Here is a 45,576-nt window from a genome sequence, read left to right as displayed (position 1 = left end):
CCCCCAATCCGAATCCCCCCGGCCCTTGTCCTCCACCACCACGTTGACGCTGTCGCTCGCCGGCAGCTTCGTCATCGCCGCCTTCTCCGCTGGCGTCACCTATGGCGTGGTGACGCGCCTCTCTCAGGACGTGCTGGAGCTGCGCGCGAACCAGCATGCCCAGGGCAAGTCCCTGCACGCCACGGAGTTGCGCCAGGAGCGCATGGATGGCGTGGTCACCAGCATTCGCTCCGACCTCAGCGAAATGAAGAGCCTGCTGCTGCGGCTCAACGAAGAGCCGCGCCCCGCTGCGTTCCGCCCGCGGCCCTGAGCGCCGCTTCTCCCGGGGGCAACCCTTCGCCCTCGGGAGTCCCCATGGCCCGCTCGCAGCGCTCCGCCTTCCTCTCCGCCGTCTTGTCTCAGATGCACGCGCCCTACCGATGGGGCGGGAAGGGGGAGCGCGACCCCTCCACGGGCCAGCGCGTCTTCGATTGCTCCGGCTTGGTGACGTGGGCCTTGCGTGAGGTCGGCGGGCCTGACTGGCGCGCGACGCACCACACGGGCCGCCTCTGGACGGAGTGCGCTCGCCTGGAACTGGGCGACCTGGTGCTGCCCGGGGACCTGGTGCTGTACCACCGCCCGGGCGAGCCGACGAAGCCGGAGCACGTGATGGTGGTGGTGGGGTACGCCGTCGGCGTCGTGGTGGGCGCATCTGGTGGTGACAGAAAGACGCTCACCCTGGCGAACGCGGCCCGCGACGATGCCAAGGTGAAGGCATTCAGCAGCCTCGACTACCGGGCCCGGCGCATGCCCGGTATCTGCCGCCTGCCCTTCACCTCGTGAGCGCCTCTTCTCCTGGGGGCTGTCAACTCGCAGTCCCCCAGGAGCACCCAATGAAGCACCGCAAGACGCTCATCCTCTCCGCCGCCCTCGGCGTCCTCCTCGCCGCCCCGCTGGCGCTGGCTCAGGCCACCGGAGCCGCCGCGAGCGGCATCCTCGACACCATCCTGGCGTCCGTCTTCACGCCCTCTGGCATCGCCACCGCGCTCGGCGTCCTCGTGACCGGCGTCGGCCTTGTCGTGGGGGGCGACTGGCTCAGCGAGCGGCGCAAGCGGCGCATCGCCCTGGCCGCCTACCATGCCTACAACGTGGTGGAGGACATCGCCGCGGAGGACCCGGCGGACAACGGCTGGGACAAGGCCGCCCGTGGGCTCCAGGTGGCGGACGAGTGGTTCCGCGCCAACGGCTGGCGCCCGCTCAAGCCGCACGAGCAGGCGGTGGTGGAACTGAGCTTCAAGGCCATGCACGGCGAGCAGAAAGCCGCGCAGAAGGCGTCGCAGTCTGCGGACGCAGCTGCGCTCGCTGCCGCGCACGCCGTCACCAGTTCGGGCCTGGCCCCGGTGCTGGCGCGCCCTTAGACGCCCCGCGGGCGGAGGTGTCCGCGGGGCTCTCCCGTGTCCTCTCCGATGTGCCTGTGAGGTCGGGCTACCTTGAAGCGCAGGTAGGTGCCTCCTCACTCGCTGGGCTGTACGCCCACATGGAGGTGGGGGCCCGGCTCACAGAGCACCTGGGCCTGTACGCCTTCGGTCGGGCCACCCGGCAGGAGTCCATGGCCGGCGGCGGGGTCCGGTACACGTTCGGCTGGTAGGTGAGAGCCCCGCCCGTCCAGATGTAGGACGGGCGGGGTTTGTCGTTCCGCAGGCCAGTGAGGGATGAAGGGATTGAGCGTAGCAATTACAATTTTTGCAACAATGCCCGCCGCGATGCGACGCGCTACCTCTCTGAGGAAGGGCCGTTCTTGTTTTGAATGTGGAGTTGTCATCCCCTTCATTACTTGTCTGATCTATCTTTGGGAATGGGGTGCGTCGATGTGTGAGACGTGTTGACAATGGTCATTGTTGGCAGGGCTGCCGAGCTGTGACGGCAGGTCGGTCCGGGGCGCAGTCGCCGTCGGGCATCCTCCGTGCAGGGCGGGGGCGCCGCGTCGAGAAAGGACCCGTGAAGCCCTACTTCCAGAACGACCTTGTCACCCTGTACCTCGCCGACTGCCGCGACCAGCTGCTGGACCTACCGTCCGCGTCCGTGGACGTGTTGCTCACTGACCCGCCATACGGGATGGCCTACGAGGGCAGGGGGCGCAGCGCCGCAGCCATCCGTGCCGATGGCTCCCGCCAGGGAATGAGGGTGCTGCGCCAGGCCCTGTCCGCGGCGAGTGCTGCGCTAGCGCCTGACGTCCACGCCTACGTGTATTGCCACTGGGAGTCCTGGCCGGACTTCTACGACGCCACGTCGGCCCATTTGCGTCCGAAGGGGGCCCTCATTTGGTGGAAGGCCCGCGGGGGCATGGGGGACTGCGCGGCCTCCTACGCTCCGGACTACGAGGTGGTGCTGCACGCGGCCGGCCCGACGCGCCGGCCGCTGGTGGGCAAGCGCTTGGGGGCCGTCCTGGCGGGGTTCGCGCCCGTGCCATCCCGGGTGAGGACGCATCCGACGGAAAAGCCCGTCGAACTGCAGCGCCTGCTGATTGAGCGCTCCTGCCCGGTCGGCGGCCTGGTGCTGGACCCGTTCGCGGGGAGCGGCTCCACCCTCGTCGCCGCGCAGCAGCTCGGCCGGCGCGCGGTGGGAATGGAGCTCGAGGAGCGCTACTGCGAAGCCGCGGCTCGCCGGCTCGAGCTGGCGCTTCCCGAGGGGCCGCCCAAGGCGGCATGACGCATCCGGCGGGGCGGCTGCATGCGGCTGCCCCGCCGGGCCATGCCGGCAGCCCCAGCGGCGACTCCTCGGCGACTACTCCTGCACCGCGAGGATGCGCCAGCCGTTCACGTCAATCGCATAGGTGGCGCCTCCCTCCAGGGTGGGCGCCGTGCCGATGTCGCACTTCTTCGGGTTCGGGATGATGCTGACGAGCACAACTCCGGGGGATGCCGGCGCTGTTGCGACCTCGTAGGACTCGCGGCGGTTGAGGCACTCGTAGAGCGGTGTGGCGTCCTTGGGCAGCTTCCGGTCCCAGGGCAGGTAGTCCTCCATGGCGAGTTGGACGGCGCGCAGGGTGGTGCCGCTGATGACCTGGAGCCCTTCGCTTGGAATCGCGAGCGGGATTTGGAAGGCGGCAGCCTCTTCCGGCGGCGCATGCACCGGGCGCGGCGGCTTCTGGAATAGAGCGCATGCGGGCAGCACGCAGAGAAGGGGGAGCAGGACGCGCTTCATGGGGCCTCCGTGCGGGCCACGATTTCGGATGTGCATAGACACGCGCAGCCCTCAGTCATCCACCGTAGTGACGAGCCCGAGCGCCTTGTTCTCGTGCTTGATGATGCCCACCAACTTCCAGCGATTACGTTGTCGGAGGTAGACCTCTCCGGGTTGCTCACTGCTGAGATTCGGTACGAGCTTGGTGATGGTGCAGGCGCGGTCAAACTGGATGCGGATGGTCCAGATTTGCGTCTCGGCAAGCCGGTCCACGAGCGACAGTGACGAGGGCGCCCACGGGTGGCTGTGGAAGTCTCCGAGGACTACCGTTCGCCCTCTCGGGTCGGCCACATAGCGAGGGGGGATGCACTTCTTCCTCTTCGAGGGGCCAACCGGTTCGGGCTCGCCCAGAGGTGAGGGCATGCTGGCGTGGTAGATGCCGTCTCCCAGCGAATAGATGGCGCCGCAATACTCCTGCCCATAGTCGCGCTCCATCGCGCGCGGCAGCTCCATGACAGCAGGGCAGAGTTGGTCGATGACCTCGTCCACGTCAGAGGACGGGGTGATGGCTTCCCAGGGGCCTCGCACGTAGACGTGGGGGCCTGAGCGCCAATAGTCCCGCGTGCCACTCGGTTCAGGGGCCCCGGCGCAGCCAATGGCCATGCCGAGCGCTGCGACGCGTCCCAACCGAGCTGCTGTCATGGACCCCTCCCGTCCGAAATCAGGAATTGGAGTCCATATAGGACAAGCTGCCAAGTCGTGACAATCAGGGTTTGCTGCTTTGGGAGGTTTGCACCAAAGAGGCACGAGGCCGGGCCGGCACACCCTCCGGCACCGATGCCCGCGCGGGAAGGAGGGGCATCCCTCCCGCGCGGGTGGCGCCGGACGTCAACGCAGTAAGAACAGCCCCGCCGGAGCACCATGCCCGGCGGGTGTGGCGTCGGCATGTGAGAAGCCGCGCCTGGAGGCGGGGGCGCGGTTCACGTTCGGCTGGCGAAGTGATGTGGCTCACCCCAATGGGCTGGGGCGAGCCACTCGTCCTACTCGCCGGCGTTGATGGCTGCGTTCACTGCGTTTTCGTACCTGCCCCGGCTCTTCAGCAATCGCTTGCATGCGAGTGCTAGCGTGCCGTTCAGATTGGGCTTATCCACTGAGTCTGGAGCACTCACGAGCAGCGTGTACATTTGGAGGTCCAAAGCTAACTCCTCGCGAGCTGCTCGATACTCGGCGAGTCTTGCCTCTTTCTTAGCCGCGTCTTGTTCCATGCGTCCTCCCCGAATCTCAGACATGAGATTTGGGAGAGGCTCACCACGCAACCTGTTCATAAGCAATGTGGTTGTGTGTGGCTGGGGGTCGCATGGGCCCTAGCGCTTCGATAACAACCCCGCCGGAGCACCATGCCCGGCGGGTGTGATGGTGACAGGCGAGAAGCCGCGCCTGGTGCCTGCCTCCACCACGAAACCTCAGTCGTCGTGCGTGCCCAGGCCGCAGATGATGCGGTTGCCGTGTCGCAGCGCCGGCCCGCCGCACCAGCACTTCCCGTCAGGGTACGTGGGCTGGGCCGGGGCGGGTGCCTCGGGCTCGCCACGCAGTTGGCGCAGGGAGCGGGCGTAGTCGTCCCTCACGCGCTTGCGGCGGAGCTGCTCAGCAGTCTGGGCGGGCGGAATGTCTCGACGCATGCCCCGTAGAAGGGGTGCCGTCAGGCGGGCGGCACGAGGAAGCTCTGCACCACGTGCTCGGGCTGCGCGTCCTGGTGGGCAAGGGCGTCCCGGGCTGTGGGCAGCCAGGCGCCGCAGGTGGCGCACCAGGAGACGCGGCACCCACCGGTCAGCACCAGGGCGGCCACCTCGGGGTGGAGGACGAGCATGTCCAGGGCGCCGCTCCGGTGCGCGCGGGGGATGCCCGCGCGGACGAGCTGCGCGACGAGTGCCTCCAGGCGGGCCCATGCAGCGTGGGAGACGTGCAGTCCCTCAAGGCGGACGGTGCTGCCGGCCGGGGCTCGTCGCCGCTCCGGGCGCGTCCGCGTTTTGTCGTGGCTGGGCACGGCGTCCTTCTACCCGTCGCGGGCGCTGCGTCCAGGTTCCGGTTTCGGCTCCCCAAACGAGGCCGCGGAACACGAACCGCCGCTAGCGCATGCGCTATGGGCCGCCCCTTCTACTGGCTGTCGGAAGAGGACGGGCTCGGCCGGTGAGGACGGCCGAGCCCGCGAGTGCCAGGGACACCGGGAAAGCGCCGCTGGGGGCCACCAGTATACCGCCCCCTGCGCGCGTGCGTTCGGGGTTGGAGCCCGGCCGATGAACTCCACACCTCAGTCCCCCAGCACCACGCCTCCCCTCGCCGAGGTGCGCCTCTCCCTGCCCTGGCCGCCCTCGGGCAACCGCTACTGGCGCAGCGACAGGGGCGCCACGCCACACACCAGTGACGAGGGCAAGGCGTACAAGGCGCGGGTGAAGGCCTCCAACGTGGGCCAGCGCGCCCTCAAGGGCCCCGTGGTGCTGTCGGCCACGCTGTACCCGCCGACGAGGCAGAAGTCCGACCTCGGCAACCGGCTGAAGGTGCTGGAAGACGCGCTCGAGCTGGTGGCGTACCTCAACGACAACCAGGTGCGGCGCTACCGGGACGTGGCCTTCGCGGATGGGGCGTACCGCAAGGCGGCCCGGGTGGAGGTGGTGCTGGAGGGCCAGGAGTGGGCGACGCCCGCGGAGGTGGAGGCCGAGCGCGTGCGACGCGTCGAGCAGGCCCGGAAGAGGCGGGCGACGCTGGCGCGCAACCGGGCCGCGAAGAAGCTGAAGGGGCTTCGGGTGACTCCTGCCGTCCGCCGCGGGGGTGTGGCGTGAAGGCCCAGGACGCGAAGCTGTCCGCCGCGGTGGAGATGGAGGCGCTGCTGTGCCGGTTGCTGGAGGTGCCCGCCGGCAGTCTCGAAGCGCGGCGCGTGGAGTCCCGCCTCGCCGAGTTGGTGCGTCCGCACCTGGTGCGCGTGGCCCGGCACGTGGCGCGGGCGTGGCGGGTGCCCGTAGAGGACCTGGTGCAGGAGGGGCTGCTGGCGGTGCTGGCCCGCCAGCGCGCGCACCCCTTCCGGCCCGGGGCGGCGGGGGCGGGGCGCAGCGCCTATCCCGCTTGGGCGATGCAGCTCGCCCGTCAGGCGATGCAGGGGGCGGCGCTCACCTGGTCCAGTCCCGTCCACCTGACGGACCACGCGCGCAAGGCGGTGCGGCGCGCGAAGCGCACGGCGGCGGCCGAGGGCGTGGAGGTGTCGTCCGTGCTGCGCCGCCAGGGCCTGGACGCGGAGACGGCGCGCGCCCTGGGCGAGGGGGCCGTAGCCAAGCCCCTCTCGCTCGAAGAGGTGCTGTCCTCTCGCGATGCCGGCGCCGAGTCGCGGGATGCATCCTGGGAACGAGGGTGCCGCGGACTGGCGGCGCGCACGGAGGTGTTGCTGTCGCTGGTGGACTCCTCCGCCGAGCGCCTGGCTCTGGTGGCGCAGCGCGAGCGGGTGCTGTGGGCGCTGTACCGCCTGCCGCGGCTGGAGCGCCAAGTGGTGCAGGCCTGCATGGGGCTGGGGCGCCCCGAGGGCCAGGAGGCCACGGAGAGGACGCTGGCCGTGGAGTTGCGGCTGACGCAGGCCCAGGTGCGGCGCCTGCGTGACGCGGGGTTGGCGAAGCTGCGTGCGGAGCTCGGCGTCGAGTGCCCTGAGCCGGAGCCTACCGCTCTGCCGATGCGTGGCGAGCTGCGCCGCCTACGCGTGGCCTCTGCTCGGCGTGGTCAACTCCGGGCTACGGAGCAAATGCCGCTGCTGGCGGTGGCGGGGAGGGCTTAGCGCCGTGCCCATCATCACAGCGAAGAAGCCGGGCACCTGCACCGCGGCAGGGTGCGGCGGGCGCATCCTCCGTGGGGAGCGGTGCTGGTACGAGGCCGCAACGGGCCTGCGCCACATCGAGGCGGCATGCCGATGGGCCGGCGCTGGGCGTCGGCCCAACCTCCGGGCCGGGCGGTGCCGATGCGGCGCTCACGTGCCCCCACGCGAGGGCAGCCTCACCCTGCGCGGGGAGAAGTCCTTCCGGGGCCGTGTCCGGAAGCTGTGGGCTGTCAGTTGCGCCCGGTGCGGGTGAGGATTCCTGCGTAGCCGCGTATGCTGTTGCGCCCGAAGGCCCAACAGCACTGGAGCGAAGATGGTGGATGCAAGGTATGGAAGGATTTGGGATTGGCTCGGAAGGTCGGTGCAGCTTCTTGCCAGTGACCATGCCCCTCTAGGGAACCGGCTCTATCGAGCAGCTGATGAGTACTTGTCTCAGCCTCGTGTGGAGGAGAATCTGGAGGGGGAGTGGCTCGATACCTTCCTCTCTTTGCGCGAGGACATGCTCAAGGCTGAATCGCTCGACAAGACGCGGCAGTCAGCCATCGCGAAGCAACTCTGCGATTTGTGGAGCGAGATATCCAGGGCCATGTGGAGCGGGAGTGCTTCTAGTTAGCGCTCCTTCGTGCGGCGCGCGTTAGGGCTCATGCTGTGCGCATCAGGCTCAGGACCATGTGCAGCGTGTTGAGCCGGATGCCTGTCTCCTGGGCGGTTGGCAACGGCGAGCGCAGTTCACCGGCGTTGCACTTCTCGGCGACGGGGGCGGCCAGACGCCCGTTTTAGCTCGCGGTGCCGTCGCACGTAGAAGGTAAGGAACGCGGGCCACCAGCCGGCCCACGTTAGCACTACGCGCAGGGCGACCACAGACAGCCAGGTACAGGAGGCGAGGATGACGAGCGTCCCTGTCATCACCACCGCCCACGCCACAATGTGCATGAGCTGGCTCACGCACGCCCCTCCTCGTCGTCTTGCCACACCCTGCGCACGGCGCTGGAATCCCGGCAACCAGGGACCACGCGGCCATTCCGCGCGGGCCAGTAGATGCGCGGGAGCTCCTCGCCCGGGTGCTGCCCGCTCCGGCACTCCAGCCTGCCGTCGTCACCCGGCACCAGCTCCACGCCGCACCCGGGACAGCGACGGGGCGCTGTCACGCCGAGCCCTCCGCGGGCGCATGCTCGCGCAGCAGGTGCAGCTCGCGCCGCGCGGCCTCCAGCTTCTCGCGCAGGAGGGCGCACTCCTGCTTCGCATCATCACGCTCGGCGCGCATGAGGTTGGCCATTCCCTCGGCGATGTCGGCACGCTGGTCCGCCGCATGTGTCGCGGCGAGCCACGTGCGCCTGGCGGTGCCGGGCAACTCCTCCCACGGCGGCAGGGCCACGTTGCCGAGCGCCGCGCGGAAATGCTCATAGGCCTGCTTGGCCTGTCCTTCCTTCACCTCCACGAACTGCACGAGCTTCTCCAGGACCTGCAACATGGGCTGCCTCCATGCGCGCGTGATGAGAGGGCCGACGTGGCGCGCACACGCCGGCCGGAAGGGGATGGCTACGACGCGAGGACAGGGGCGGGCTGCGCGACGACGAAGCGGAGGGTGATGCCGAGGGCGTGGGCGCGCTCCTTGAGCGCGGCCTCGTAGCCGTCCTCCGCGAGCCACTTCGCGGCGTAGCTGTCGGCCAGCTCCACGAGCAGCTCCCGCCCGTCAGAGCTCACCGGCTGGGCCAACGCGGTGAGCTGCTCGGCGCCGTAGCGGAGCCCACCTGCGCGGATGGCTTGCAGGAGTTGGCCCCACGTGCGGCCCGCCGGTGTGTCGGGCAGCGGAACCGCAAGGACTTCGCCACGGCCCACGGAGGCGTCCGCCCTGCGCGCGGAGCTGGGCGCCCGCCCCGCGTCGTTCCGGTGCTCAGGGGTGGCGTTCGCCTCCCAGCGCCGCACCAGGTCAGTGAGGGTGTCGCACCGCTGCTTGAAGTGGGCTCGGAGCCCGTTCTCCAGCCGGCGCAGCACCTCGGCGACGTTGCCGCGGGACAGCAGCTCCCTCGCGGCAGCGTCATCCCGCCCGGGGCGCCACTCGTAGGGCACGCCCTTGACCTCCAGGCACACCCGGTTGACGCCGTCCGGCAGGGACTCCTCGCCGGTGTCTCCCGCTGCAATCCCTCGCGGAGCGCTGGCGGGAGTCTTGAGGGGCGGTGGCTGGGGGGCCTCGGTGACGAGCCCAGGCGGCGTTATCTTCTCCGCCTTTCGTCCTGGAGACTTCGTCTCCCTTCTCTTCTCTCCCGTCTCCCCTCTGTCCTCCCGCGCGGGAGTTTGGAGGGATTCGCGCGGAGAGGCGGCGGGCTCCTCGGCGTCTCCCTGGGCCCTGCCGTCAGGCTTGGCGCGGTCGCGCACCACCTTCGCTATGTGGGCGCCTTGCTCCTCGGCCCAGGAGGTCACCACCAGGTCGTCGCTGGTCAGCACCAGCAGGCCCACGGCGAGCAGCGCATCCACCAGCTTCCGGCGGCGCCCACGCCAGCGGACGGCGCGCTCCACGGCCAGCGCAGCACCGGGGCCGGGGAAACGGCCGTCCACGCGCTCCCGGCCGCAGTAGGCCCAGAGTCGGTAGAGGTAGACGTCGGCCTCGGCGCCGAGCTGGGCGCAGAGGGCATGCACCGCGTACTCCTCGGGGGCCGCGCTGCGAAATTTGAACCAGGGAAGAGGGCAGGTGGCCATGGGCTATGGCTCCTCGGTGTCGGACGGGGTGTTGGTAGGGGGCGCGAGGGCGCACGGCGGGTGGACGCAGCACGCCGGAGGCACGGGGCGGCTTCGGCAGTCGGCCCGCCAGCCATAGCCATGGCGGCAGGTGGGCCACGGGCCGGGGTAGCGCGCGCGGACGGCGAGTCCCGCGGCGGTGGCGCCGTGGAAGGTGAGGCGGCCCTCGTCGGTGACGACGTCACCGAGTTGGACGGCGCCGCACTCAGCGCACGTGGTGGCGCGCATGCGCAGGCAGAGGCTCATGGGAAGAGCCCGAATTGCTCGGGGTTGGCGAGCATCGGTGGGACCGGTCGGTCGTCCACGACACGCGGCCTGGGCGGTGTCGCTGGCGATGGAGCTGGTGCAGGTGGCCGCTCACGGTCCGGGGCTGTGAAGGGCGGTGCAGCTGGTGCCGCGTAAACCTCCGGGCGCCAGATGCCGTCACGTGCGAGACGCATTCGCTCGCGCAGCTCCGGCACCAACCCCGGGTCCACTGGCGTCAGGCGCTTGGCGGGGGCCGCGACCAGCGGCTCCAGGGGCTGTAGCTCCTCCAACCACCACGCGATGGTCCCGCGGCAGTAAGGCGCACGCTTCGGCGCCCACCAGGCATCGCGGCCGAACGCCCGGTAGTCGTTCCCTACCGTGGACACCTCGGCCAATCGAGCCACGGCCACGTAGGCACCGGCCGGCAGCACGTCGCCGGCTGGTGCCTCCAGTCCGTGCGCCTCGCGAAGCCACCGGACCGCGTCGGCGTCGTAGTCGCGCGTCGCGTAGATGGCCAGCCAACAGCCGAGCAACGCGGCGGGCGGGTGCAGGGGATGCCGGCGAGGTGGGCCGCCATGGCGGACGGGCTCCATGTCCGTGACGAACACCGACCACATGCCGTGGTGGGTGAGTGCCCATGTCCAGGGCCGCTCGAGCGGGAGGTGGAACACGCCGCGCCCGGCGCGTGTGTAGCGGTACGGGCCTCCGAGGGGGGCGGTCACAGTCGAGTCCTCGCGTTGTTCTTGGGGATGCGCTCCCCCTCGCGGAGACGAAGCGCCCAGCCCTCGCCGTGGCGTTCGCACGGCCGCGCCGCACCGTGCACCGTGAGGTGGGGCGTCTGGCCCCTGGCCCTCCAGAGGGAGTTGGTGGGCGTGCCCATCCACCTGCCGAGGACATCGCCGCCCGGGGACAGCACGGTCACCTCAATGGCGCGCGCGCTCACTGGACACCGCCTGCCGCTTCCAGCTCGGCGAGGATGGAGGCCTTCGCGGCCTCGCAGCGCTCAGCGACTTCAGCCATGCAGGCTCGGACGAAGAGCTGGCAGTACGGGGAGCCGCCGCCATCGCGCCGCGCGCAGGCAGCTTCGTCGCGGCCGGCGAGGATGCGGCTCATGTCCCGCCAGCACACGGTGCACCCGCCACGGGGCCGCTCGCGCACCAGCTCCAGGAGCGTGGCCATGGTGCGCGGGCGTTTGAACACGTCACGCTGGCGCGTCGTGAGGTGCCTCCAGCCGTAGGCGCCGAACGCGCCAGCAGGGGCCTTCAGCTTCCCGGGGCGCTGGGGGGCAATGGGGCGAAGTCCGTCCTGAAGCTTGAGCTTGCTGGCTACCAGCATGGTGAGTCTCCGGTGTGGTGGTGGCGTGGGCCCCGCTGGCGCGACTGGCCAGCGGGGCGGTGCGACGCGTCGCTGGGCGGTGCACTCGCGCCCGGCGAGGGGCTGCTAGTTGGGGGCGCTCGGACGGCGCCACCCGAGGACGTCATCGCCGTAGCGCCTTGCGGCGTGGGACACGTCCAGGGCCCGGTCCGTCATGTACTTGCGGTCCCGGCCGCCGCAGACCTTCCGCGCCGCCCGGTCCATGGTGGCGGCCTCGAATTTGTCTGAGTCGTATCGGCCCGGGAATGCGTTGAGGAAGCCGGACTGCCCAGACTCCGCTGCCTCAAGGTGCCGGCTGCCGCAGTGGTAGTAGGTGAGGAGTCGGATGCAGCGCACCTCCTCACTCGACAGGCTGTAGATGCTGGAGTCCTGCCGGAAGATGCCGAGGACGTCTTGCCAGCATCGCTGATGCGCCGAGTCGGCGAGCCCGTCGTAGGCGGGCGGCGCGTCCTCAGACAGCAACAGGCGGATGGCGCGTGCACTGTCGTTGTCGCTGGCCATCATCTGGGGCTGGCCGTCACGGCGCGGCTGGAAGTGACGCCGGTCAGTGCCTCGCTGGACGCCCGGGTGGCCACGGTGCCCCGGCTGCCCAACGCGGTGGGGCGCGTCCTGGTGCGGTTGGAACGTCGGTGCGCGCGGGGTGATGGGACGAACGCCGCGCTCGTACTGCTCGGGTCCAGAGCAGCCGACGACGGAGAGGGTGCACAGCAACAGCAGCGTGAAACGCTTCAAGGTGAACTCCAGGCGTTGGGGGTTGGCACTGCATGGGTCCCGGTCTGGGGTTCCGTGCCGGGTCAGGACGGCGCGACGGACCGCGTGTCAGTCCGTCGCGCTCGTCGCGCGTCCCCGTGCCTTCACCTTGTCGTCAGCCAGCTCGCGCTCGCGGCGCAGCTCCGAGGCGCGCAGCAGGCCGTTGAGCGCCACCAGCGCGCCGGTGAACACCTCCCTAGGAATGGAGTCGTCGATGGCGAACTGCTCTTGGAGGCTCCACTGGCCTTCCTCGAAGGCGCGGAGGACGGCCAGGTCTCGCTCCATGCCGTTGATGCGGCAGGGCATGCAGCGCGCGCGTCCGAGGGCGGCGCACACGCACGGTGGCGCGTCGCCCTGGCCGAGTGCATCCAGCACGCTCTGGCAGTCCACGGCGTCCAGCACCAGGGAGCGTGCGTTGCCGGCGGCCACCTCCAGGGCCGCGCGCAGGACGACGCCCACGGAGGCTCGCGCCGGGTTCCCGGGCTCCCGAGCGACGCGCAGCTTGGCCCTGGAGTGATTCTTCGGGGCGCTCACTGGGCACCCCCAGTCTTGCGCTCGGCGTCTTGGGCCTGGGACTCCCGTCCGGCGTCCGCGACGCGGCGGACCTCCACCAGGGCGTTGGTGAAGGCACTCAGCAAGGGAGCCATGCCCTCGCCGGTCGCCGTACTGGTGCCGTAGTCGGCCGCCCAGCGCTCTCCGGCCGCATCAAGGCGGCGGAACGTCAGGGTGAACTCGGCCGGCAGGAGGCTCCGGCGGGGATGTGAGGAGGGAGACTGGGCGCCGATGCAACTCTGCGCCGACCCAGGCTGGTCAGCGAGGCATTCCGGCGCATGTCTGGCCTTGGCTTGGCCGCAACGCCACGCCAACGCCACGACACCTGTGCTGCGGGAGGGGGCGGCTCCCCCGGCCGCCAGTTTTCCCTGGCGAAACGGGGGGTTACCGAGTGACCCCGACAGGAATCGAACCTGTGGCCTGCGGTTTAGGAAACCGCCGCTCTATCCAACTGAGCTACGGGGTCGTGCTCTCAAGTCACTGCGCTTTCTGGAGGAAGTCCGCCAGAAAGGTCGAGCCATGCACCCCCAATCCGGGGCGCATGCACAATGACGTGCCTTATAGCAGGCGGCCCGGCGCGCGCAACGCGCCAGCTTCACCGTTCCTGCCTGCCGCCCCCTGGGGGCCCTGCCGGGGGCCCTCAGCGTGACGCGGGAACGTCCCGGAACCGGACCATGCGACCCCGCTCCCCGTCCCAGACGTTGAGTCGCAGACAGGCCTGCACGTCCCTGGGGTGCAGGGTGGTGGTGCGCGGGTTCTGCAGCTCGGGGATGGCGGCCATGGCCTCCGGCAGCCGGTAGAAGGGGATGCGTGGGTTGAGGTGGTGGACGTGGTGGTAGCCGATGTTCCCGGTGAACCAGGCCATCACAGGGCCGCAGGCCAGGTAGCTCGACGCCTCCAGGGCCGCGCTCGCGTGCGTCCAGTCCTGGTCCTCGCGAAGCGCGACGTCCGGGAAGTTGTGCTGGGAGAAGAAGAGGTACGCCCCCAGCGCGTAGCCGAGGGACAGCGGCAGCGCCATCGCCGTGAGGTACACGCCCAGGCCCGCGAAGTGGAACACCGCCACGCTGATGGCTACATGGAGGAGCACGGCGAAGCCCGCGCTCCAGTAGCGCAGCGGGTGCTTCACGAACGGCACGATGCACAGACCACTCAGGAACGCGAGCGGGTACGCGAAGATCATCACGAGCGGATGCCGCTCCACCACGTAGGCCAGCCGCTCCAGCGCCGTGGCCTCACGCCACTGCCGCGCCGTCCACGTGGTGAACGTCCCCGATGCGGAGGCTGCCAGCCGCGCCGTGTTCGCATGGTGGTGGTTGTGCGACTCGGTCCAGACGCGCGGCGGCGTGAGCAGCAGCACCGCGTGGGTGTGGAGCAGGGCCTTTGCGATCCGCGAGCCCGACAGCAGTGAACCGTGCAGGTAGTCGTGGACCAGGATGAAGGAGCGGATCAGCGCCAGCGCTTGCACCACACTGCCCACGACGCGCAGGGGCCACCAGGAGGGAAGGGCGGCGAGCGCGATGGCGCCCAGCAGGGCCGCGAAGGTGGTGCCTACTTCCCACCAGCTCCGCCGCGTGTCCTGCGCGGCGAAGGGCCGCGTGCGGGCGATGAGGTTCCGCTCGGCGTCTCGGGAGAGAGAGGTGAAGGCGCTGCTGCGGGTCGCGGAGTCCATTCGGAAGTCCAGGGCTGGCACGGCGGCGGCTGCCGCCGATTCGAGTCCCTGGAACCATGCCCGCCCACTGTCATGTGACCGTCATGGGCGGTGCTATTGGCGAACACCACTCGCGGATGTCGCGATGCGTCGGAGGGCGCGCTGCCCCGTCTGGCCCATGGGGCCCGACGGGGCACGGCTCGTCACGAGCGATGCTTGTTGGCCCGGAACTCGCTGGCCCACTGCTCGACGATGGATGCCACCTGCTCGCGCTCGGAGCGCTGCGAGGTCGGAATCACCGAGCCCTGGGCCAACTGCAGGACCGGCGGGCTGTCGCCACTGGGCGTCGGGACCACGGGGCTGGCGCCCTTCTTGCGGACCCAGACGCGGGGCCCCTCGCTGGGACGCACGGGCTCCGGGGTGACGGCGGTCTCCGGCGCCTCCGAAGACTCGCGGCGCTTCCGGCCCAGGATGACGTCCGGAATGCTGTTCGGCGCGGCGTCTTCCGTCCACGCGTGGTGCAGGCGGCCGGACGCCACCATGAGGCGCCGCTTCTGGTAGTGGGCCGCGCAGTAGCCCAGGCTGCGCACCGGTCGCTTGCAACCGATGACGGCGCAGGCCCGGGCTTCCGGGCCGGCTTCTGCCTCGGCGGTGTCGTCGGGCCCCGCATCCAGGGTCGCGAGCGACGACGCCAGGGCGTCCAGGGCCGCGTTCGGCAGCTCACGCCGCGGCTGGCGCCGGAGTCCGCTGGGGGACAGGCTCTCCGCGATGCGCAGAAGCATGTCCGTCAGCGGCGACAGCTGCCCGGCGAGTTCCTCGGCCAGCACGGTGCGGAACGCGCGTTCCAGTGGCGGCAAGGACGAAGCGGGAACGCGAGTGGTTCGCGTGGAGTGATGAGATGGGGCGGAACGAAGGCTACGGGGTCTGGGCATGTGGATGAGTGCCTGTGGTCGCTGCCGGTTGCTTCAGGGGACCGTGGAGCGGACGGCCGTTGCGTTAGCACACCTGTGGCCGACCGCCCAGGACAGCCTGTCAAAGGGCTCGTGAGTGGATGTTTCGCGGCGATAACCCAAGCGGTACGTCCCCATGTCAACACGGCCCACGTTCATTCAATCCCGAGCCGCGCCCACGCCCTTCAGGTATGTCGGAATCCTACCTGTCGAGTGGTCGGCGTGACTTCCAGGGAGCGCGCTTCTTCCTTTACTGAAACAGGCTACTGCGGCGGGATGCGCGTGTCGTGCAACTTCACTGAGAGGATTTGCCGATGCGAAACATCTCGATTGTCGCGGTGTCCGTGGTCGCTGCTGGTTTCCGGGTGGCCTGTGGCGAGGGCATGGGCCTGAATGAAGAAGGCGCAACCCCGACGCACCTGTCGCCCTGATGCAATGAGCCGACGGCCCGCCCCTTGGGCAGCAAGGGATTCAGGGTTCTATTCGAACGAGCCGCGAGGGCCCAAGCCGTCTCGGGGCTTGGAACGCGGGGGGCTGGCCGGTACAACGCGCCCCTGGGCCTGCGGGCATGTCGTCCTGGCCCCGGCTGTCATGATCGCGAACCTCCATAACGCCGACATCCCCCAGCCCGTGCTGGACGTCATCGCGCGGCTGCGCGAACTGGGCCACGCCGTCTACCTGGTGGGGGGCTGCGTCCGGGACATGGTGCGCCTGGTCCACCCCAAGGACTTCGACGTGGCCACCAGCGCGCTGCCGCAAGAAGTCCAGGGCGCCTTCCGCAAGGTCATCCCCACGGGCATCCAGCACGGCACCGTCACCGTCCTCCAGAATGGCACGCACGTGGAGGTGACGACGTTCCGCTCGGAGGGGGACTACCTCGACGGCCGCCGGCCCAGCTCGGTGGCCTTCGAGCGCGACATCGTCAAGGACCTGTCCCGGCGCGACTTCACCATCAACGCGATGGCCTACAACCCGCTGGACCGCGAGCTGGTGGACCCGTTCGGCGGGCAATCGGACCTTCGGGCGCAGCTCATCCGCTGCGTGGGCTCCGCGCAGGAGCGCTTCTCGGAGGACGGCCTGCGCCCCTTGCGCGCCGTGCGCTTCGCCGCGGTGCTCGGCTTCGAGCTGGATGCCGCCACCCGCGCCGCCATTCCCGCCACGCTCGGCGTCTTCCGCAAGGTCGCGCTGGAGCGGGTGCGTGAAGAGCTGGTGAAGCTGCTCCTGTCTCCCCGGGCGGAGAGCGGCCTGCTGTTGCTCGCGGACACCGGGCTCCTGGACGTGTTCCTTCCGGAGCTGGCGCGCGCGGAAGCCTCGGCCGCCGCGTCCGTCCGGGCCGCGGTGCAGGCCTCGCCGCTGGAGGTGGAGGTCCGCGTCGCGGTGCTGCTGGCCGATCTGGTGGACCGAGCCCAGGCGCGCGACATCGGCCTGCGGCTGAAGTTCCCCAACAAGGTGGCGGACCTGGTGGCGCTGCTCGTCGAACACGCGAAGGCGGAGGCTCGGGTGGGGGAGCCGGACGCCGCGCTCCGCCGGCTCCTGGCTCGCCTGGGCCCGCCGCACCTTCCGCTGTGGGCCGCGGTCGTTCGCGCCCGGGTCGGAGTCCGCCAGCCGGACGCGCTCCCGGCGGTGGAGGCGCTCATCGCCCGCGTGGAGGCGCTCGCCGCCGCGAAGCCGCCGTTGACGGCGAAGGACCTGGCGCTGACGGGAGGCGACATCATGGCCGCCCTGGGCGTGGGGCCTTCTCCCCTCGTGGGCGAGGCCACCCGGTTCCTCGTCGAGTCCGTCCTGGATGATCCGGGCCTGAACACGGCCGACGCCCTGCGGCAGCGGTTGCAGGCGTGGCAGGCGCAGGTTGCTCGCTGAGCCGGCGGGCTGCACGGCGTGAAGGGGGGCGGGAAAGGGCGCCCGCCGTGTCCTCCCCGCGTGCGCCCGGACGCGCGGGCGTGTAGGAAGGAGCACCATGCGAGTCGTCGTTGCGATGAGCGGCGGGGTGGATTCCTCGGCCGCGGCTGCCCTGCTCAAGGAGCAGGGCCACGAGGTCATCGGTATCACCCTGCGCGTCTGGTCCTACGAGGGCAAGGCGACGTGTGGGAGCTGCTGTAGCCCAGATGACATCGATGACGCGCGGGCCGTGGCCCAGACGCTGGGGATTCCCTTCTACGTGGCCAACGCGGAGGAGATCTTCCAGGACCGGGTCATCAACCCCTTCGTCCAGTCATACCTGGGCGGGCGCACGCCCATCCCCTGCGTCGCCTGCAACCGGGACGTGAAGTTCAACTTCCTCCTCAAGCGCGCCCGCGCGCTCGGCGCCCGGCTGGCCACGGGCCACTACGCCCGGGTGGAGGAGGTGGACGGCCGCTTCGTCCTGCGTCGCGCCGTCGATGTCGCCAAGGACCAGAGCTACTTCCTCTTCACGCTCGGTCAGGACGAGCTGCGCGACATCCTCTTCCCCGTGGGCGGCATGACGAAGGCGGAGGTCCGCGCCGTCGCGGAGCGGCACGGCCTGGTCACCAGTCAGAAGCCGGAGAGCATGGAGATCTGCTTCGTGCCGGACGGCGACTATGCGGGCTTCGTGGAGAAGGTCGCCGGGCCGCAGCCGGCCGGGGACATCGTGGACACCGAGGGCAACGTGCTAGGCACCCACCAGGGCATCCACCGCTACACCGTGGGCCAGCGCAAGGGGCTCAACCTGGGGGGCGGCGAGATTCGCTACGTCCACCGGCTGGAGCCGGAGACGCAGCGCGTGGTGGTGGGCCCCGCCGAGGGCACCGGCCGCGACAACTTCGGTCTGCTCCAACCCCACTGGGTGGACGGGCCGCCTCCGGCCAGTCAGCCGGTGGAGGTCCGCATCCGGCACCGCCACTCAGGCGCGCAGGGGCGGGTGCATGTCTCGCCGCACGGGCTCGTCTCCGTGAAGCTGGACGCGCCCGCGCGCGCCGTCACCCCCGGGCAGGCCGCGGTGGTCTACGATCAGGACCGCGTGCTCGGCGGCGGTTGGATTGTCTGACCCCGCGTTGCCTCGGAGGGTGCGGCACATGGCGCAGCGCCTCGTGGGATGTCTGATCGCGGTCGTCACCGTCTTCGCGGCCGTTGGCTGCAAGGAGCGCTCGGACAAACCCGTCGCGGGGCTGCTCGCCGCCGGTGCGCCGGTGCTGCGCGCGGAAGGCAAGGAGTGGCGGCCCATCGCCGTCGGCTCGCAGCTGCTGGGGCATGACGAGCTGAAGGCCACCGGCCCCGCCGTGCTGGAGTTCTTCGGCGGTGGCCTGCGCTTCCTGGAGAAGGGCGACACGCTGGAGGTGGGCGAAGCGGACGAGGCGAAGCTCCATGGCGTCAACCTGCCGTCCCGCCACATCGTCGAGAGCAAGCTCCAGGAGGCGCCGCGCCCGCTGCGCATCATCGCCGCGCGCTACACCCAGGTGCAGGTGACGCCCGCGAGCGCCCAACAGGAAGACCCGTACAGCTCCAACGGCTACTTCGCCGCCTTCTTCACGCCCAACGGGCTGTCGCCCAACAAGGCCAAGGACGAACCGTCGCGGGATGGCCCTCGCAAGCCGCTGCCGCCTCCGCCACTCCGCCCCCGCGTGCCCCACATCCACGCAGGCAACCTGGGCGAGGGCGGCCTGGTGGCCACCGTGGAGGATGGCTTCATCGTGGCGGAGACGGACGACCTGGCCACCGCCGTGCTGCTGGAAGGGGGCGAAGTGCCGCTGGGCCGCACGGTACGACTGATGGTGCCCGCCGGCGCGGAGGTGGTCCTGCGCACGCAGCAGGGCCGCAAGATTGAAGTCGAAGGGCCCGCGGACGTCCGGTTGCGATGAGGGGACGGGGAGGGCGGTTTGTCCTTTGGGGGCCCGCTTCGGTAGAGTCCTCGGTCGCCCAGCGGGAGGTGTGCATGACGCGCAGTGAGCTCATCGAGCGCATCGTGGAGCGTGCCACGCATGTTCCACGGCGTGAGGTGGAAGCCATCGTCCACGCCGTCTTCGAGGAAATGTCCCAGGCCCTGATCGCCGGACGGCGAATCGAGCTGCGGGGCTTCGGCGTCTTCTGCGTCCGCACGCGCCGGGCTCGCACGGGCCGTAACCCCAAGACGGGCCAACGCGTATCGGTACCCGCGCGGCGCACGTTGTCCTTCGCCGCCGGAAAGGACCTGCGCGAGCGGCTCAATGCCCCACCCGCCACGGCGGCTTCCCCCGTTCCGGACACTCCACCCGGTGAGGCCCTGTCGCCGCTGCCTCTCGCCGCGGGGGCCTCGTTCTCCGTGCCCGTCACGGGTTGACGGTGAGGCTTGGAGTCGTTCCGCGAATTTGACCGGCTCTGGGGTGGGGCGTACTTTGCCCTCCATGCCGTCGCTACAGGCCGCAACACGGATTTCGTGTGGCCGTTGCGACCGCGCCCGAGGACTTTCAAGCCATGCGTGATGCTCACCGGATGAAGGAGAAGTTCGACGTCTCTCTGGACAACCGGCAGATCGTCAGCCTGCTCATCGCCGGCATCGTCGTGATGGGCGCTGTCTTCGTGCTGGGGGTCGTCGTCGGCAAGAAGCTCGCGGGCAACGCGGATGCCGTGGCCGCGCCGGACCTGCTCTCCGCGTTGGATGCCAACGCGCAGGCGCTCCAGAATGTGCAGCAGGAGCAGCCGCTCACCTTCCCGGACGAGCTGACCCGCAAGGCCGCCGCCGAGCCGGTGGCCCCGCCGCAGCCCAAGCCCGTTGTCGCCAAGGCGCCGCCGCCGGCGGAGAAGCCCGCCGCCGCGAAGCCGCCCGAGCCGAAGCCGGCCTCCGCGCAGCGCGCCGCGCTGGCGCCCACGCCGGACCCGGACACGGGGGAGCTGCCGCCGGAGGAGCCCAAGGCCGAGCCGGAGCGCGTCGTGGTCGCCGAGGCCCCCACCGCTCCGACTGCCGCGAAGGCCGTGCCGGTGTCGGGCAAGGTGGAGGCGTCCGCCGTCCCCACGCGCACCACCACCACGGAGGGGGGCGGCCTGAAGGAGGCCATTGCCCGCGCCACCCAGCGGCCGGCGCAGCCCGCCTCGCCGCCCGCGCAGGCCGTGAAGGGTGGAGCCTTCACGCTCCAGCTCTCGGCGTTCCAGGACAAGCAGGAAGCCGACCGCTTCGCCGCTCGGTTGCGTGATCGGGGCTATGCCCCCTATATCCTGACGGCCGAAGTGGCCGGTAAGGGCACGTGGTACCGCGTCCGCATGGGGAGCTTCGCCTCCCGGGATGCGGCCACCCGGTATCTGTCAGACTTCAAGCGTGAGACTTCGCTCGACGCATTCGTGGCCGGCACGAACTAGAGCGGGACGAGGAAGACGGGAAGCGCCATGACGACGACGAAGCGGGTGGAGAAGCCCTGGGGATACGAACTCATCTGGGCTCACACCGAACGCTACGTGGGCAAGCTGCTGCACGTGAAGCAGGGCCACAAGCTCAGCCTGCAGTTCCACAACCGCAAGGATGAGACCATCCACGTGCAGAGCGGCAAGCTGCTCTTCGTCGTCGACGAGGGCCAGGGGCTCATCGAGAAGGAGATGAGCCCCGGTGAGAGCTACCACATCAAGCCGCTCACCAAGCACCGCATGGTGGCGCTGACCGACTGTGACATCCTCGAGGTCAGCACCCCGGAGCTGGACGACGTGGTCCGGCTCGAGGACGCCTACGGGCGCACCGGCACCAGCAACCCGTAGCCGCTGTCCACCGCGGCGGCCCGCCTACTCGCGGGCCGCGCTGTTCGGGTTGCGGGTCCACTTGTCCACCGTGCCGTCCCCGTCCAGGTCCTCGCCGATGCGGTCCACCTGGCCACCTTCCCAGTACTCCCAGTAGTCGATGCGGCCCGTCCCTTGCGTGTCGCGCTCCTTGCGCACCAGCTTGCCGCCTTCGTAGTAGGTGAAGCTGTCCGGGCGGCCGTCACCGTTGGTGTCGCGCTCGCGGCGCGTGTTGACGCCCTTCTCATGGAAGTAGGTGGCGTCCACGCGCCCGTCGAAGTCCAGGTCCAGCGACTCACGCGCCTTGTCGCCGTTGGCGTCGAAGTAGCGCGTCAGGTCCACGCGGCCGTCCCAGTTCAGGTCCAGCTCCTGGCGGACCTTCCGCCCGTCCACCGTGTAGGTCCACACGTCCGGGCGGCCGTCGCCGTTGGCGTCCTGCTGCGTGAGCTCCTCGTGGGCCCCGGCTTCCGGGCGGATGGGCTCCCCGGCCAGCCGGCCCCTCGCGGAGCCCGCGCCATCCTGCTCCGCCGACTTGCTGCTGGCGCAACCTGTCAGGGCCCCCGAGGTCATAAGGCCCAGTAAAATCAAATGCTTGTAGCGTGGCATGGAGAACTCCCAGTGTCTGGGGGTTGCCTGGCGACGTCATTCGTACGAGATGCTTTCGCGCGACACGTCATTTCATATATTTTCACATATCGCCATGGCCCGAAAGAAAGTCAGCACCACCATCTACATCACCCCGGAGCAGAACGAGCTCCTCAAGGCGCTGAACCAGAAGACGAAGGTGCCCGTGGCCGAGTACATCCGCCAGGGCATCGACCTGGTCCTGGAGAAGTACAAGGCGCAGTTGCCGGGGCAGTCGACGTTCGACGAGCTGTGAGAGAGAGGCGTGACGTGAAGAGCATGCGTGGCAAGCGGGTAGCGGTCCTGGGCGGCGCCGGCTTCGTCGGGTCGCACCTGTGTGAGCGTCTTCTGGATGACGGCGCGGCGGTGGTCATCGCCGTGGACAACCTCATCACTGGCAACGAAGAGAACCTGCGCACGCTGAACGGGCGGCCGGGTTTCTCGTTCGTCAAGGCGGACATCACCGAGCGCATCCCGGTGGAGGGGCCGCTGGACTACGTCTTCAACATGGCCTCGCCGGCCTCGCCCATCGACTACGCGCAGCTCCCGCTGGAAACGCTGCGCGTGGGCTCCATTGGCACGGAGAACGGGCTGAAGCTGGCGGAGGCGAACAAGGCGGTGTTCCTGATGGCCTCCACGTCGGAGGTGTACGGGGATCCGCTGGTGCATCCGCAGCGTGAGGACTACTGGGGCAACGTGAATCCCATTGGCCCCCGGTCCGTGTACGACGAGGCCAAGCGCTATTCGGAGGCCATCACCGCGGCCTACGGGCGCACCAAGGGCGTGCAGGTCCGCATCGTCCGCATCTTCAACACCTATGGTCCGCGCATGCGCCTCAATGACGGCCGCGTGGTGCCGGCCTTCGTGGGCCAGGCCCTCAAGGGCGAGGACTTCACCGTCTTCGGGGACGGCAGCCAGACGCGCTCGTTCTGTTACGTGAAGGACCTGGTGGACGGGCTGGTCCGGCTGATGCTGTCGGACGAGCCGAACCCGGTGAACATCGGCAACCCCCGGGAGATGACCATCCGTCAGTTCGCGGAGGCCGTGCGCGCGGCGGCGGGCGGGGGCGGGGCCATCATCGAGAAGCCGCTGCCCAAGGATGATCCGAAGCAGCGTCAGCCGGACATCACCCGGGCTCGGACGCTGCTGGGCTGGGAGCCGAAGGTGCCGCTGGAAGAGGGTCTTCGGGAGACCATTGCCTGGTTCCGAGAGGTTGCCGCCACGAAGCCCCCGGCATAGGTTGCCGGCGCGAAGATCCTGCAAGGCCTGCAGGCGGGAGGTTGCGTGAAGGTCCTGGTGACTGGTGGCGCGGGCTTCATTGGCTCGCATGTGTGCGATGAGTTCCTGCGCGGTGGTCACGACGTCATCGCGTTGGATGACCTGTCCGGCGGCAAGCGGGAGAACCTGGACCCGCGTGTGCGCCTGGCGGTCCACGACATCCGCAGCCGCGAGGCATCGGAGCTCATCAAGTCCGAGAAGCCCGACGTGCTCTGCCACCTGGCGGCGCAGATGGACGTCCGCCGCAGCGTGGACGACCCGAGCTTCGACGCTGACGTGAACATCCGCGGCATGCTCAACCTGCTGGAGGCCGCCCGCGTCTCCGGGGTGAAGAAGGTCATCTTCAGCTCCACCGGCGGCGCCATCTACGGCGAGCAGGACGTGTTCCCCGCGCCGGAGAGTCACCCCACGCGGCCCATTTCTCCGTACGGTGTCTCCAAGGCGTCCGGTGAGCTGTACCTGGGCTACTACCGGGCGCAATACGGCCTGCCGTACGTGGCGCTCCGCTACGCCAACGTCTACGGCCCGCGGCAGAACCCGCACGGCGAGGCGGGCGTGGTGGCCATCTTCAGCCAGCGGCTGATCGCCGGTCAGGGCTGCACCATCTTCGGCGAGGGCAAGCAGACCCGCGACTTCGTCTTCGGTCCGGACGTGGCCCGCGCCAACCGGCTCGCCTTCGAGAACGACTACGTGGGCGCCATCAACATCGGCACGGGCGTGGAGACGGACATCAACCGCCTCTACGCGCTGCTGGCCGAGGCGGCGGGCTCCAGCGTCTCCGTCACCCACGCGCCCGGCAAGCCGGGGGAGCAGATGCGCTCCTGTGTGGACAACGCGCTGGCCAAGAAGGTGCTTGGCTGGGAGCCGAGCGTCGACGTGCGCGAGGGCCTGCGCCGCACCCTTGAGTACTTCCGGCAGAAGGCCGGCGCGCCCGCTCGCGCCCACGGCTGAGCGGCGTCCAGCGCCCCCGCTCGAGACGAGGCGGGGGAGGGCGGTACCCCCTGCCACGCGCTGACCCGGGCCGGCCCTGAGGGCCGGGGACCGGGCGTGCCGGGAGGGGGGCCCAGGGTCTGTCCCAGGGGCGTTCGCCCGGGACGGGCGCTGATGGATGGGGAACAAACAAGCTCCCCCGGTGGGTTGCTCATTGGGCGTACGCGTGCGCGTAGATTTTCGCGCGATTCCCTGTTACGCACGCCCGCTTCTTCCGACGAGCGCCCTGAACATGCCGGCTGAAAACGCGCACATCCGTAACTTCTGCATCATCGCCCATATCGACCATGGAAAGTCGACGCTGGCGGATCGTCTCCTCGACAAGACGGGGACGCTGACCAAGCGCGAGGCGCAAGCCCAGTTCCTCGACAACATGGCCATCGAGCGCGAACGGGGCATCACCATCAAGGCCCAGTCCGTGCGGATGAACTACACCGCGAAGGACGGCAAGCAGTACGTCCTCAACCTCATCGACACGCCGGGACACGTCGACTTCGCCTACGAGGTCAGCCGCAGCCTGGCCGCGTGCGAAGGCGCGCTCCTGGTCGTGGATGCGACGCAGGGGGTGGAGGCCCAGACGCTGTCCAACGTCTACATGGCGTTGGACCACAACCTGGAGATCATCCCGGTCATCAACAAGATCGACCTGCCGAGCGCGGACGTGGATCGCACGCGCTCGGAGATTGAAGACGTCATCGGCATCGATGCGTCCGTCGCCGTGCCGTGCTCCGCGAAGGAGGGCATCGGCATCCAGGATATCCTGGAGTCCGTCGTGCAGAACGTGCCGCCTCCGAGCGGCTCTGCGGACGCGCCGCTCAAGGCGCTGATTTTCGACTCCTGGTACGACAACTACCGGGGCGTGGTGACGCTGGTGCGCGTGCTGGAAGGCACGCTCAAGCTGAAGCAGAAGATCAAGTTGTTCAGCAACAACAAGGTCTTCGAGGTCCAGGAGCTGGGCGTGTTCAGCCCGTTCTCCCGCCCGGTGCCGCAGCTCATCGCGGGCGAGGTGGGCGTGCTCGTGGCCAACGTGAAGGAGCTGCAGGACGCCAAGGTCGGTGACACCGTCACCGAGGAGTCGCGTCCCACGGCCGAGCCGTTCCCGGGTTTCCAGGAAGTGAAGCCCATGGTGTTCTCCGGCATCTTCCCGGTGGACTCCGCGGACTACGAGAACCTGCGCGACGCGCTGGCGAAGCTGGTGCTCAACGACTCGGCGTTCACCTATGAGCCGGAGTCGTCCACCGCGCTGGGCTTCGGCTTCCGGTGCGGCTACCTGGGCCTGCTGCACATGGAGATCGTTCAGGAGCGCCTGGAGCGCGAGTACAACCTGAACCTCATCACCACCGCGCCCAGCGTGGTGTACCGCATCACCACCAGCAAGGGTGAAACGCTGCTGGTGGACAACCCGGCGAAGCTGCCGCCGGTTCAGCACATCGAGAAGTTCGAGGAGCCCATCCTCACCTGCCACATCCACGTCCCCAACGACCACCTGGGCGCCATCCTCAAGCTGTGCCAGGAGCGCCGCGGTGTGCAGAAGGACATGAAGTACCTGGGCAGCAGCGGTCAGCGCGTGCAGGTCACCTACGAGATGCCGCTGGCGGAGGTCGTGTTCGACTTCTTCGACAAGCTCAAGAGCGTCTCGCGCGGCTACGCCAGCCTCGACTACGAGCTGGCCGGCTACATCGAGTCCGACCTGGCCCGGCTGGACATCCTCATCAACGGGGACCCGGTGGATGCCCTCAGCGTCATCGTGCACCGCGAGCGCGCCTACCTGCGCGGCCGCGAGGTGTGCCAGAAGCTGAAGGAGGTCATCCCGAAGCAGATGTACGAGGTCGCCATCCAGGCGGCGATTGGCGCGAAGATCATCTCGCGTGAGACCATCTCCGCCATCCGGAAGAACGTGCTCGCCAAGTGCTACGGTGGTGACATCAGCCGCAAGCGCAAGCTCCTGGAGAAGCAGAAGGAGGGCAAGAAGCGCATGAAGCAGGTCGGAACGGTGGAGATTCCGCAGGAAGCCTTCCTCGCGGTCCTCAAGTCGGAGCAGTAGTCCATGAACGCGGCCATGCCTTCCGCCACCCCTCCCGCGAAGCTCTCCGAGGCGATGGCGGCCCGCCGCACGCCTGAGATGCTTCGCGCCCGCAATGTGCTGGTGTGGCGCGAGCGCCTCACCAGCCTCTGGGCTCCGTTGATCATCCTGGCGCTGCTGTACGTGCCGTACACGGTGATCATCGAGTACTCGCGCGCGTCCGCCGCGTGGGCCCAGCCGGTGATGAAGGGGCTGGGGCTGCTGCTGGTCCTCTACTTCGTGGCCCTGCTGGTGTGGCGCAACGTCTCCCCCAAGGAGAAGGCGCTGCGCGGCGTGCGCCACGATGCGAACGAGCTGCTGGAGGAGAACGAGCGCATCCTCCGCAAGCCCGGCGTGAGCGCGAAGGTGGCGGGGCCGGTGCTGGAGCGCATCGCCGAGCAGGCGCTGCGCGTCGAGCAGGCCTCCGCCGCGGGTGACGCGGAGGCGCTGCGCACCGAGGTGAAGGGCCTGGAGGCGCTCACCGCGCAACACCTGGGCGCGTTCCGCAAGCAGTCCGCCATGGACTTCCTGGGCGGGTTCGGCAAGGCGCTGCTGGTGGCGCTGGTGTTCCGTACCTTCATCGTGGAGCCGTACCGAATCCCCTCCGGCTCCATGCTGCCCACGCTGGAGATTGGCGACCAGGTCTTCGTCAACAAGTTCATCTACGGCGTGCGGCTGCCGTTCCTCAACTACGTGCCCTTCGTCATCGTCCGGCCTCCGGAGCGTGGAGACGTCATCGTCTTCAACAACCCGGTGAACGAGTCGGTGGACTACATCAAGCGCGTGGTCGGCGTGCCGGGCGACGTGGTGGAGTTCATCAACGGCGTCGTCCACATCAACGGCCAGCCGCAGCAGCGCGAGCTCGTCTCCAACGAGTTCACCGTCCACAACATCACCGACGACGGGCGCTGGTACGACCAGCAGGAGACCCTCTACGAGGAGAACCTGTCCGGCGTAGCGCACGCCGCGCTGCAAACGCTGCCGCGCATGCCGCGCCGGGAAGGTCCCTACGAGGTCCCTCCGGGCCACGTCTTCGCCGTGGGTGACAACCGGGACAACAGCGCGGACAGCCGCCACGGCCTGGGCGTCACCGGGTACGGCAAGGCGGAGTACGTCCCCTACGGCCACATCAAGGGCAAGGCCATGGTGGTGTGGCTGTCGCTGGGCTATCACGGGCTGCTGCACGGCCTGTTCGGTGGCACGGGCCTCCGCGTGGATCGGTTCTTCGAACCGGTCCGTTGAGGCGTTCGCTGGAAGCAGGCAGGCCGCCGTGCCGCGCACGACGCTTGACGTGCCGCACGCCCCGGGGTACGCGGCGCCCCCGGCCATGAGACACCTGCTTGGAATCGAAGGCTGGCGCCGGGACGAGCTGGAGTCACTGCTCGACCGGGCGAAGGCACACCTCCCCGGCGCTCCCGACACCACCCACCTGCTTCGCGGCAAGGTGGTGGCGAATCTCTTCTTCGAGGACTCCACCCGGACGCGAACGTCGTTCCACATGGCGGCGAAGGGGCTGGGGGCCAGTGTGCTCAACTGGACCCACACCGGCTCCTCGGTGTCCAAGGGTGAGACACTGCTGGACACCGCCCGCAACATCGAAGCGACGGGGCCGGTGGCCATCGTCATGCGTCACCGCTCCTCCGGAGCGCCGCACCTGGTGGCGAAGCACGTGAAGTGCGCCGTCATCAACGCGGGTGATGGCACGCACGAGCACCCCTCCCAGGCGCTGCTGGACGCCTTCACGCTGCGCCAGCGCTGGGGTTCGCTGGACGGGCGCACGGTGCTCATCGTGGGCGACGTGCTGCACAGCCGCGTGGCCCGCTCCAACCTGCACTGCCTCAAGGCGCTGGGCGCCCAGGTGGTGATGTGCGGCCCGCCCACGCTGATGCCGCCGGGGCTGGAGTCGCTGGGCGCGGAGGTGACGTACAACCTGGACGCGGTGCTCCCCCGCGCGGACGCGGTGATGTGCCTGCGCGTCCAACTGGAGCGGCAGGAGCAGGCGTTCCTGCCCTCCACGCGTGAATATGCACGGCTGTTCGGCCTCAACGCGGCTCGCGAAGAGCGGATGAAGGCGGGCGCGGTGGTGATGCATCCGGGCCCCATCAACCGGGGCGTGGAGCTGGCGCCAGCGGTGGCGGATGGCGCCCGCAGCGTCATCCTGGAGCAGGTGTCCAACGGCGTCGCCGTGCGGCGGGCCATCCTGGAGGTGTGTACGGCATGAGCTCCACGGTGCTCTTCAGACGGGGGCGTGTCATCGACCCTCGCAACGGGGTGGACGGCGTCCGCGACGTGCTGGTCCGCGACGGCAAGGTGGTGGAGGTGTCGGAGGCCCTGCTGCCAGTGCCCTCCAGCGCCGAGGTGGTGGATGCCACCGGCAAGTGGGTGCTGCCGGGCTTCATCGACCTGCACGTCCACCTGCGCGAGCCGGGCGAGGAGGGCAAGGAGACGGTCCTCACCGGCTGCCGCGCCGCCGTGGCGGGTGGTTTCACCGCCGTGGTGGCCATGCCCAACACCAAGGTGGTCAACGACAACGCCATGGTGACGGAGCTGGTGCTGAACCGCGCCCGCGCCGCGGGCCTGTGCCATGTCTATCCCGCCGGGGCCATCACCAAGGGGCTCAAGGGCGAGGAGTTGGCGGAGATGGGCGAGCTGGTGTCCGCCGGCTGCGTGGCCATCACTGACGATGGCCGCCCGGTGATGAACGCGTCGCTGATGCGGCGCACGCTCCAATACGCCACCCAGTTCGACGTGCCCGTCATGGTCCACGAGGAGGACCTGACGCTGTCCGCGGGCGGGGCCATGCATGAAGGCACCACGTCCACGCGGCTGGGCCTGCGCGGCATTCCCGCTTCCGCGGAGGTGGCCATGGTGGCGCGAGATCTGGTGCTGCTGGAGGAGACGAAGGGCCGGCTGCACGTGGCGCACGTGTCCTGCGAGGGCAGCGTGCGGCTCATCCGCGAGGCCAAGCGCAGCGGTCTGCGCGTCACCTGCGAGGTGGCGCCACACCACTTCATCCTGGATGACCGCGCGGTGGGGGACTATGACACCCACGCGAAGATGGCCCCGCCGCTGCGCGCGGACACCGACGTGCAGGCCCTGCGCGAGGCGCTGGTGGACGGGACGGTGGACGCCATCGCCACGGACCATGCGCCGCACGGCGTGTTGGACAAGCAGGTGGAGTTCGAGAAGGGCATCAACGGCATCGTGGGGCTGGAGACGGCCCTGGGGTTGACGCTGGAGCTGGTGCATGCGGGCGTGCTCACCGCGAATCGCGCGGTGGAGCTGCTGACGCACGGGCCCGCGAAGGCGTTCGGCCTGCCGGGCGGTCACCTGGCGCCTGGGGCGCCAGCGGACGTCACGGTGGTGGATCCGGACGTGGAGTGGACGGTGGACGCCCACCAGTTCCATTCCCGCAGCCGGAATACACCGTTCCATGGCCGGAAGCAGAAGGGGCGCGTTATCCAGACGTGGGTCGCGGGCCACAGAGTGTTCGACAAGGGCCAGGTCGGCCAGAGCAAGGAGTCGCGGTGATGACGAAACGGGCAGTGCTCGCCCTGGCGGATGGCACCACGTTCGAAGGCCGCGCGTTTGGCGCGGTGGGCGAAACGGTGGGTGAGGTGGTGTTCAACACGACCATGTACGGTTACCAGGAGGTCCTCACGGACCCTTCGTACGTGGGCCAGATTGTCACCATGTCGTATCCGGAGATTGGCAACGTCGGCGCCAACCCGGAGGACGAGGAGGGCGCCCGGGTGCACGCGGTGGGCATGGTGGTGCGTGCCCTCAGCGCGCAGCCGTCCAACTGGCGCGCGAAGGAGTCGCTGGACGCGTACCTGAAGCGCAACGGCGTCGCTGGTATCGAGGGCATCGACACCCGCCGCCTGGTGCGCCACCTGCGCACGCACGGCGCGCAGATGGGCGTCATCTCCAGCGAGGGCCTGTCCCCCGGGGCCCTGGTGGAGCGTGCCCGCTCCGCGCGCGGCATGGAGGGCCTGGACCTGGCCACGGGCGTGTCCACGAAGGAGGTCTACACCTTCACCCAGCCCTCGCCGGACGTCTTCTCCGGCGTGGGAGAGGTGCGGGTGCCGGCCGAGCCCCGCTTCGACGTGGTGGCCTACGACTACGGCCTGAAGAAGTCGATGCTGCACTTCCTGGTGGACGTGGGGTGCCGCGTGACGGTGGTGCCGGCCACCACCACGGCGGAAGAGGTGCTGGCGCGCAAGCCGAGCGGCGTCTTCCTGGCCAACGGCCCTGGAGATCCGGCGGCGGTGAAGGGGGCGGACCGCACCGTGGCGGCGCTGCTGGGCAAGGTGCCGGTGTTCGGCATCTGCCTGGGGCACCAAATCATGGCGCTGGCCCTGGGTGGCCGGACGTACAAGATGAAGTTTGGCCACCGGGGCGGAAACCAGCCGGTGAAGGACCTCACGACGGGCAAGGTGGAAATCACCGCGCAGAACCACGGCTTCGCCGTGGATGACGCCAGCCTCAAGGGCCTGGCCGTCGTGACGCACATCAACCTCAACGACGGCACGGTGGAGGGCCTGGCCGTCCCGGACGCGCGGGCCTTCAGCGTGCAGTACCATCCCGAGGCCTCGCCCGGCCCCCATGACGCGCGCTATCTCTTCGACAGGTTCGCGAAGCTGATGGCGGGGTAGGATGGCGCCACCGAATATGACCTCGTCGCTGTCACCGCTCTCCTATCAGCCGTATCTGGATCAGCTCATCGCCTTTGGCAGTGCCGAGTCGCGCAAGGAGGACCTGCTCCAGGCCAAGGCGGAGTACTTCCGTCTGACGGGCGAGGTCTTCGAGGACGACAAGCTCTTCGAATTGCGGATGGCGTCCTTCCTGGACTTCTACCTCTATGACCGCGTCTCGCCGCTGACGAACAAGACGCCGGCCACGGAGTTCTACGAGCAGCGCCTGGCCGGCTCCGCGCCCGAGGAGGCCAACGCCTTCCGGAGCTTCACGGAGACGGTCCATGGCCTCTTCGAGGTCCGCAAGCTGGGCAAGGGCGAGGTCCGTCTGCGCGAGCTGTACTCGGGCAAGGACTTCGACGTGACGGAGCGCCGCCACGTCGCGGGCCTGGAGACGGGGGACATCATCGAGGCGCGCCTCATCCCCTTCGGTGGGCACCTGCTGTTCTCCTCCGCGTTCTGCTACCACCCCCGCATGGCCGTGAAGGCCATCAAGGCGGAGGTGAAGCGCCGGAAGAAGAAGGAGCCGGACCGCACGCCCAACGAGCTGGTGTGGGAGTGCGCTCGCCGTGCGCTAAACATGGAGCGCTACCGGCAGCTCGCCGTCGAGAAGATCTACGACTTCGAGCAGAAGGTCCTCTGAGCCCGCTGGCCGCGGAGCCCCGGTGACGGCACGTCCCGGGGGCCCCGCTGGCCCGCTCAGATGCGGTGGATGCTCATCAGGTTGGTGTTGCCCGGGACGTTGAGCGGGACACCGGCCACCACCACCACGGGCGTGCCGGGCGCGCAGAGCTTCTCCTTCCGGCACAGCTGACGCACCTGGGTGAGCATGGCGTCCGTGGTGGAGACGCGCGCCACCTGCATGCCCGTCACGCCCCAGTAGAGCGCCATGCGATTCACGGCCGGCTCGCTCGGCGTGAGGGCGATGATGCGCGCGTGGGGCCGGAACTCGGAGATGAGGCGCGCGGTGTGGCCGCTCTCCGTGTAGGCGACGATGGTGCCAATGCCCAACTGCGTCGCCGCCGCCACGGCCGCCGCGGCCACGCCGGTGCCCAGGTCCTCGGAGCGCTCGAAGGGGGAGTGGTGCTGGTGCTTCACCACACCGCGCTCCGTCTCCTCCACGATGCACGCCATGGTGGACGCCGCTTCGATGGGGTACTTGCCCGCGGCCGTCTCGCCCGACAGCATGACGGCGTCCGCGCCGTCGAGGATGGCGTTGGCCACGTCGGACACCTCGGCGCGGGTGGGGCGCGCGTTGGCCACCATGCTCTCCAGCATCTCCGTGGCGACGATGACGAGCCCGCCCATGCGGTTCACCACGCTCACCATGTGCTTCTGGATGGCCGGCAGGCGCTCCAGGGGCATCTCCACGCCCAGGTCGCCACGCGCCACCATGATGCCGTCCGCCACGGCGGCAATCTCTTCCACGCGCTCCACCGCCTGGGGCTTTTCAATCTTCGCGATGAGGGGCGTCTTCAGCTTCGCCACGTGCGCGCGCGCCTTCTTGATGTCCTCGGGCGTGCGGACGAAGGACAGCGCCACGTAGTCCACGCCCACCTCCTGGCCGAAGGCCAGGTCCACCGCGTCCTTGCGGGTAATCGTGGGCACCGACATGGGCGAGCCAGGCAGGTTGAGGCCCTTGTGATTCTTGAGCACGCCGCCCACCTCCACGCGGCACTGCACGTCCTGCCCTTGGACGCGCAGCACCCGCAGCCGCACGCGCCCGTCATCCAGGAGGATTTCGTGGCCCTTGGCCACGTCCTTCACCAGCGTCTTGATGGGGGTGGGGATGACGCCGTCCTGGCCCAGGACGTTGCGCGTCGTCACCGTGACGGACTGGCCCTGCTTCACCAGCAGTTGCCCCCCGTCGAAGCGGCCCAGGCGGATCTTCGGCCCCTGGATGTCCTGGAGGATGGCCACCGGCGTGCCCAGGCGCTTCGCGACCTTGCGGATGGTTTCCACCCGGCGGCGGTGCTCCTCGTGCGTGCCGTGGGAGAAGTTCAACCGCGCCATGTTCATGCCCGCGCGGATGAGCCCCTCGATGACCTCGGGCGTGTCCGAAGCGGGGCCCAGGGTGCAGATGATTTTCGCCTTGCGCATAGGGCTGCGCATCCTAGGCGGCGGGGTGCCCGGCTTGACAGCCTTGCGCCCGCGGGACTAACTCTTCTGCTGACGCGGGCCTCTCACCAGGTGCCGCGGAGCCTTTGCGCTCTCGATGGCAGAGAGAGAAAGCCCGGCATCCCTGGGAGGGGGGGCCGGGCTTTCTTGCAAGTGCCTTTCGTGAGGCCCTAGAGCTCGATCTCCTTGCCCGTGCCCAGCGGCGTCTGGGGCATCGAGTGGCCCGGTGGCAGGCCCTCCATGTCCATGTCGATGGGCGGCTCGCTCGGGGCGCCCGGGGCGGGGAAGCCGGGCGCGTCCAGCGGCCCGCTGCCGCCCACGCCGGGGCCCTCCTGCTGGAGGCCCTCGATCTCCTCGCGGGTGATGCCGGCCAGCGTCAGCACCTTGCGGGTGACGCGGATGCGGGCATGGCTGGTGAGCGCCATGGCGATGGAGTCCGACGGCCGGGCGTCCAGCGTCATCTTCTTCTTGCCCTGCTCCAGGAAGACGCGGCCCGAGTAGACGTTGTCGCGCAGGTCGTCGATGCGGACCTCCGTCACCTTGGCGCCCAGCTCCGTCACCACGTCGTCCAAGAGGTCCTGTGCGAGCGGCTGGGGTGGCTGGCGCTCCGCCAGCCGGAAGGCGATGGAGATGGCCGAGGCCTCGTCCACGAACACCGGGAGGACGATGCCCTTGTCCTTGGTGGCCAGGACCACGGCGTGGGCCTGGGCCTCCTCCAGCGGGACGACATCCTGCACCTCGAGCTCGACGAGCTCGGAGCAGGCCTTGGGGTCGTCTTCGCCTTCCGTGATGCAGGGCTGACCCTGAGCTTTTCCCAGGGCCGCTAGCGCTACGGGTGGAGTGAAGGCGGGAAACATCAGCAGCCCTCCGAGCGCCAGAAGCACGGCCGAGAGAGGTGCGACGAACAAAGTGGCGCGGTTGGGCGTTTTCACGCCTTTAAGCTACGCACCCGGCCATCTGCCGGGAGGGTTGCGCTCCAGGCCCGGTTACCCCCTCGTGTGTGGGGGGCTCCCCGGGCTGGAGGGCAGGCGGACAGGCTCAACGACGGTCGTCGTCGTCCTCGTCCTCGTCGTAGTCCTCCTCGTCGTCGACGTCCTCGTCCTCGTCCTCGTCGAGGTCGTCGTCCTCCGAATCGTCCTCGTCGTCTTCCTCGTCGTCTTCGTCGAGCATGTCCTCCAGGTCCTCGGACTCCAACGTCATGGACACGGCGAACCGCTTGTCGAGCGCGGCGATCTGGGCGCGCATCTCCGTGAGCGCTGCGACGAAGTCCTCCGTGAGGTTGGCGGGCGCCTTGGCGTCGCAATGCGGGCAGACGATTTTTTCAGTCCCTTCAATGAGGTCCTGAGCGTCCAGCTCGAAGCTCGCCTCGCACTTCTGGCAGGTGAAGTCGATGCTCATGGTCGGGCGCGGCATACAAAGCACTCCAACCAGCTGTCAACGTCCGAGACGGGGGGACATTGGTAGGGGGCCTTGCTTCCGCTAGCGTTCGGGGCATGGACCTTCCCAAGTCGGTGGTGCATGCGCTCCATGACCGGGCCGCACAGCAGGAGCAGCGCCCGGCCCTGTGGACGCGCCGAGGGGGCGCCTATGCGCCCACCTCGTGGTTTGAATATGCGCAACGGGTGCGGCGCTTCGCCCTGGGGTTGCACGCGCTGGGGGTGGGTGCGGGCCAGCCGGTGGGCATCCTGAGCTTCAACCGCGAGGAGTGGCACGTCGCCGATCTGGCGGCCATCGCCATGGGGGGCGTTCCTGTCGGTCTCTACACCACCAGTGCCCCGGAGCAGCTGGAGTACATCCTGGGGCACTGCGAGGCCACGCTCCTGGTCGTGGAGAACGAAAAGCACCTGCGCACCGCCCTGGCCCTGCGCGAGCGGCTTCCCAAGCTGCGCCACGTGGTCGTCATCGAGGCGCCCACGGTGCTCCCGGAGGGCGTGCTGCGTTACGCGGACGTCATGGCCCTGGGCACCGGCGCGGACGAGAAGCCCTACTGGGACAGCGTCCACGCCTTGAAGCCGGAGGCCATGGGCACGCTCATCTACACCTCTGGCACCACCGGCCACCCCAAGGGGGTGATGCTCAGCCACCATAACCTGGTGTGGACGGCGAATCAGCTCACGGACTCGGTGACGTTCGGCCAACCCACCGCGTCCTCGCTCGTGTCGTATCTGCCACTGTCGCACATCGCCGAGCAGATCATCTCCCTCTACAGTCCCTTGCTGAACGGGGTGCAGGTGTACTTCGCGGCATCGGTGGACGCGATGCCGCAGAGCCTGCGGGAGGTGCGCCCCTCGTTCTTCTTCGGCGTGCCGCGCGTGTGGGAGAAGTTCAAGGCGAAGGCGGAGGAGGGGTTGGCCTCGCAGCCGCCCTCGAAGCGCCGGGTGGTGGCCTGGGCGCGCCGGGTGGCCTCGGAGCGGCATGAGCGGGTGATGCGCCACCAGAGCGTCCCGATGACGCTGGAGGCCCAGTACCTGCTCGCCAGGCGGCTCGTGTTTGCCCCGCTGAAGGAGCGCATCGCCCTGGAGCGGGTGTCCTTCTTCGCCACGGCGGCGGCGCCCGTCGGCCGGGAGGTGCTGGACTTCTTCGCCTCCATCGACATGGTCATCCACGAGGTGTGGGGCATGACGGAGGTGACGGGCCCTGGCACGGTGAACACCGAGTCCCACACGCGGCTGGGCTCCGTGGGCCGGGCGATGATGGGGGTGGAGCTGCGCATCGCGGACGACGGCGAGCTGCTGGTGCGCGGCGGCAACGTCTGCATGGGGTACTACAAGAACCCGGGTGCCACCGCCGAGCTGCTGGCGGACGGGTGGCTGCACTCCGGTGACCTGGGCCAACTGGACGCGGACGGCTACGTCCAGATCACCGGCCGCAAGAAGGACATCATCGTCACCTCGGGCGGGAAGAAGACGTCTCCCTCCAACATCGAGGAGCTGCTGAAGGCCCTGCCCGGTGTCGGGCATGCGGTGGTGCTGGGCGAACGTCGCAACTTCCTGGTGGCCTTGCTGACGTTGGACGCGGAGAAGGCGCGGGCCCTGGCCAGGGCGCAGGGGTGGCCGGAAGACGCGGCTCGACTCGCGGAGGACGCCCGCCTGCGCCAGTTCCTCCAGGAGCGCGTGGAGCGCGACGTGAACCCGAAGCTGTCCCGCTTCGAGACCATCAAGCGCTTCGCGGTGCTGCCGAAGGACTTCTCCGTGGAGGGCGGTGAGCTGACGCCGAAGCTGAGCGTGCGCCGCAACGTGGTGGCGGAGAAGTACGCGGGCCTCGTGGAGTCGCTCTACGACGAGTCCCCGCGGGGCGGTTCTCAGACGGGCTGAGCGCGCCGGCGTCGCGGGAAAGCGAAAGGGGCGGAGAACCTCGCGGTTCCTCGCCCCTTCGTGCTTCTGGCCCACGCGAGAAGCGCGGGCCGTGTGTCACGACCTACTTGGCGGCGCGCTTGTCCATGGGGACGTAGTCGCGGCGCGGGGCGCCCGTGAACACCTGGCGCGGACGGGCGATCTTCTGCTCGTTGTCCGTCACCATCTCCTCCCACTGCGCGCACCAGCCCACCGTGCGGGGGATGGCGAAGAGCACCGGGAACATCTCGACCTGGAAGCCCATCGCCTCGTAGATGAGGCCCGAGTAGAAGTCGACGTTCGGGTACAGCTTCCGCTTCACGAAGTACTCGTCCTCGAGCGCGATGCGCTCCAGCTCGACGGCGATCTCCAGCAGCGGGTTCTTGCCCGTCACCTCGAAGACCTCGTCGGCCACGCGCTTGATGACCTTGGCGCGCGGATCGTAGGACTTGTAGACGCGGTGACCGAAGCCCATCAGCTTCTTCTCACCCTCGCCGCTCTTCACCGACTTGATGAACTCCGGGATCTTGGAGACGTGGCCGATGTCGCGGAGCATGCGGAGCACGGCCTCGTTGGCGCCGCCGTGCAGCGGGCCGTAGAGGGCGCCGATGCCCGCGCTGACCGCCGAGTACGGATCCACCTCGGACGAGCCCACCGTGCGCACGGACGTGGTGGAGCAGTTCTGCTCGTGGTCCGCGTGCAGGATGAAGAGGATGTCGAGCGCGCGCTCGAGCACCGGGTGGACCTTGTAGGTCGACGTGCCGATGCGCTTGATCATCGCCAGGAAGTTGGCGACGTAGGACAGGTCGTTGTCCGGGTAGATGTACGGCAGGCCCATCGTGTGCCGGTAGGAGAACGCGGCGATGGTGGGCATCTTCGCGATGAGCCGCGTGATCTGGATGCGGCGGCTCAGCGGGTCCTTGATGTTCTTCGCGTCGGGGTAGAAGCTGGACAGCGCCGCCACCGTGGAGCTCACCATGGACATGGGGTGCGCGTCGTAGCGGAACCCGTCCATGAAGCTCTTCACATTCTCGTGCACGTAGGTGTGGTGCGTGACGAGGTGGTTGAACTGCTGCAGCTCCTTCTCCGAGGGAAGCTCACCGTTCAGCAGGAGGTAGGCGACCTCGAGGAAGCTCGACTTCTCCGCGAGCTGCTCGATGGGGTAGCCCCGGTACTCGAGGATGCCCTTGTCTCCGTCGATGAAGGTGATGGCGCTCTTGCAGTTGGCGGTATTGAGGAACGCCGGATCGTAGCCCATCAACCCAAAGTCATCGTCGCCCGTTTTGATCTGGCGGAGAGCATTGGTGCGAATACAGCCGTTCTCGATCGGGACCTCGTAGGTCTTCCCGGTCCGATTGTCGGTGATCGTCAGCGTGTCCTTGGCCATGGGGCGGAGATTTCACAGGGGGGAGAGTGCTTTCAACAAAAAAGAACGATAAGTCTGCTGGACGGACACTGAGGGTCTCATCGTGCATCAGTTATCCGAACACCCACCCTGGACAACTGCCGCCAGAACCCAGGAAAGCTCTTTTCCACGCACTCCGGACCGGTGAGTGTCAGGGGCGTGCCGGACAGGACACACAGTGTCGCAGCGGTCATCGCGAGACGATGGTCTCCCTCGCTGCTCACCTCGAAGCCCGCAGGTGGCGTGCGGGGTGGCTGGATCTGCAGCCGTTCTCCTTGGAGCTCCGTGGTTCCGCCGAACGCCTTCACGAGCGCCCGGATGCCCTCGAGGCGGTCGCTCTCCTTGACGCGGAGGATGCCCACCTCCGTGAGCGTGGAGGGCGCCGGAAGCACGCAGGCGAGCGCGGCCAGCGTGGGGAGCAGGTCCGGGCACTCCTCGCCGGAGGCGCGAAGGCCCCCTGAAAGCCGGCCCTCCACCTTGAGCGTGAAGGGCGCGTCCGCGGGCACCGCGCGCAGGCCCACCTGCTCAATCAACCGGACAATGGCGTCGTCCGGGTGGGCGCTGCCCGTGTCCGCGCGCACCACGGTGCCGCCCGTCTTCCACGCCACCAGCAGCAGGTAGCCCAGGGACGACCAATCCCCCGGAAGCGTGGGGACGGCCGGGGGCGCCGCGTACCCGGCCACGGTGTAGCTCGACGGGGAGCGCTGGATGTCGAAGCCGAAGCGGCTCAGCCACGTGAGGGTCAGCTCCAGGTATCCCGCGCTGGTGAGGGGCCCGTCAATCTCCACGCGCCAGGGGCGGCGCTCGCGCAGGTACAGCGCCGCGCAGCCCAGCAGCAGGCTGGAGGCGTACTGGCTGCTCTGGGCGCCCGGCACGCGGAACACGGGAGAGACGTTCGACGTGTCACGGGGGGCGCGCAGCTCCACTGGCCAGGGCGTGCCCTCGGTGAGCGTGAGGCCCGCGGGACCCAGGGCCTCGCGCAGGGACATGAAGAGCGGGCCGTGGGGCCGCTCGCCCAGGCGGGGCGTGCCGGTGAAGCGCGCCTGTGCGCCGGGCGTCACCGCCGCCTGGGTGGCCAGGATGCGGAAGGGCGCGCCGCCGTCCGCGCAGTCGATGTCGCGCACGGCGTCCGGAGGCAGGCGCAGGGCCTCGATGCCCTGGCGCAGCACGCGCACGTCGGCGGGGAGGTCCTCGTCCGCCTCGGCCTGCACCGAGGGCAGCGGCCACGAGCCCGTGAGGTGCCCCAGCACCAGCGCCCGCTGCGCGTCCGACTTGGACACCGGTGGGGTGAGGGGCGCGGCGTGCAGGGTGGAGGGGTCCACCACGATACGGGACGCCTTCGCCGTGCTCATGGTCGCACCCCCTTCGTCCACGCGGGCCACAGGGCACGCCAGCCTGATTCGTCCACGTCGCGCACCTCGGTGGCGCCAATGGCCGTCAGCAGCACCATGCGCAGCTCGCCCTTGGCGCCGGCCTTCTTGTCGGCGGTGAGCAGCGCCAGCACGTCCTTCATCGGCGCGCGGCGGAGCAGGGCGGCGGCGCGCTCGCGGCCCTGCACGCCGGGGCCGTTGGCCAGGGCGGCTTCGACCTCGGCGGCCACGGGCTCCGGTGTCACGCCCAGGTGACGACCCACGTCCAGGGCGAGCAGCATGCCCAGACCCACGCCGTCACCGTGGGACAGCTTGAAGCGGGACACGCTCTCCAGCACGTGGCCGAAGGTGTGGCCGAAGTTCAGCACCCGGCGCAGCCCCGTGTGCTCGTACGGGTCCTGCGCGCAGATGCGCTCCTTCAGGGCGCGGGCGTCCTTCACGAGCTTCTCGAGCGCGGGCGGCTTGCGCACGTAGCGGCTGAAGAGCGGCGCGTCGAGGCTGACCACCATCTTCCAGGCCTCCAGCGCGCCCTCGCGGCGCTGCGCATCGGAGAGCGTGTCGAAGAACTCGGGGCACACCCAGCCTTCGTCCGCGTAGTGGAAGACGCCGGCCGGGTTCTTCACCACGCGCCCGCGCACCGTCATGTCGACCGCGCCCTTGCCGCCGACGCTGCTGTCCACCGCCGCCAGCAGCGTGGTGGGGACCTGCACCAGGCGCACGCCGCGCTTGAGGACGTGCGCGGCCACGGTGGAGACGTCACCAATGGTGCCGCCGCCCACGGCCACGAGCGTGCCGGAGCGCGGAAGGGTCAGGCCGTTGGCCAGGACCTTCTCCAGCGCGGTGAACGTCTTGGCGCTCTCACCGCCGGTGAGCTGGATGATGGCGCGGGGGCTGCGCGACTCCAGGGTGGGGATGAGGGTGGGGTGGAGCTTCGCGACGGTCCGGTCCACCACCGCCACGCTGCCCTCGGGCAGGCTCCTGGCGAGGCGGGCGAAGGTGCCCCAGCGGTCGGACGGCGGACGGTAGGCCCCGGGAGGAAGAGCACTCATGGCGCGTGGGGCCTCGCGTTGAAGTGGAGGACGAGGTCGGCGATGACGAGCGACACCATGGCCTCCAGCACCGGGACTGCCCGCGGCATGATGCACGGGTCGTGACGGCCACCCTTCGCATGCTCCTGCAGCGTCGCGGGCGGCTTGAAGAAGGTGCGGATCTGCATCGGCTCACCGTTGGCGAGCCCGCCCTGGATGCCGCCGTACGCGTCCTTCACGGCGTGGAACTGGATGCCGGGCTGGCCAATGCGCTCGAGCAGGTCCGGCGGCCCCCAGACGACGCCCGTGACGGCGCCGATGCTGCCCAGGGCCTGCGCGATGCGCGCCTTGAGCTTGCCGAAGATGGGCTCGCCCAGGCCCACGGGCAGGCCCTCCACGCGCACGTCGATGGCGCCGCCCAGGCTGTCCCCCGCCTCCTTCGCGGTGAGGATGCGCTGGGACATCTCGTCGCGGATGGCGACGTCCGGGCAGCGCGTGGCGTGGGCGTCCACCTGCGCGCGGGTGAGGCCCGGCGCGGGCACGGCGGCCACCAGGTTGCCCACCTGGGACACGTAGGCGACGGTGCGGATGGAGGGCACGTCCCGGGCGAGGTACGCCTCGGCGATGGCGCCGCCGATGACGCGGCAGAGCGTCTCGCGCCCGCTGGTGCGTCCGCCGCCGCGGTGGTCACGGTGTTTGAAGCGCTCGCGCCACACGGCGTCCGCGTGGCCGGGCCGGTCCTCGGCCTTCAGCTTCTCGTAGTCCCCCGAGCGCTGGTTGGTGTTGCGCACGATGGCGGCGATGGGCGTCCCCAGCGTCTTGTCCTCGAAGACGCCGGACAGGAGCTCCACCTGGTCCGGTTCGCTGCGCGCGGTGGTGATGGTGGACTGGCCGGGGCGCCGGCGGTCCAGCGCGACTTGAATCTGCTCGCGCGTCAGGGGCACGCCGGCGGGGCAGCCATCCAGGATGGCGCCGAGCGCGGGCCCGTGGCTCTCTCCAAACGTCGTCAGGCGAAACAAGTCGCCGAAGGTATTCATGTCGCGGACTCCCAGAGTTGGCGCTGACGCCGGGCTTGCGCGATGAACCACGCCGCACCCAGCAGGACCGGAGTGCCGCCGCGTCGGACAATCTCCGCGGCGATGCGCCGGCCCGGGGCGCCGTAGGCGATGACCGCCACACGGGCCCCGTCGAAGCGCAGGTCGTCAGGAGCGGGCACCCTATCGGGCCAGGTCCAGACGCCCGCCCCTGTGAGAGGCGCCTGGATGTCGGCGCGTCGCAAGACGCGCAAGTCGCAGCTCAGCTCCGCCGCCACGGACCGGAGCGCCGAGGTAGCGCCACCGTCCCCCAGGACGAAGACTTCGCGAGCCCCGAGCCGCTCGAGCACCGTGCGGGCGCCGAACGTGTCGGTATTGAAGGCTTCCCACCGGCCGCCCCGGCGGACCAGCGTGTTGATGGCGTCCAGCGAGGACCCCGTGTGCTTCGCCAGCCGCAGCTTGAAGGGGCTGGTGACGGCGAAGCCTCCGTAGTGCGGGAGGAGCGCGTCCACCACGGCCTCCACGGGCCCGTTCTCCGGCAGGTCGATGCGGTCGAAGGGCTGACGGTGGATGCGGGGAGAGCGCGAGTGGACGATGGACGTCCCCAGGATGCCCAGCCGCAGCGGCGGCGCCACCGTGGACCGGTCCGCGCAGCGCAGCGCTCGCACGGCGTCGTCCAGCAGCCGCTGGCCGGGCGCCGCGACCCAGGCGCCTCCCGCCGCGACGTAGTCCAACACGTTGTTCCGGGCGAGCAGCGCCCGCGTGGGCAACGCCACCGCGCCCATGCCCAGCACCGTGACACGCGTGGCGCCGAAGCGCGCCACCATCCGCCGCTGTGTCTCCAGCAGTGTGACGAGGTGGGCCGGGTCCGTCATCGGCTCCACATGCTTCACCAGGGCGTCGGCGGGCAGCTCACGCTCCCACAACTGGAGCGCCTCCTCCGTGGAGAGCTGCCGGTTCGCGTGGTGCGACGCGAGCAGCTTTCCCGGAGGCGCCGCCAGCGATGCCTGCTGTCCCGACGCGTCCATCAAATCCCGGTCCACGCGCCAGGCCGCGTCCACCCAGGGGGCGGGCAGCGGCTTGCCCCGCTCGGAGACGAGCAGCGGCAGCACCGCCGCCAGCGCCTCGGGCGAGATGGCGTCTGGGGCGTGCAGGTCCGTGCGGATTTCCAGGACGTCCGCCCCACGGCGCTGGCCGTCGCGCGCGAAGCGGACAGCGTCTTCGCCGAGCAGCGTGGGGGGCAGGGTGACGACGCGCCGGGCGGGCGTCACAGGGGCACCTCGGGGGCAAGGCAACCTCGGAGGAAGTCCTCCAGGGCCACGGTGGGGACGCGGGCGTGCAGCACCTCGCGCTCATGGAACACCGCGTACAATTCTTCTTCGAGCGACACGTCGGGGCGCAGCCGCGGGCGCGTCCGGTCCGTGAGCAGCCGTGCACGGTAGGTGTCGAAGCAGATGGGGACGACCAGGGTGAAGAGCCCGGTCAGCGCGTCGGGGTGGTGCGACAGGAAACCGCCTCCCACGGCCACCAGCCCTCCGGCCGGCAGTTCTTGCAGGGCGAGGCGTTCAGCGGCCCGGAACTCCTGTGGCGCTTCCGCCACCCATCTGCGCAGCGGGCGCCCGTGCAGGCGTTCCAGGTGCGCGTCCAGGTCCAGCCCGGGGCGCGCGAGCAGGCGGGCCACCATGGGCAAGAGGCGCGACTTGCCCGCGCTCCGGTGGCCGGCGAGCACCACCGTCTGACCGGAGCCGGGGAGCGGGGAGGGGCCCGGGCGGGCTACCGCCTCCCTCAGTCCCGGCGCGAGCCGGGGATCCACCGAGGCGAGAATCTGTTCGACGAGGTGCCGCCGCTCCTCAGCGGACGGTGCCGACATAGACGTAGGCGATGCCGAACGTGAGCGCATGCGCGGACTTTGCCGCGTAGGCCCCGGACTGCTCCATCAACTCCAGGAACTTGTCACCCGCCGGGAAGGCGGCGGACGTCTTGGGCAGGTACTGGTACGCGGCGCGGTTGCCCGTCAGCAGCCCTCCGACGGTAGGCATCACCGTCTTGCTGTAGAAGCGGAACAAGGCCCCGAAGGCCCCCGTGGGCTGGCCGAACTCCAGCACCATGACGTGGCCACCAGGCCGGACCACCCGCGCCATCTCCTTCAGGCACTTCACGGGGTCATCCACGTTGCGGATGCCGAACGAGATGGAGGCCACGTCGAAGCTGTCCGCTGCGAAGGGCAGGTCCATCGCGTCGGCCACCTGGAAGTCCACCTGGAGGCCCGCCTTCTCCGCCTTGGCGGGGGCGCTCTCCAGCATCTCCGGGCAGAAGTCCGTGCCCACGACATGGCCGGAGACGCCCACCTTGCGCTTGAAGGACAGGGCCAGGTCGCCAGTGCCCGATGCGCAGTCGAGGACGCGGTCTCCTTCCTTCGCGGTGCTGAGCCGGACGGCCTTCCGGCGCCACAGCCGGTGGATGCCGAACGAGAGGACCTCATTCGTCACGTCGTACTTCGTGGCGATGGAAGAGAACATCTCACGGACTTCAGTAGTCATCGTGCCCTCACGACCTGGGCCGGGCTTTCCGGCCGCCAAAGGTGTCGGTCCACCGCGTCTAGCACAGCTGGCAGCCGCCGCATCAACGTCTCGAAGCGTTCAGGCGTCAGGGCCTGGTGCCCATCGCACATGGCCTGCTCGGGCTTCGGGTGGACTTCAATCAACAATCCATCCGCCCCCGCGGCCGCTGCCGCCAGCGACATGGGGAGGATGAGCGCCGGGTCGCCCGTCGCATGGGACGGGTCGACGATGACGGGCAGGTGGGAGCGCTGCTTCGCCCATGCCACCGCCGCCAGGTCCAGCGTGTTGCGCAGCTCCGTCTCGAAGGTGCGGATGCCGCGCTCGCACAGCATCACCTGTTCGTTGCCGCCGTCGAGGATGTACTCGGCGGCCAGCAGCCACTCCTGCAACGTGGCCGACAGGCCTCGTTTGAGCAGCACGGGCTTGCGCACCTTCCCCAGTGCCCGAAGCAGCGAGTAGTTCTGCATGTTGCGCGCACCCACCTGGAGGATGTCCGTGGACTCCTCCATGAGGGGAATCTGCGCCGACTCCATCACCTCGCTGATGATGGGCATGCCGTGGCGGCGCCCGGCCTCCGCCAGGACGTGCAGGCCCGGCTCGCCCATGCCCTGGAATGCGTAGGGACTGGTGCGAGGCTTGAATACGCCACCGCGCAGGACATGGGCGCCCGCGGCGGCCACCACCGAGGCGGCGTGCTGCACCTGCTCCGCGCCTTCCACCGCGCAGGGGCCAGCCATGACGACGAACCCGGGGCCTCCGATTTCCACGGGGCCCACTCGCACGCGAGTGCCTTCGGGCCGCTCCACGCGAAGCACCCGCAGCGCCCCCGGGGCCCGTCCGGACCCGGCTGGTTCGTCTGGCCGCTTGCCTCCCACGGACCCTCCCATTCATGGAGTTCAAGAGGTTTTGAACTCCTTGGTGCATGTATAGCCGAGATGGCTTAGAAGACAACCGAAGGTGATTGCGACGCAATCGCCGATGAGGAACGCTGATGAAGACGCACACTCCCGTTGAGAGCCAGCGCTGGGTGGCCGGAATGACGCCCCTTGCGGTGGTGGATCCGCTCGCGGGTGCGGACGTATTGGGCGTTCCGACCGTCTACTGGGAGCGTCCGCTGGCGCAGGACGCGGCGGCGGGGTGGGGTGAGGCGGCGGTGGTGGAGGCTCAGGACGCCTCCGACATTCCTGACGTGCTGGCCTCGTTGGGCCGTGTGCAGGTGCGCTGGCTGGGCGAAGCCCCGGAGTCGATGCCGGGCCCCTGGTTTGGCGGCATCCGTTTCGGTGACTCGGGCACGGTGGACACGGCGTGGGCGTCGCACGGTGTGACGCGCTGGACGCTGCCCGAGGTGCTGGTGTTCCGCACGGCGCGCGGCGCGTGCGTGGTGGCGTTCGCGCAGGAGGGCCGCGGGGGTGAGGACCTGGTGCGCTCGCGGTTGGAGCGGGTCCGTGCCTGCTTCCCGGAGTCGTACCGGCATGCGCGCGGCGAGCCCGTGGCGTTGGAGTTGCGCGCGTCACGGCCGGACTTCGAGGTGAGGGTGCAGCGCGCGCTGGACGCGATTGCGTCCGGGCACCTCCAGAAGGTGGTGCTGGCGCGCCCGCTGGATGCGGAAGGCCCCGTGCCCTTTGACGTGGTGGACGTGCTGGCACGGCTGCGTGAGCAGAATCCCCGCTGCGCCACCTTCCTGTTCCGCGCGCCGGACGACACGTGCTTCCTGGGCGCGACGCCGGAGACGCTGTGCCGGGTGGACGGACAGGTGCTGGAGACGGAGGCCCTGGCGGGCACGGCCGCGCCCGGCCAGGCGGACGGGCTGCGAGGCCATGACAAGAACGTGCGCGAGCACGCGTCCGTGGTGCGCTACCTCGTCACCGCGTTGACGCCGCTGGCGGAGCAGGTGTCGTCGGACGCGGAGCCTGCGCTGCTGGCCTTGAAGAACGTCGTGCACCTGCGTACGGGGTTTCGCGCCGAGCTGCGGCCGGGGGTGACGCCGGCGCAGGTGGTGGAGGCGCTGCATCCCACGCCGGCCGTGGGCGGTACGCCCCGTGAGCGCGCACTGTCGTTCCTGGTGGAGCACGAAGGCCTGGACCGTGGGTGGTACGCGGGGCCGGTGGGCTGGGT

The 45,576-nt window shown here is 69.6% G+C and carries 50 protein-coding genes and 1 tRNA gene; 24 read left to right on the top strand and 27 right to left on the bottom strand.

What is annotated here, in order from left to right; all coding sequences use genetic code 11:
• The 5 genes from HNV26_RS21060 to HNV26_RS21040 form a co-directional block, all read left to right on the top strand.
• Positions 1 to 310 (top strand): hypothetical protein (locus tag HNV26_RS21060; RefSeq protein WP_216612562.1); only part of this gene is annotated, 310 nt, incomplete at its 5' end.
• A gap of 44 nt (positions 311 to 354) precedes the next feature.
• Entirely contained in the window at positions 355 to 822 is a 468-nt protein-coding gene (locus HNV26_RS21055) for an NlpC/P60 family protein (RefSeq protein ID WP_171439711.1), read from the top strand.
• 50 nt (positions 823 to 872) lie between these two features.
• Entirely contained in the window at positions 873 to 1,397 is a 525-nt protein-coding gene (locus HNV26_RS21050; protein ID WP_171439710.1) for a hypothetical protein, read from the top strand.
• Positions 1,398 to 1,447: 50 nt separating this feature from the next.
• Positions 1,448 to 1,627 (top strand): hypothetical protein, encoded by a 180-nt coding sequence (locus HNV26_RS21045; protein WP_216612567.1) that lies wholly within the window; start codon positions 1,448 to 1,450, stop codon positions 1,625 to 1,627.
• 350 nt (positions 1,628 to 1,977) lie between these two features.
• The gene (locus tag HNV26_RS21040) at positions 1,978 to 2,688 is read left to right on the top strand and encodes a DNA-methyltransferase (RefSeq protein WP_171439708.1); all 711 of its coding nucleotides are present in this window, start codon (positions 1,978 to 1,980) and stop codon (positions 2,686 to 2,688) included.
• A 75-nt stretch (positions 2,689 to 2,763) separates the two neighbouring features.
• On the opposite strand, the gene HNV26_RS21035 is transcribed toward HNV26_RS21040, so the two are convergent.
• The 4 genes from HNV26_RS21035 to HNV26_RS21020 form a co-directional block, all read right to left on the bottom strand.
• Positions 2,764 to 3,183, bottom strand: a complete 420-nt coding sequence (locus HNV26_RS21035) for a hypothetical protein (protein WP_171439707.1) — start codon at positions 3,181 to 3,183, stop codon at positions 2,764 to 2,766.
• A 51-nt stretch (positions 3,184 to 3,234) separates the two neighbouring features.
• Positions 3,235 to 3,864 (bottom strand): hypothetical protein, encoded by a 630-nt coding sequence (locus HNV26_RS21030; protein ID WP_171439706.1) that lies wholly within the window; start codon positions 3,862 to 3,864, stop codon positions 3,235 to 3,237.
• A gap of 761 nt (positions 3,865 to 4,625) precedes the next feature.
• Complete coding sequence (locus HNV26_RS21025) at positions 4,626 to 4,841, bottom strand: hypothetical protein (RefSeq protein ID WP_171439704.1); 216 nt, start codon at positions 4,839 to 4,841, stop codon at positions 4,626 to 4,628.
• 20 nt (positions 4,842 to 4,861) lie between these two features.
• Positions 4,862 to 5,206 (bottom strand): hypothetical protein, encoded by a 345-nt coding sequence (locus HNV26_RS21020; protein ID WP_171439703.1) that lies wholly within the window; start codon positions 5,204 to 5,206, stop codon positions 4,862 to 4,864.
• Between the two features lie 250 nt (positions 5,207 to 5,456).
• Here HNV26_RS21020 and HNV26_RS21015 point away from each other — a divergent pair, with 250 nt between their 5' ends.
• Positions 5,457 to 5,999 carry a RusA family crossover junction endodeoxyribonuclease gene (locus HNV26_RS21015; protein WP_171439702.1) on the top strand — a complete coding sequence of 181 codons (543 nt, stop codon included), beginning with the start codon at positions 5,457 to 5,459 and terminating at the stop codon, positions 5,997 to 5,999.
• Positions 5,996 to 6,976 (top strand): sigma-70 family RNA polymerase sigma factor, encoded by a 981-nt coding sequence (locus HNV26_RS21010; RefSeq protein WP_171439701.1) that lies wholly within the window; start codon positions 5,996 to 5,998, stop codon positions 6,974 to 6,976. The genes HNV26_RS21015 and HNV26_RS21010 overlap by 4 nt, the downstream gene beginning before the upstream one ends.
• 980 nt (positions 6,977 to 7,956) lie before the next feature.
• Here HNV26_RS21010 and HNV26_RS21005 read toward each other — a convergent pair.
• The 11 genes from HNV26_RS21005 to HNV26_RS20955 form a co-directional block, all read right to left on the bottom strand.
• On the bottom strand, positions 7,957 to 8,163 hold the full coding sequence (locus HNV26_RS21005; RefSeq protein ID WP_171439700.1) for a hypothetical protein: 207 nt from the start codon (positions 8,161 to 8,163) through the stop codon (positions 7,957 to 7,959).
• Positions 8,160 to 8,486, bottom strand: a complete 327-nt coding sequence (locus tag HNV26_RS21000) for a hypothetical protein (protein ID WP_171439699.1) — start codon at positions 8,484 to 8,486, stop codon at positions 8,160 to 8,162. Before HNV26_RS21000 ends, HNV26_RS21005 begins: the two co-directional genes overlap by 4 nt.
• A gap of 68 nt (positions 8,487 to 8,554) precedes the next feature.
• Positions 8,555 to 9,712 (bottom strand): hypothetical protein, encoded by a 1,158-nt coding sequence (locus HNV26_RS20995; protein ID WP_171439698.1) that lies wholly within the window; start codon positions 9,710 to 9,712, stop codon positions 8,555 to 8,557.
• A gap of 3 nt (positions 9,713 to 9,715) precedes the next feature.
• A complete protein-coding gene (locus tag HNV26_RS20990; RefSeq protein WP_171439697.1) occupies positions 9,716 to 9,997 on the bottom strand; it encodes a hypothetical protein in 282 nt (93 codons plus the stop codon).
• Positions 9,994 to 10,719 (bottom strand): hypothetical protein, encoded by a 726-nt coding sequence (locus HNV26_RS20985; protein WP_171439696.1) that lies wholly within the window; start codon positions 10,717 to 10,719, stop codon positions 9,994 to 9,996. The genes HNV26_RS20990 and HNV26_RS20985 overlap by 4 nt, the downstream gene beginning before the upstream one ends.
• Positions 10,720 to 10,936: 217 nt before the next feature.
• Positions 10,937 to 11,332, bottom strand: coding sequence for a hypothetical protein (locus HNV26_RS20980; RefSeq protein WP_171439695.1), 396 nt, complete (start codon positions 11,330 to 11,332; stop codon positions 10,937 to 10,939).
• Positions 11,333 to 11,437: 105 nt separating this feature from the next.
• Positions 11,438 to 12,103, bottom strand: coding sequence for a hypothetical protein (locus HNV26_RS20975; RefSeq protein ID WP_140854800.1), 666 nt, complete (start codon positions 12,101 to 12,103; stop codon positions 11,438 to 11,440).
• Positions 12,104 to 12,190: 87 nt separating this feature from the next.
• Positions 12,191 to 12,655, bottom strand: coding sequence for a hypothetical protein (locus HNV26_RS20970; RefSeq protein ID WP_140854804.1), 465 nt, complete (start codon positions 12,653 to 12,655; stop codon positions 12,191 to 12,193).
• A 410-nt stretch (positions 12,656 to 13,065) separates the two neighbouring features.
• Positions 13,066 to 13,139: transfer RNA gene (locus HNV26_RS20965), tRNA-Arg, on the bottom strand.
• A gap of 174 nt (positions 13,140 to 13,313) precedes the next feature.
• Positions 13,314 to 14,342: a fatty acid desaturase family protein gene (locus tag HNV26_RS20960; protein ID WP_171439694.1), complete on the bottom strand. Its 1,029-nt coding sequence runs from the start codon at positions 14,340 to 14,342 to the stop codon at positions 13,314 to 13,316.
• A 182-nt stretch (positions 14,343 to 14,524) separates the two neighbouring features.
• On the bottom strand, positions 14,525 to 15,178 hold the full coding sequence (locus HNV26_RS20955; protein WP_171439693.1) for a cell wall protein: 654 nt from the start codon (positions 15,176 to 15,178) through the stop codon (positions 14,525 to 14,527).
• 684 nt (positions 15,179 to 15,862) lie between these two features.
• Here HNV26_RS20955 and HNV26_RS20950 point away from each other — a divergent pair.
• The 6 genes from HNV26_RS20950 (at position 15,863) to HNV26_RS20925 (ending at position 20,947) form a co-directional block, all read left to right on the top strand.
• Positions 15,863 to 17,131, top strand: coding sequence for a CCA tRNA nucleotidyltransferase (locus tag HNV26_RS20950; protein ID WP_171439692.1), 1,269 nt, complete (start codon positions 15,863 to 15,865; stop codon positions 17,129 to 17,131).
• A 97-nt stretch (positions 17,132 to 17,228) separates the two neighbouring features.
• Complete coding sequence (mnmA, locus tag HNV26_RS20945) at positions 17,229 to 18,275, top strand: tRNA 2-thiouridine(34) synthase MnmA (RefSeq protein WP_171439691.1); 1,047 nt, start codon at positions 17,229 to 17,231, stop codon at positions 18,273 to 18,275.
• A 28-nt stretch (positions 18,276 to 18,303) separates the two neighbouring features.
• Entirely contained in the window at positions 18,304 to 19,086 is a 783-nt protein-coding gene (locus HNV26_RS20940) for a hypothetical protein (protein ID WP_171439690.1), read from the top strand.
• Positions 19,087 to 19,160: 74 nt separating this feature from the next.
• A complete protein-coding gene (locus HNV26_RS20935) occupies positions 19,161 to 19,544 on the top strand; it encodes an HU family DNA-binding protein (RefSeq protein ID WP_171439689.1) in 384 nt (127 codons plus the stop codon).
• Between the two features lie 134 nt (positions 19,545 to 19,678).
• Positions 19,679 to 20,557, top strand: coding sequence for an SPOR domain-containing protein (locus tag HNV26_RS20930; RefSeq protein WP_171439688.1), 879 nt, complete (start codon positions 19,679 to 19,681; stop codon positions 20,555 to 20,557).
• Positions 20,558 to 20,584: 27 nt separating this feature from the next.
• A complete protein-coding gene (locus tag HNV26_RS20925; protein ID WP_171439687.1) occupies positions 20,585 to 20,947 on the top strand; it encodes a cupin domain-containing protein in 363 nt (120 codons plus the stop codon).
• A 24-nt stretch (positions 20,948 to 20,971) separates the two neighbouring features.
• Here the strand turns inward: HNV26_RS20925 and HNV26_RS20920 are convergent, their stop codons facing one another.
• Positions 20,972 to 21,571 carry a hypothetical protein gene (locus HNV26_RS20920; RefSeq protein ID WP_171439686.1) on the bottom strand — a complete coding sequence of 200 codons (600 nt, stop codon included), beginning with the start codon at positions 21,569 to 21,571 and terminating at the stop codon, positions 20,972 to 20,974.
• 94 nt (positions 21,572 to 21,665) lie between these two features.
• On the opposite strand from HNV26_RS20920, the gene HNV26_RS20915 reads away from it, so the two are divergent.
• The 9 genes from HNV26_RS20915 (at position 21,666) to HNV26_RS20875 (ending at position 31,256) form a co-directional block, all read left to right on the top strand.
• Positions 21,666 to 21,845, top strand: coding sequence for a ribbon-helix-helix domain-containing protein (locus HNV26_RS20915; protein ID WP_002640579.1), 180 nt, complete (start codon positions 21,666 to 21,668; stop codon positions 21,843 to 21,845).
• A 23-nt stretch (positions 21,846 to 21,868) separates the two neighbouring features.
• Complete coding sequence (locus tag HNV26_RS20910) at positions 21,869 to 22,828, top strand: UDP-glucuronic acid decarboxylase family protein (protein ID WP_171439717.1); 960 nt, start codon at positions 21,869 to 21,871, stop codon at positions 22,826 to 22,828.
• A 45-nt stretch (positions 22,829 to 22,873) separates the two neighbouring features.
• Positions 22,874 to 23,818 carry an NAD-dependent epimerase/dehydratase family protein gene (locus HNV26_RS20905; protein ID WP_171439685.1) on the top strand — a complete coding sequence of 315 codons (945 nt, stop codon included), beginning with the start codon at positions 22,874 to 22,876 and terminating at the stop codon, positions 23,816 to 23,818.
• 271 nt (positions 23,819 to 24,089) lie between these two features.
• Complete coding sequence (gene lepA, locus HNV26_RS20900; RefSeq protein ID WP_090491428.1) at positions 24,090 to 25,901, top strand: translation elongation factor 4; 1,812 nt, start codon at positions 24,090 to 24,092, stop codon at positions 25,899 to 25,901.
• 3 nt (positions 25,902 to 25,904) lie between these two features.
• Complete coding sequence (lepB, locus tag HNV26_RS20895; protein WP_171439684.1) at positions 25,905 to 27,161, top strand: signal peptidase I; 1,257 nt, start codon at positions 25,905 to 25,907, stop codon at positions 27,159 to 27,161.
• Between the two features lie 85 nt (positions 27,162 to 27,246).
• The gene (locus tag HNV26_RS20890; RefSeq protein WP_171439683.1) at positions 27,247 to 28,140 is read left to right on the top strand and encodes an aspartate carbamoyltransferase catalytic subunit; all 894 of its coding nucleotides are present in this window, start codon (positions 27,247 to 27,249) and stop codon (positions 28,138 to 28,140) included.
• Complete coding sequence (locus HNV26_RS20885) at positions 28,137 to 29,450, top strand: dihydroorotase (protein ID WP_171439682.1); 1,314 nt, start codon at positions 28,137 to 28,139, stop codon at positions 29,448 to 29,450. Before HNV26_RS20890 ends, HNV26_RS20885 begins: the two co-directional genes overlap by 4 nt.
• On the top strand, positions 29,450 to 30,574 hold the full coding sequence (gene carA / locus HNV26_RS20880; protein ID WP_171439681.1) for a glutamine-hydrolyzing carbamoyl-phosphate synthase small subunit: 1,125 nt from the start codon (positions 29,450 to 29,452) through the stop codon (positions 30,572 to 30,574). Before HNV26_RS20885 ends, carA begins: the two co-directional genes overlap by 1 nt.
• Positions 30,575 to 30,590: 16 nt before the next feature.
• Positions 30,591 to 31,256, top strand: coding sequence for a DUF7986 domain-containing protein (locus tag HNV26_RS20875; protein WP_090491433.1), 666 nt, complete (start codon positions 30,591 to 30,593; stop codon positions 31,254 to 31,256).
• A gap of 56 nt (positions 31,257 to 31,312) precedes the next feature.
• Here HNV26_RS20875 and pyk read toward each other — a convergent pair whose 3' ends face one another.
• The 3 genes from pyk to HNV26_RS20860 form a co-directional block, all read right to left on the bottom strand.
• Positions 31,313 to 32,713, bottom strand: coding sequence for a pyruvate kinase (pyk, locus tag HNV26_RS20870; protein ID WP_171439680.1), 1,401 nt, complete (start codon positions 32,711 to 32,713; stop codon positions 31,313 to 31,315).
• A gap of 188 nt (positions 32,714 to 32,901) precedes the next feature.
• Positions 32,902 to 33,588 (bottom strand): bifunctional nuclease family protein, encoded by a 687-nt coding sequence (locus HNV26_RS20865; RefSeq protein ID WP_171439679.1) that lies wholly within the window; start codon positions 33,586 to 33,588, stop codon positions 32,902 to 32,904.
• Between the two features lie 181 nt (positions 33,589 to 33,769).
• Entirely contained in the window at positions 33,770 to 34,144 is a 375-nt protein-coding gene (locus HNV26_RS20860) for a hypothetical protein (protein ID WP_171439678.1), read from the bottom strand.
• A gap of 80 nt (positions 34,145 to 34,224) precedes the next feature.
• Here HNV26_RS20860 and HNV26_RS20855 point away from each other — a divergent pair, with 80 nt between their 5' ends.
• The gene (locus HNV26_RS20855) at positions 34,225 to 36,045 is read left to right on the top strand and encodes an AMP-dependent synthetase/ligase (protein WP_171439677.1); all 1,821 of its coding nucleotides are present in this window, start codon (positions 34,225 to 34,227) and stop codon (positions 36,043 to 36,045) included.
• Positions 36,046 to 36,148: 103 nt separating this feature from the next.
• Here HNV26_RS20855 and HNV26_RS20850 read toward each other — a convergent pair whose 3' ends face one another.
• From HNV26_RS20850 to aroF, 8 genes are all read right to left on the bottom strand, one after another.
• Complete coding sequence (locus HNV26_RS20850; protein WP_141258970.1) at positions 36,149 to 37,450, bottom strand: citrate synthase; 1,302 nt, start codon at positions 37,448 to 37,450, stop codon at positions 36,149 to 36,151.
• Between the two features lie 77 nt (positions 37,451 to 37,527).
• On the bottom strand, positions 37,528 to 38,820 hold the full coding sequence (locus HNV26_RS20845) for a carboxyvinyltransferase (RefSeq protein WP_171439676.1): 1,293 nt from the start codon (positions 38,818 to 38,820) through the stop codon (positions 37,528 to 37,530).
• Positions 38,817 to 39,887 carry a 3-dehydroquinate synthase gene (locus HNV26_RS20840; RefSeq protein ID WP_171439675.1) on the bottom strand — a complete coding sequence of 357 codons (1,071 nt, stop codon included), beginning with the start codon at positions 39,885 to 39,887 and terminating at the stop codon, positions 38,817 to 38,819. Before HNV26_RS20840 ends, HNV26_RS20845 begins: the two co-directional genes overlap by 4 nt.
• Complete coding sequence (gene aroC / locus HNV26_RS20835) at positions 39,884 to 40,903, bottom strand: chorismate synthase (RefSeq protein WP_171439674.1); 1,020 nt, start codon at positions 40,901 to 40,903, stop codon at positions 39,884 to 39,886. The genes HNV26_RS20840 and aroC overlap by 4 nt, the downstream gene beginning before the upstream one ends.
• Positions 40,900 to 42,171, bottom strand: coding sequence for a shikimate dehydrogenase (locus HNV26_RS20830; protein ID WP_171439673.1), 1,272 nt, complete (start codon positions 42,169 to 42,171; stop codon positions 40,900 to 40,902). The genes aroC and HNV26_RS20830 overlap by 4 nt, the downstream gene beginning before the upstream one ends.
• Positions 42,168 to 42,770, bottom strand: a complete 603-nt coding sequence (locus tag HNV26_RS20825) for a shikimate kinase (protein WP_171439672.1) — start codon at positions 42,768 to 42,770, stop codon at positions 42,168 to 42,170. The genes HNV26_RS20830 and HNV26_RS20825 overlap by 4 nt, the downstream gene beginning before the upstream one ends.
• The gene (ubiE, locus tag HNV26_RS20820) at positions 42,751 to 43,440 is read right to left on the bottom strand and encodes a bifunctional demethylmenaquinone methyltransferase/2-methoxy-6-polyprenyl-1,4-benzoquinol methylase UbiE (protein ID WP_171439671.1); all 690 of its coding nucleotides are present in this window, start codon (positions 43,438 to 43,440) and stop codon (positions 42,751 to 42,753) included. The genes HNV26_RS20825 and ubiE overlap by 20 nt, the downstream gene beginning before the upstream one ends.
• Complete coding sequence (aroF, locus tag HNV26_RS20815) at positions 43,437 to 44,348, bottom strand: 3-deoxy-7-phosphoheptulonate synthase (protein ID WP_140862698.1); 912 nt, start codon at positions 44,346 to 44,348, stop codon at positions 43,437 to 43,439. The genes ubiE and aroF overlap by 4 nt, the downstream gene beginning before the upstream one ends.
• Before the next feature lie 104 nt (positions 44,349 to 44,452).
• Between aroF and HNV26_RS20810 the strand changes: the two genes are divergently transcribed.
• On the top strand, positions 44,453 to 45,576 hold a 1,124-nt coding region (locus tag HNV26_RS20810; RefSeq protein WP_171452857.1), incomplete at its 3' end, for an isochorismate synthase.

The sequence above is a fragment of the Myxococcus xanthus genome, from assembly GCF_013116825.1.
Classification (GTDB): domain Bacteria; phylum Myxococcota; class Myxococcia; order Myxococcales; family Myxococcaceae; genus Myxococcus; species Myxococcus xanthus_B.
This window is presented reverse-complemented; position numbering and strand designations above follow the sequence as displayed.

Coding starts and splice junctions, on each gene's coding strand:
- HNV26_RS21055 (WP_171439711.1), top strand. CDS start 355: ATGGCCCGCTCGCAGCGCTCCGCCTTCCTCTCCGCCGTCTTGTCTCAG.
- HNV26_RS21050 (WP_171439710.1), top strand. CDS start 873: ATGAAGCACCGCAAGACGCTCATCCTCTCCGCCGCCCTCGGCGTCCTC.
- HNV26_RS21035 (WP_171439707.1), bottom strand. CDS start 3,183: ATGAAGCGCGTCCTGCTCCCCCTTCTCTGCGTGCTGCCCGCATGCGCT.
- HNV26_RS21030 (WP_171439706.1), bottom strand. CDS start 3,864: ATGACAGCAGCTCGGTTGGGACGCGTCGCAGCGCTCGGCATGGCCATT.
- HNV26_RS21025 (WP_171439704.1), bottom strand. CDS start 4,841: ATGCGTCGAGACATTCCGCCCGCCCAGACTGCTGAGCAGCTCCGCCGC.
- HNV26_RS21015 (WP_171439702.1), top strand. CDS start 5,457: ATGAACTCCACACCTCAGTCCCCCAGCACCACGCCTCCCCTCGCCGAG.
- HNV26_RS21000 (WP_171439699.1), bottom strand. CDS start 8,486: ATGTTGCAGGTCCTGGAGAAGCTCGTGCAGTTCGTGGAGGTGAAGGAA.
- HNV26_RS20995 (WP_171439698.1), bottom strand. CDS start 9,712: ATGGCCACCTGCCCTCTTCCCTGGTTCAAATTTCGCAGCGCGGCCCCC.
- HNV26_RS20990 (WP_171439697.1), bottom strand. CDS start 9,997: ATGAGCCTCTGCCTGCGCATGCGCGCCACCACGTGCGCTGAGTGCGGC.
- HNV26_RS20980 (WP_171439695.1), bottom strand. CDS start 11,332: ATGCTGGTAGCCAGCAAGCTCAAGCTTCAGGACGGACTTCGCCCCATT.
- HNV26_RS20960 (WP_171439694.1), bottom strand. CDS start 14,342: ATGGACTCCGCGACCCGCAGCAGCGCCTTCACCTCTCTCTCCCGAGAC.
- HNV26_RS20950 (WP_171439692.1), top strand. CDS start 15,863: ATGATCGCGAACCTCCATAACGCCGACATCCCCCAGCCCGTGCTGGAC.
- mnmA (WP_171439691.1), top strand. CDS start 17,229: ATGCGAGTCGTCGTTGCGATGAGCGGCGGGGTGGATTCCTCGGCCGCG.
- HNV26_RS20940 (WP_171439690.1), top strand. CDS start 18,304: ATGGCGCAGCGCCTCGTGGGATGTCTGATCGCGGTCGTCACCGTCTTC.
- HNV26_RS20935 (WP_171439689.1), top strand. CDS start 19,161: ATGACGCGCAGTGAGCTCATCGAGCGCATCGTGGAGCGTGCCACGCAT.
- HNV26_RS20930 (WP_171439688.1), top strand. CDS start 19,679: ATGCGTGATGCTCACCGGATGAAGGAGAAGTTCGACGTCTCTCTGGAC.
- HNV26_RS20925 (WP_171439687.1), top strand. CDS start 20,585: ATGACGACGACGAAGCGGGTGGAGAAGCCCTGGGGATACGAACTCATC.
- HNV26_RS20920 (WP_171439686.1), bottom strand. CDS start 21,571: ATGCCACGCTACAAGCATTTGATTTTACTGGGCCTTATGACCTCGGGG.
- HNV26_RS20915 (WP_002640579.1), top strand. CDS start 21,666: ATGGCCCGAAAGAAAGTCAGCACCACCATCTACATCACCCCGGAGCAG.
- HNV26_RS20910 (WP_171439717.1), top strand. CDS start 21,869: ATGCGTGGCAAGCGGGTAGCGGTCCTGGGCGGCGCCGGCTTCGTCGGG.
- lepA (WP_090491428.1), top strand. CDS start 24,090: ATGCCGGCTGAAAACGCGCACATCCGTAACTTCTGCATCATCGCCCAT.
- lepB (WP_171439684.1), top strand. CDS start 25,905: ATGAACGCGGCCATGCCTTCCGCCACCCCTCCCGCGAAGCTCTCCGAG.
- HNV26_RS20890 (WP_171439683.1), top strand. CDS start 27,247: ATGAGACACCTGCTTGGAATCGAAGGCTGGCGCCGGGACGAGCTGGAG.
- HNV26_RS20885 (WP_171439682.1), top strand. CDS start 28,137: ATGAGCTCCACGGTGCTCTTCAGACGGGGGCGTGTCATCGACCCTCGC.
- carA (WP_171439681.1), top strand. CDS start 29,450: ATGACGAAACGGGCAGTGCTCGCCCTGGCGGATGGCACCACGTTCGAA.
- HNV26_RS20875 (WP_090491433.1), top strand. CDS start 30,591: ATGACCTCGTCGCTGTCACCGCTCTCCTATCAGCCGTATCTGGATCAG.
- pyk (WP_171439680.1), bottom strand. CDS start 32,713: ATGCGCAAGGCGAAAATCATCTGCACCCTGGGCCCCGCTTCGGACACG.
- HNV26_RS20865 (WP_171439679.1), bottom strand. CDS start 33,588: ATGTTTCCCGCCTTCACTCCACCCGTAGCGCTAGCGGCCCTGGGAAAA.
- HNV26_RS20860 (WP_171439678.1), bottom strand. CDS start 34,144: ATGCCGCGCCCGACCATGAGCATCGACTTCACCTGCCAGAAGTGCGAG.
- HNV26_RS20855 (WP_171439677.1), top strand. CDS start 34,225: ATGGACCTTCCCAAGTCGGTGGTGCATGCGCTCCATGACCGGGCCGCA.
- HNV26_RS20850 (WP_141258970.1), bottom strand. CDS start 37,450: ATGGCCAAGGACACGCTGACGATCACCGACAATCGGACCGGGAAGACC.
- HNV26_RS20845 (WP_171439676.1), bottom strand. CDS start 38,820: ATGAGCACGGCGAAGGCGTCCCGTATCGTGGTGGACCCCTCCACCCTG.
- HNV26_RS20840 (WP_171439675.1), bottom strand. CDS start 39,887: ATGAGTGCTCTTCCTCCCGGGGCCTACCGTCCGCCGTCCGACCGCTGG.
- aroC (WP_171439674.1), bottom strand. CDS start 40,903: ATGAATACCTTCGGCGACTTGTTTCGCCTGACGACGTTTGGAGAGAGC.
- HNV26_RS20825 (WP_171439672.1), bottom strand. CDS start 42,770: ATGTCGGCACCGTCCGCTGAGGAGCGGCGGCACCTCGTCGAACAGATT.
- ubiE (WP_171439671.1), bottom strand. CDS start 43,440: ATGACTACTGAAGTCCGTGAGATGTTCTCTTCCATCGCCACGAAGTAC.
- aroF (WP_140862698.1), bottom strand. CDS start 44,348: ATGGGAGGGTCCGTGGGAGGCAAGCGGCCAGACGAACCAGCCGGGTCC.